Genomic DNA, 57,671 nt, shown 5'->3' on the forward strand with positions numbered 1-57,671 from the left:
GCGGTGTTTGCGTCGGCGGTGCCGCCTTATTTGTATAAGTCAGATGACAATCCGGACGGTGGGCTGGACGATGCTACGATCAGCCAGTTTTTAGACGGGGTAACCGGTGATCGTCTCGCGTTTTTAGACGGGTTTACCAAAGACTTCTTTACCGCGGGTGAGCGTAGCGATTTAGTCAGTGAGCCTAATCGCCTTTATCACCGCGATATTGCTGCCTTTGCCTCACCGCAAGCGACTTACGACTGCATCAAAGCGTTCAGCTACACCGATTTCCGCAAAGACTTGCCTAAGATAGATATTCCTACATTAGTGCTGCACGGCGATTCAGACGGCATCGTGCCATTTGAAGTAAGCGGTAAGCGGGCGCAAGAGATGCTGCCCAATGCCACGCTAGAAGTTATCAAAGGCGGGCCCCACGGCGTCAATGCTACTCATCCAGAGAAGTTTAATCAGGCGCTGATTACGTTTCTGAAGAGCTAAACAAGCGCTTTATAAGTGCCTAAATAGTCAAGATCGCCGCCTGCTGTAGGCGGCGATTATGTTTTAATGATCTTCTCAGGTTATGCAGCGGCGGCAGGCGGATTTATCGAAAATAGCGCCGGTCTTTTCTCCGCTTCCTTTTGAATATTGGTATCAAGGGGCGTGTCGTAGGTTTTGAGCAGATAGCCCAGCACCGAATAGAAACCCACCATCGCGATCAAATCGATCACGGCCTTACGGCCAATGGCTGCTGTCAGTGCTGACTCCTGCTCAGGCGCCAGCATGCGCGCGTCAAATAGCGCATCAACGGCTTGAACGATGAGGCCGTCAACGCCCTCTGGCATTCCTCGAATGGCAGTGATCCGCGCCTCGGTGAATCCAAGAGCAAGTGCTCGGCTGACGTGATGCGCCCACTCATAGGCCGCCTCCATACGCAGGCCCGCGCGTAAAATCACCACTTCGGTCAGCTCAGGTCCTAGTGCGTTTTCTTTTACCACATGTTGTCGCAGCGGTGCCCACGCCTCAAGCAGAGCCGGATGGTGCGCCATGGTGCGATAAACATTCAGTGCACCGGCAAAGCCATCGCGTTGATCGGCAATTTCGCTCGGCCAGTCAGCATCCGCAATGGGCGGGCAGGGGGATGGGTTCATGAGAGGCTCCATTCAAGTAGTGCGTTATCGCCGTTATTCTGCGATCGCGGCGTTAATAGCGTCAGCAATGCGTTCAATGATCAGATCGATATCGCTGGGCTCAATAATGTAAGGCGGCGCCAGCAAAATATGATCACCGTAAGTGCCATCAATGGTACCGCCCATTGGATAGCTGATCAGGCCCCGTGCCATGGCCTGGCGCTTGATCTTGGCATGAATCTTTTTAGTCGGATCGAAAGGTGTTTTATGCGCTCGGTTGGCGACTATTTCGATACCGCGAAACAAGCCTCTGCCGCGTATATCGCCCACGTGGGGGGAGGCCGCGAGAGCTGCTTCAAGGCCGCTCTGCAACCTCGCGCCCATGGCGTTAACGTTAGCCAGTGTCTCCGGCCGGGCAATGATCTCAACCACTTTATTGGCAGCGGCGGCCGCAACGGGGTGGCCAATGTACGTATGCCCGTGCTGAAACTGGCCTGAACCGTTGGCAAAGCTTGCGTAGATTTTCTCCGACAGCATCACTGCACCGATTGGCTGATAGCCTCCACCCAGGCCTTTGGCGATGGTGACGATATCCGGTATGACGCCGTCTTGCTCGCAGGCAAACACGGTGCCGGTTCGTCCCATACCGCACATGACTTCATCAAGAATCAGCAGGACGCCGTATTTATCGCAAATAGCGCGAACGCGCTTAAAGTAATCCGCAACCGAGCCGACCGCTCCCAGCGTTGCCCCCACCACGGGCTCGGCAACGAAGGCCATGACCTCCTCAGGGCCAAGCGCCAGAATCTTGGCTTCGAGTTCGTCTGCAAGCCTTGCGGCGTAAGCTTCCGGTGACTCATCAACGCCCTTGTCGCGATAAGCATAGCAGGGCGAGACGTGATGAGTTTCTGGCAGGATAGGCTGAAACTGTTGGCGCCGCATCGCGTTGCCGCCCGTGGCTAAAGCACCGATGGTATTGCCGTGATAGCTCTGGCGCCTGGCGATGATGTGTCGCCGCTGGGGAGCGCCAATCTCCACAAAGTATTGCCGCGCCATCTTCAAAGCGGCTTCAACGGCCTCTGAACCACCTGATACCAGGTAGACGTAATTTAGCCCCTCGGGCGCTAAATCGACGAGCTTCTCCGCAAGCGCTTCAGCAGCATCCGTGGTGAAAAAAGCCGTGTGCGCATAGCAAAGATGATCAATCTGCGATCGCATGGCTGCCAACACTTCAGGATGAGCGTGGCCGACGCTGGTGACGGCCGCGCCTCCTGAACCATCGAGATAGCGGCGCCCGCTGGTATCGGTGATGTAGACACCCTGCGCAGACGCAGCATGAGGCAGCGTTGCGCCGATGCCGCGATGAAGAATACGTGTCATAGAGTCGGTTCCTTCTTAACCTGCCCTGACCACTCGGTGGTGTGGGCTTGAGATGACAAGAAGATTGGCACAACTCTATAGATATCGGCAACATTTGAATCATTAAATTATTTTTAAAACGTTTAGATCATTGTTTTTTGAGATCAGTAACGTTTAAATCATGGGCTGTTCAGCGCCGAGGGCCCCATGGCTCAGCGGCTTGGCGAATGCTGAATCACTTACATGAGCCGATAAGAGGCAATCCGAATGGCGCAGAGCGACCCTCTGAGAGAGCAGATCATTGCCCAGTACGATGTCATGTCAGGGCAACTCCAGCAGGCCGCTCGCTACGTGCTTGAGTATCCGGACGAAGTAGCGCTGGTGTCCATGCGTGAGCTGGCGCGCCATGCGGCGGTGCAACCCGCGACGATGACACGGCTTGCAAAGTTCTTAGGCATGCAAGGGTACGATGAACTTCGGGCACATTATGCCGCGGCGCTGCGTCGGGGAAGCGACGGCTTTGCTGCCAAGGTTCGCCTGCGCGAAAGCGAAGATACCGAGCAGCCCAAAAGCGATATTGCCTCTCATATGCTGCATGGGCTGAGCGCCCAGATTGCTAGGCTCAGCGAACCTGATTCGCTGCAGCGGCTTGAAGCCGTTGCCGAGCGGCTGGGGGCGGCGAGGAAGGTATACGTGTTAGGTTTGCGCTCGTGTCATTCCGTTGCATGGCATTTCCATTACGTTATGTCACTGTTAAGCGATCGTTCGGTTCATCTAGATGGGCCGGCGGGGACCGGTGGAGACGCGCTCATTCGCGCGACGGCGGATGACGTGGTGCTCGTCGTCTCCATCAAGCCTTATGCAGCTGAGACGCTAGCGCTTGCGCAGCTGGCTAAAGACAAGGGGCTGGACATTCTTTCGATCACCGACAGCGAAGTATCGCCGCTGGTCGGAATGTCCACCCACACGATTTTTTGCGCTACGGAAAGCTACAGCTTCTTCCATACGCTCACCCCTGCCTTAGCCGTCTCCGAAGTACTGTGCACCTTATTGGCTGAGCATGACCGATCCAAATCATTAAACGCCTTGCAGCGTGCCGATGATCATTTCGCGCAGCTGAAAACGTACGCTACGGCTATCCCTCAATCCAAACCGCGTCGCCCTTAAAGGCGATTGGCCATGTGCGTAGCGTGACGCTTTCGTCCTCCAAACACTGGCCGTCTTCTAAGCGAAAATGCTGCTTGTAGATAGGTGAGGCGACAACGGCCGCACCTTTTATATCGCCGACGATACCGCGGGCGATTACATTGACCTTGGAGAAGGGGTCAAAGTGGTCGAGGGCGTAAAGCTCAGTGGCACGGCCAGGTAGCGTCGTGGAGTTTGGGTCGACCGGCAAATAGAAAATGGCGACTTGGGCAGGGCCGCTTGTGGTTTCAAGCCACGCGGCAACGCCTGAGAAGGCCACTAAATCGGCCTTGGTACACACCTTTTGCCACGTCGTAGTGTGGTTGAAGCCTGCCGTATCCATCTCGTTTTTCAATGCAGCTGCGGTCATGGGATGCCTCGTTTTATTCAGTGTCAGTGACAGTGCACAGGATCGCTTACGCCGGGCGTAGCTGGCCGCGCTCGGAGGTCATAATGATCGATGGGTCTGGGCGGTCATCATTGACGAAGCTGCGAAAGCGCTTGAGCTTTTCAGGATTGCTGATGGCCTCTGCCCATTCGCATTGATAGGTGTCTACCACCGTTTGCATCTGGCGATCCAGTTCGGCGTTGATGCCCAAGCTATCGTCCAAAATCACCTCTTTAAGATACGCCAGGCCGCCGTCGAGGTTTTCGCGCCACACGGAGGTGCGCTGTAGGCGATCAGCCGTGCGGACGTAAAACATCAAGAAGCGGTCGATAGTGCGATAGAGCTGTTCATCGTCAAGATCGGTGGCGAACAGTTCGGCATGGCGCGGGCGCATGCCGCCGTTGCCACAGACGTAGAGATTCCAGCCGTTCTCGGTGGCAATGATGCCGATATCTTTGCTCTGGGCTTCAGCGCATTCGCGGGTGCAGCCGGAAACGCCAAACTTGATCTTGTGAGGAGAGCGCAGACCTTTGTAGCGATTCTCTAACCAGATCGCCATGCCGACGCTGTCCTGCACGCCGTAGCGGCACCAGGTGCTGCCCACGCAGGATTTCACCGTGCGCAGCGATTTGCCGTAGGCGTGGCCGGTCTCAAAACCGGCTGCAATCAGCTCGCTCCAGATATCCGGCAGATCTTCCAGGCGTGCACCAAATAAATCGATTCGCTGACCGCCGGTGACTTTTGAGTAGAGGCTGTATTTTTTAGCGACTTCACCCAGCGTGATCAGTTTGTCAGGCGTGATTTCACCACCGGCCACGCGCGGCACTACCGAGTAGGTGCCGTTCTTTTGCATGTTGGCCATGAACGTATCATTGGTATCCTGCAAAGGAATATGCGCGGCATCGGTGATGGGCTCGTTAAAGCAGGAGGCCAGAATAGAACCCACGGCGGGTTTGCAAATATCGCAGCCTAAGCGGTGAGTGTCAGGATTGCCGTGCTTTTCAATTAAATCAGTGAAGGTTTTGATACCTTCGACGCGGACAATATCGTAGAGCCCTTGGCGGGTATGGGCGAAGTGTTCGCAAATCGATTTATCGACGTCGACGCCGCGTGCTTCCAGCTCATAGTCGACCACGCTTTTGAGCAGCGCAGTACAGCCACCACACCCGGTGCTGGCTTTCGTGGCGACTTTTACACCAGCAAGATCCTCCGCTCCACCGTCAATCGTGGCGCAAATATTGGCTTTGCTGACGTTATGGCAGGAGCAAATCATCGCCGTTTCCGGCAGCGAGCCAGGGCCAAGGGCAGGGGCCGCGCCGCTCTGGGGCAGAATCAATGACGCGGGCTCAGCGGGCAGTTCAATGCCGTTGGCGTAATACTGCAACAGCGTGTCGTAAACGCCGTTGTTGCCGACCAGCATAGCGCCGAGCAGCTTTTTACCGTCGCTGGAAACGACCAGCTTGCGGTATTCCTGTTTGATCGGATCCAGGTAGCGGAACATTCGAGCGCCGGGGTTTTGATTGCCGTGGGCATCCCCAATTGAACCGACATCCACGCCCAGCAGTTTGAGCTTGGTGCTCATGTCGGCGCCAGCAAAGCGCGTGCTGCCGTCCATCAGCGTCGAAAACGCGGCTTTGGCCATTTGATAGCCGGGCGCGACAAGGCCGAAAATACTTTGATTCCATAGCGCCACCTCGCCAACCGCGAGAATGGCCGGGTCGCTGGTGAGGCACTGATTATCCACAACGATACCGCCGCGTTCGCCAATCTCCAGGCCGCAGTCTCGCGCGAGCTGATCGCGAGGCCGAATGCCGGCTGAAAAGACAATCAGGTCGGTTTCAAGAATTTTATCGTCTTGGAAAACCATGCGGTGGCGGCTTGCTTCGCCATCCTCAATGCGCTGCGTCGCGCGCTCGGTGAGCACCTGCACGCCGAGCGCTTCAATTTTTTCGCGCAGCAGCTCGCCGCCTTCGTTATCCACCTGCATCGGCATTAAGCGCGGCGCAAACTCAATAACCGCAGTGTCTAGGTTCAAGCCACGCAGAGCATTGGCCGCTTCTAACCCCAGCAAGCCGCCCCCGACGACCACGCCGGTGGTGGCCGTTTCAGCGATCGCGCGAATGGCATCAAGATCGTCCAGCGTGCGATAGACCAGGCAGCCTTCGCGGTCGTTCCCCGGAATGGGTGGCACAAACGGATAGGAGCCGGTGGCCAGCACGAGACGGTCATAGGGGTAGCGGCCCTGGTCGGTAATCACTTCATGGGTTGCGCGGTCAATCTCGATCACAGCTTCACCGCTGCGCAGCTCCACGTTGCTTAGGGCATAGTAATCCGCTTCACAAAGCGCCAGAGCGTCTGCATCGCGGCCGCTAAAGTACTCAGAAAGATGCACTCGGTCATAGGCGCGGTGGCGTTCTTCGCCAAACACGGTGACCTGATAGCGTTCCAGTGCGCCGTTGTCGACTAGCTGCTCGACCAGGTGATGGCCGACCATACCGTTACCAATAATAATAAGCTGCTGGGTAGACGTTGTTTGAATAGACCCGTTTTTAGTAGACATGACTAAGCCGCCTCCGGCGTTGGGTGAGATGAGTTTGCGTAAGAGACAGACGAATTTTCCGACGCCGCGCTAAGCAGCACTTCAGCATCTGCAGCGCCAAACAGCAGCGCCTGGCGGCAGTCATTTAGATTGCAGCCTGCGAGTGCTTGCTCGAAGTACCAAGGGCCCAGCGCGGTATCGCCGTAAAGCACCGCGCCTTCAATCTTCCCGTTGCGTAGCAGCACCCGGCGATAGTCGCCGCGTTCGATGTCGCGGTAGCTCAGCACGTCATGCTCAGCGGTGGCCTGGGTGGGGCCAAAGGCATAAAGCGTAATGCCGCTGATTTTGAGTTTGGTTGTGCTAGGGGCATCCTTGTATCCAGGCGTCGCGGTGTCGCATAGCGTCGCCGCGAGCACGTCTACCTGCCGCCATATTGGCTCCACCAAGCCGTAAGTTGCGCCATTAAACTGGCAGCACTCGCCCAGCGCTGAAATAGCCGGATCACTGGTCGTGAGATATTCATCGACTAAAACGGCATGCTCTGTTGCCAGGCCAGCGTGATGCCCCAACGCTGCATTGGGCGTAATGCCGGCAGCGATAATCACGCTGGCAGCGTCCAGCGTGCGGCCATCTGCAAGATGCACGCTGGCGACCTGGCCCTGGGCGTCGCCCTCTAGCCTTACTAGCTGGGCGCCGGTAACGATATTCAAACCGCGTTGAGTCAGGGTGTTTTGCAGCAGATGCGAGGCGGTCGTATCCAGCTGCCGGTTCATTAGCCGCTCGCTGCGTTGGAGCACGCTAACGTGCATATTATTGCCGCGTTTACGCAGCCCTTCGGCGGCTTCTAACCCCAGCAGGCCGCCTCCGATAACCACGCTGTTACCTCCGCGGAGGGCAATGGCCTCAAGCGCAGCGGCATCCTGTAAGTCGCGAAAGCCATGCACTCCGCCAAGCTCAATGCCTGGAATGTCGGGCATTGCTGGGCGTGAGCCGGTGGCTAGTACCACGTGATCGTAATTGAGCGTGCGGCCGCTATCGGTGGTGAGCGTTTGATGAACGCGATCAAGCGTGTCGACTTTTTCGCCAAGGATTAGCGTGACGCCTTGATCTGCGTACCACGCGGCGTCGCGCAGCGTCAGTGCATCGGGCTGCATCTCACCCGCAAGCAGCGGTGAGAGCAGAATACGGTTATACGCAGGGGTAGGCTCTGCACCGATGACCGTGATGCGCTGTGGGCGAGTAGGCTTTTTCACCAACGCCTCAACCAAACGATGACTCGCCATGCCGTTGCCAATAATCACCAGATGACGAATCGATGAGCACTGGGATGTGGTTTCCATGGGCGGCTCCTCTGTGTCGTTGCGGCTGCTTGAGCATCAAGCAAAAAAAACGCCCCCGTTACACCTTCTTTTCAGAAGAGGTAGCAGGGGCGTCGTTGCCCGATAGCGTTTTTTTTAAATCTAAGCTTTAGACCAAAGCTTTAGAACTAAGCTTTAAACGCACGGCAACCGCCATTGGCTGCCCGTTAATTTAAAAATCTTGATATGTCTTGATATGTCTTGATGTGTAATAAGCAATTATCTAGCCAACTTTTTTTAAATTTTGTTTTTTATAGTTATGTCAGTTGCTTAGAAGGATTTTATCGATAACTAAGTTAGCTGCTCGAACGTAGGCCTGCACGTCAATGGTGCGTTAAGTGTTTGTCATGCACTCCCTGGCATCATTTAAAGTGCTCTGGGCGGATATAAAACGCTCAGCTACGAATTTTTTTATTTTCAAGATTCTGTTTTTAAAGGCTTAATTTAATAAATAGCGATGGGCGGACTGTCTTTTGCAGTTATCTAATCAATAAGTTAGACAATAAGTGAGTTAACAAGCAGCAAGCGCATTGATAGGCGATGGCAGCGAACAAGTCCAAAGCCGTTAGAAAAATAAGTAGCCGTTAACAATGTGCCACTGTCAGGAAACATGCAGTTGTTAGTGAATTAGTCGACACCGCTGAAGGTGCGCTGTGGCAACGACGTCCAGCCCTCTTCTCCCAATGCGTTTATACAGCGCATTAGAGAAAAGGACTGGGCGTTTTTTTATGCGTGGCGTTAATGAGCAACCCGAGGAGTAGCTATGACTCAGGCTAAAACGACATGCCCCTATTGCGGCGTCGGCTGCGGCGTAACGGCAACCGTGAAAGCGGGTACGCTGTGTGCTGTCGAAGGCGATCTTGAGCACCCGGCCAACTACGGGCGGCTGTGTGTCAAAGGGTCGGCGCTGCATGAAACGCTGGGTCACCAGGGGCGCTTAACGCATCCCCGAGTCGATGGTGTGGACGTTACCTGGAACGTCGCGCTGAGTACCGTCGCGCAGCGCCTGAAATCGCTGCGCTCAGCGCATGGCAATCACTGCGTGGCAGCGTATCTTTCCGGGCAGCTTTTAACCGAAGATTACTATGTGGCTAACAAGCTATTTAAAGGCTTTTTAGGCACTCCACATTTAGATACCAACTCGCGCCTTTGCATGGCGTCAGCGGTAGCCGGTTACAAGCGCGCCTTCGGTGCGGATGCGGTTCCCTGTAACTACGAGGATTTGGAAGAGGCCGAGCTAGTCGTGCTGGTGGGGTCCAACCTTGCCTGGAATCACCCGGTGCTTTACCAGCGCATTAAAGTCGCTAAAGAGCGCAACCCGCTGATGCGCCTGGTGGTGATTGATCCGCGGGTGACCGACAGCTGTGAAATCGCCGATCTCTATCTAGGTATTAAACCGGGTAGCGATGCGTATTTGTTTAACGGCTTGCTGGCGTGGATGGAGCAGCATCGCAGGCTCGATACTGTTTACATTGAGCGCCACACCGAGGGCTTTGACGATGCCTTGGCGGCTGCCCAGCAGTCCGCAGGGTCGGTGGCTGATCTCGCGGCCGCCTGCGATGTTGACCCCGAGCGGCTGGAAACCTTCTTTTACTGGTTTGCCAGCCAGCTGCATGTGGTCACGCTTTATTCTCAAGGCGTCAATCAATCCTCCAGCGGCACCGATAAATGCAACGCGATTATTAACTGCCACCTAGCGGGCGGAAAAATTGGCTTGCCGGGAGCCGGGCCGTTTTCAATTACCGGCCAGCCCAATGCGATGGGCGGGCGCGAAGTCGGCGGGCTTGCCAATCAGTTAGCCGCCCACATGGATTATCACACCCCCGGTGCGATTGATCTGGTCAGCCGCTTTTGGGCAACCGAAAACCTTGCGCCGACGTTATCCGAAAGCCCCGGCTATAAAGCCGTTGAGCTATTTGAGGCCATTGAGCGCGGCGAGATTAAAACGCTTTGGATCATGGCCACCAACCCTGTGGTTAGCCTGCCCGATGCGGCGCGAGTGCGCGCCGCGCTGGAAAAATGCCCGCTGGTAATCGTATCCGAGTGCGCGGCCCACACCGACCTGTTGCCCTATGCCGATATCGTGCTGCCTGCATCAGGCTGGTCGGAAAAAGATGGCACCGTGACCAACTCTGAGCGCCGTATTTCTCGCCAGCGAGGTATGTTGCCGCCCCCTGGCGAGGCGCGCCACGACTGGTGGATTATCTGCGAAGTGGCCAAACAGCTGGGGTTTGTTGAGGCGTTTAACTATGCGCATCCCTGGGAGATTTTTGACGAGCACGCACGGCTTTCAGAATTTGAAAATGGCACGGTGCCTGCCAGCCCGAAGCGGCTATTTGATATCTCGGGCCTGGTTGGGCTGGGGCGCGCAGGCTACGACGCCTTAGCGCCGATTCAATGGCCGGTCACCAAGGCCGCACCGAAGGGCACTGCTCGGCTGTTTGAAGACGGTGAGTTTGCCACTGCGAATGGTCGCGCCAAGCTGCTGGCGATTGTTCCGCAGTGGCCCGAACAGGCGCTTAGCGCCGCTTACCCGCTGCGCCTAAATACCGGTCGAATTCGCGACCAGTGGCACACCATGACGCGCACCGCTCGCGCGCCGCGCTTAATGAATCACCGCGCGGAACCGTTTATGGACGTGCACCCCGACGATGCCCACGTCGCCGGTGTTACTGATCAAGGCTTGGCAGTATTAACCGCTGCGAAGGGGGAGTTTCGTGCCCGTGTGCGGATTTCCAATGCCCAGCGGCGTGGCGAGGTGTTTGTACCCATTCATTGGACCGATTGCTTCACCCAGCAGGCTAGAAGCAGTGCGCTGATCGACAGCATTACGGACCCGTTCTCCGGTCAGCCGGAGTCCAAGCACGGTGCCGTGGCGCTTGCGCCGCTAGAGGTGAAGTGGCAGGCCACGCTGCTGATGGCGGATGCTGCTGTAGAAGCAACGCCGTGGTGCGCCAGCGCCTACTGGACACGCATTCCTATGCGCGGCTGCCAGCGCTGGCAGCTCGCCGATGTCCAGCCGATCAGCGACTGGTTAGCACAGCTTAGCGCCTGGCTGCCAGGGTCTGTGTCGGTACTCAGCCAGGATGCCGCGAGCGGGCGCCTGCGTGCGGCGGGTGTTGAAAATGACCAGCTTCGCTGGTGGCTCATGGTCGGCCTACCCAGCGAGCTTCCGGGGTTGGCGTGGCTGGAGTCCCGCTTTAACGAGGCGGCGCTGAGTGATATCCATCGGCGGCGCTTATTGGCCGGCTGTGACGACGGCGCTGCGGATACCGGCCCTGTGGTGTGCAGCTGTCATCAAGTCGGCCAAACCACTATTACTAACGCCATTCGTGCCGGCGATACCAGCATCGAAGCGCTTGGCGCCAGGCTCGCCTGCGGCACTCAGTGCGGCAGCTGTATTCCCGAATTGAAATCACTTATTGAAGAGGAGCGGCCCCATGCGCGCGCTTTACAACGCCCTGTGCAATCCCCTGCTACTGAAAGCGCATAGCGTCTTGGCGCGCCTGGTGTCTCGTGCGCCACTGACTCGTATGCCGCTGCCGCGTGCATGCTCGTCAAGCGCTGCGCACCACGCAGCGTTATCCCTGCCGCTGCACGGTGATTGCCGCGCCGGGCAGGTTTACTTAGTCGGCGCGGGTAGCGGCGATGCCGAGCTATTAACGCTCAAGGCTGCTCGGCTGCTCATGCAGGCGGATGCCGTTGTCTATGACCGCTTGGTCGGCGATGAGGTGCTAGCACTGATTCCTCGCCACACCGAGCGCTACTACGTGGGCAAGGCGCGCGGCCATCACAGCGTTGCTCAGGATGAAATCGGCGCGCTGATGGTCGCGCTTGCTCAGCAAGGAAAGTCGGTGGTGCGCCTGAAAGGCGGTGACCCGGCGGTGTTTGGGCGTATGGGTGAAGAGCTGGATGCGCTGGCAGGCGCCCAGGTGCCTGCCACTATTGTGCCGGGAATTACCGCCGCCTCAGCCGCGGCTGCCTGCATGGGGATTCCGCTGACCGATCGCGGCCATGCGCAGCAGCTGCGCTTTGTTACCGCCCAGCTATGCCGTGAAGAGGGCACGCCGGATTGGGCCGCACTGGCACGTAAGGATGAAACCCTGGTGTTTTATATGGGCCTCTCCAAAGTAGCCGCGATTTGCCAAGGCTTGCGCCAGGCAGGCCTGCCGGATGAGTGGCCGATCATGTTAGTGGCCAACGCCAGCCAGCCAAGCCAGCAGTCGCTTGTGGGCAGCTTAGCCAGCATGCCAGACATGCTGGCGGCGAATCCTCTACCGTCACCGTGCCTGATTGTGGTGGGTAGCGTGGTACAGCGGGTTGCCACCTCGCCGGCTGGAAAGTCTCTCGACGTCTGTGCTGCATCGCTTCTCTGACCCTTAAACCCACTGCCAAGGAAACGCCTCTATGTCGTATTTATTACCCGCTGAATTTGCCAGCAAGATGGTTGATGCCGGCGAAGCCAAGCTGCATATGTCCAACCGCGATGCGCTGATTCGTGCCTTTATGGCGGGTGCCATATTAGCTATTGCCGCTGTATTCGCGGTAACGGTGGGGGTGCAAACCGGCTATCCGATATTGGGCGCCATCCTGTTTCCCGTGGGGTTTGCGATTATTTATCTGATGGGGTTTGATTTGCTGACCGGGGTGTTTGTATTAACGCCGTTGGCCTGGCTGGATAAGCGGCCTGGCGTCACGATCAATCGCATCGTTAAACATTGGGGCGTTGTGTTTACCGGCAACTTTGCCGGCGCGTTAACGGTGGCGCTGTTAATGTCGATTGTCTTTACCTACGGTTTTACCACCGCACCTAGTGAAGTGGGCCGGGTCATTGGTGAAGTAGGGGAAGGGCGCACGCTCGGTTATAAAGAGTATGGCGCTGGCGGTATGTTGACGATTTTTATCCGCGGCATATTGTGCAACTGGATGGTCTCGCTTGGGGTGGTAGGGGCGATGATTTCGACCACGGTCAGCGGCAAGGTTATCGCTATGTGGATGCCGGTTATGCTGTTCTTCGCCATGGGATTCGAGCACTCGGTGGTGAACATGTTCCTATTCCCCTCGGGCCTGATGTTGGGCGGCAATTTTTCGATTATGGATTATCTGATCTGGAACGAAATCCCCGTAGTGCTGGGTAATTTAATCGGTGGTTTAGCGCTAACCGGCTTGACGCTCTACACCACACACGTGCGCACCGCGCCGCAAAAAGTCCTTTGAGCAAGCTCTTAGAATAAGCCCTTTGAGCTAATCGTTAGCGGCTTAGGAACAGTTCGTTACTGATCTAAGCCTTCGCCTTGGCGAGGGCTTTTTTAGGGGAAGCCTAATGGCAGCGCTGACCATTTCGCTCGGCCAGCATTCGGATAAAGGACGTAAGCCGAGCAATCAGGATTTTTATGGCGCCTATTTGCCCAGCGAACCTCAGCGCTCAGTCAAAGGTATTACGATAGCGTTGGCGGATGGCATTAGCAGCAGTGACGTAAGCCGTGAAGCAAGCGAGGCGGCGGTGGGCGGCTTTTTGGCCGATTACTACGCCACCCCGGCCACCTGGGCCGTGAAAACCTCCGCACAGCGGGTATTGCAGGCCACCAATGCGTGGCTTTACGCCCAAACCAGGCAAAGTCAGTTCCGCTACAACTTAGATCGCGGCTATGTGTGCACGCTGAGTGCGATGGTGATTAAGTCCACCACCGCGCACCTCTTTCACGTTGGCGATAGCCGTATTTATCAGCTTTCGGGTAGTACGCTGGAGCCGCTGACCGAGGATCATCGCGTATGGGCATCTCAGGGCGTCAGTCATTTAAGCCGGGCGATGGGCGCTAGTCAGCATCTGGAGCTGGACTATCGCAGCGTATCTCTCAGCGAGGGCGATGTATTTATACTCGCCACCGACGGGGCGTATGAGTGGCTGACGAGCACCGAAATGGTGGCGCTGATTCAAGCGCATGATGATCTAAACGCGGCGGCTAAAGCGCTAGTGGCGGCGGCTATAGAACATGGCAGCGACGATAATCTAACCGTTCAGATTGTGCGCATTGAAACGCTGCCTGAACATCGCGCCAACGAGCTTTACGCGGCGCTGAGTGGGCTACCTCAACCGCCCGAGCTGCGTGCGGGCAGCGTGCTGGATGGTTATCGTATTGTGCGGCAGCTGCATGCCAGTAGCCGCAGCCATGTGTATCTGGCACAAGACACTGAAAGTGGCGACAGCGTCGCGCTGAAAACGCTTTCGACCGAGTTAAGCCAAGACCCGGTGAGCATTGAACGGTTTGTGCGTGAAGAGTGGATTGCGCGACGTATTAATAATGCACACGTGCTCAAAGCCCCCGCCCAAGAGCGTTCTCGCCATTATCTATATACCGTGCTGAGCTATATCGAAGGACAAACCCTGACCCAGTGGATGCGCGATCATCCCCACGCCGAACTCGCTCGCGTGCGCCCTATTGTTGAGCAAATTGCCAAAGGGCTACGCGCGTTCCATCGGCTCGAAATGCTGCATCAGGACGTGCGCCCCGACAACATCATGATCGATAGCCATGGCACGGTGACGCTGATCGATTTTGGCGCTGCTAAGGTGGCGGGTATCGACGAAGCGCAGGGCCAGATCAGCAATGACATTTTAGGCACCGCTCAATACACCGCACCGGAGTATTTTCTGGGAGAAGGGGGCTCGCCCCGGTCAGACCAATACTCGCTCGCGGTTATTACCTATCAGCTGTTAACCGGCACGCTGCCGTACGGCACTGAGGTGGCTAAAACGCGTACCCGGGCGGGGCAGCATAAGCTTGCTTATCAATCGGCGCTGAGTGAAAACCGCGAGCTGCCTGCCTGGGTGGACGAAGTGCTCAAAAAAGCGCTACATCCTAGCCCGCACCATCGCTACCCGGCGCTTTCAGAATTTATCTTCGAGCTGCGCTCGCCTAGTGCTGAGTTACTGAAGCGCGCACAGCTACCGCTGCTAGAGCGCGACCCGGTACTTTTCTGGAAAGGCGTAGCGCTGGCGCTGGCGATCACCGTTATCACGCTGCTGGCGCGTTAATAGGTACTTTGTATCAGCGGGCGTCGTCAAAGCGGTCGACCTGGCGCAGGGTTGGGAAAATCTTCATCCAGGCGCCAACGACCGCCAGTGTGCCTATGCCGCCAATGATGGCTGCCGGAACGGCGCCAAACCATGCCGCCATACTGCCAGCGCGAAACTCACCCAGCTCATTGCTGGAACCAATAAACAGCATATTGACCGCGTTAACACGCCCGCGCATTTCATCGGGCGTCGCGAGCTGAATCAGCGTGGTGCGCACATACACGCTAATCATATCGGCAGCGCCGGCCACGAGCATAGCCACCATCGACAGCCAGAAAAACGTCGAGAAAGCGAACACCAAATTGGCAATGCCGAAAACAGTGACCGCCACAAACATCACCAGCCCAGCGCGGCGCCTAATGCCGCGTATGCCTAAGTAAAGCCCCATGAGCAGTGCGCCGACAGCAATCGCGCTACGCAGCGCGCCTAATCCTTCGGGCCCCACGTGCAACACCTCTTGTGCATAGATAGGCAGCAGCGCCACCACTCCGCCTAGCAGCACGGCAAACAGATCCAGCGAAATCGCCCCTAAAATAATCGGCTGATAGCGTATGTAGCGAATGCCCGCCGTAAAACGCTTGATGGCGGTACTTTCCAACGTTTTAGCCGCTTCAACGTAGCGAATGGGCACCGGCAGCAGTAGCAAGAGTGCGCCGATAAAGCATCCTAAGCAGACGCTATAGGCCAAGCTGCCACCGCCAAGCCCATACAGAATGCCGCCTAATAGCGGGCCAAGAATGACCGCTACTTTCATGATAGAGCTGTTTAACGCAATCGCAGAGGCAAGCTGCGCGCGGGGGACGATATTGGGCAACAGGCTTTGTAAGGCTGGGCCGGTAAAGGCGCGCGCGGCACCGAACAATGCCAATACCGCGTAAAAGCCGCTGACGCTCTGACTTCCATTTAGCGAAAGCGTCAGCAGCAGCGCGCTGCACAGCCCCTGAACGACCCAGCTCAGTTGCAAGATACGCTTGCGCGAAAAACGGTCGACAAAATCGCCGGCCGGCAGTAGCAATAGCACCATGGGGAGAAACTGAGCCAGGCCCACATAGGCCAGGGCCATCGGGTCTCGGGTGATGTCATACACCTGCCAGGCCACCACAATGGCCTGAATCTGCATGGCAAAGACCGCCGCTAATCGCGATAGCAAAAAGCTTAGAAAGCCGGACTGGCGATGAAGCGGTACTAAAGGCTCCGAAGAGCTGGGCAGTGACTGGGTAGCAGAGGTCATGGCGTCATCATGGTAGGCGAAGATTTAGGTGCATGGGTTGAAGTATGCCATTGGCTGCCCAATATTAATTAACACGCTATCAATAGAAAAGGATGTTAATGATGCAAAATGTAATTCCTAATCCCGGTTTCGGTACCTTTCGCCTGGAAGGCGATACGCTCAAGCAGAGTATCCACGCAGCGCTTGAGGCCGGGTATCGGCATATTGACACGGCGCAGTTTTATGGCAATGAAGCGGAAGTTGGCGAGGCTATTCATTCCAGTGACGTGCACCGCAGCGATATTTTTCTCACCACCAAGGTGTGGTTTGACAACCTGGAGCCCGCAAGACTGAAGGCCAGCGTAGACGAAAGTCTCCAAAAACTGGACACAGGGTACGTTGACCTTCTGTTAATTCACTGGCCATCACCAGGTGGTGAAGTGCCTATGGCCGATTATTTGACGGCCGTGAAGGAAGTCAAAGCGGGGGGTAAAGCGCGCCATATCGGTATTTCTAACTTTACCTGCAATCAGGTCGACGAGGCGGTTAGTATCCTGGGTAAAGATGAAATTCTGACCAATCAGATCGAGGTTCACCCCTTCCTGCAGAACCGTAAGCTAGCTGAGCACTGCCAGCACCTGGGTATTCAAGTGACGGCATTTATGCCGCTGGCGGTAGGTAAAGTCATGGACGATCCGATCCTCAAGAAAATTGCCGAAGCGCATAAAGTCACCCCGGCACAAGTTGCTTTAGCCTGGGTCAATCAGCGCGATATGATTACGATTCCTTCTTCTACTAAGGCACGCAATATTCAAAGCAACATTGCCGCCTTTGATTTAGTGCTAAGCGACAGTGACATGGACGATATTGCCATGTTGGATCGCCAGGAGCGTATTGCAAATCCTGACTTTGCCCCTGCCTGGGATGAGTAAGCAGGCGTTGGAACACTAAACGATAGCCGATGTCAGAGTCGATGCCTGCCTTGAGCAGGCATCTTTTAACGTAAGGATAAAACGATGAAAAAGCGCAAGATCCAAGACAACGCATTAAAAGCGCAGCTGCGAACGCCCATGTTTAAAATGCAGCAGCAAGCCCCGAAAAAAGGCAAAGGAAGCTACTCGCGTAAAGATAACAAGGGTATGAGAGGGTATCGCCAAGCCGCGTGAGCGAAGTGTTTACGTTCAGCGTTTTGGCAATACCTTCTCTGACATCTCCAAAAGCTATTCATGCATCTTCAGATCTCACCCCATCGGCAGTCTGGCGCCTTTTGCTAAGCCGCATATTGAAGTGCTGCCACCGTGATCTCTTTAGCGATAGCCCGCAGCCTGTAGCTGAAACAGCATTGCGTAGCGACCCTGTGCTTTTAGTAGCTCTTCATGAGTGCCGCGCTCAATAATATGGCCTTGATCGATAACCAAAATGAGATCAGCGCTGCGCACGGTTGAGAAGCGGTGGGAGATCAGGATCGTCATTTTCTGCTGACTATGCTCGCGAAAGCGGGCGAATATATCGGCCTCAGCGGCGGCGTCCATGGCTGCCGTGGGCTCGTCTAGCACTAAAATGTCGGCGTTTTGGCGCATGTAAGCACGTGATAACGCAATTTTTTGCCACTGCCCGCCAGAGAGCTCCTGACCGTTCTTAAACCACCGGCCAAGCTGGGTGTGGTAGCCGCTGGCCATGCGGCCAATAAAGTCATCGGCCATGCCATGACGCGCGGCCTGTTGCCAGCGCTGTTCGTTGTCAAAGGCGCGAGTATCGCCGACGCCAAGATTTTCACCCACCCTGAGCTGATAGCGTACGAAGTCCTGAAAAATGACGCCGGTACGCTCACGTAGCGCCTGGGTACTCCACTGCTGCAGGTCGCTACCATCGAGCAGAATACGCCCTTGCGTGGGGCGATAAAGCCGTGTTAACAGCTTAATAAGCGTGGTTTTACCCGACCCGTTTTCACCCACTAAGGCTAAACTTTGGCCAGGGGCAAGATGCAATGAGATATCGTGTAAAACATCGGCGCCGCCAGGGTAAGAGAAACTGACTTGTTCAAAGCGCAGGCCATCTCCGGGGGCAACACCCTGGGTTAGCGTGCCGTTTTCGGGCTCAACCGGCTGCTCCAAATATTCATAAAGATTGGAGAGGTAGAGATTGTCTTCGTACATGCCGCTGATGGCGGTGAGGCTAGCAGAGAGGGCTGTTTGCCCCTGTTTGAAGACCATTAAATACATAGTCATTTGGCCCAGCGTCAGCGCGCCGATAATTGTTTCAATCACTACCCAGCCGTAGGCAAGGTAAAACGTTAGGGTGCCCAGCAGGCCTAACAAAAATCCCCAGCTTTCCCGGCGTAGGGTTAAACGGCGATCTTCGGCGAATAGCTGGGTGAAAATAGCGCGATAGCGTTTGAGAAATAGTCCTTCAAGGCCAAATAATTTGACCTCTTTAATGCTGTCTTCCCGGGTAAGCAGCGTCTCTAAATAAATCTGCATGCGGGTTTGTGGCGAACGCCAGCGAAACAGTCGAAAAGCATCGCCCGAAAACTTAGCTTCCGAGATAAACACCGGCAGGGCGCCCACCACTAAAATCAGCAGCGCCCAGGGAGAAAACTGCACTAACAGGACACTGAAGCTACCTAGCGAGATTGCATTTTGCAGCAGTCCAAAGGTTTTGTTGACCAGCGCTAGGGGGCGCGTAGACGCCTCACGCCGCGCACGCGTCAGCTGGTCGTATAGCTCGGAGTCTTCAAACTGGCTGAGTGACAGCGTGCCCGCTTTTTCCAGAATCATGACGTTCACTTTTTGGCCCAGCATGGCACGCAGCAGTGACTGCTGAGCCGAAAGGCCGCGCTGGGCCAACGCGATTAACCCAATGATGAGCGCCTCTACCCCCACTAGCTTGAGGACCGGCGCAATGGACGCCAGCAGGTTGGGGTTTGACGCTGCCTGATGGGCATCCATGGCACTGACGACACCATCAACAATCAATTGGCCAACCCATGCCGCCACGGCAGGCAGTACGCCCGCGACCAGCGTGCATAGCGCTAACCCCAGCATCATCCAGCGAGAGGTTTGCCACACCAGGCCAAGCGCGCGACGGCTATAGCGAAAGACGCCCAAAAAGCCGCTGAGCGGTGAAGGGGCCGCGGCAGAAGAGGGCGTAGATGAAGAAGATGAAGGCTGACGTGGTGAAGGCATAGCTGAAGAGGCAAAACACTGAGTAAAAAAAAGTAGTGCCATGATGCGGGGGTTAGGCATGGATAGCTAGTTCAACCGCCGGTTGCCTGAAACGACAACGCGGCGGAGAGCATGTGAGCAGGGGAAGGCGGCCTACCAGGGTAATACGGCCCCATCGGTGCGCGGCTCGGTGCCTCCTTGCAGTACACCGGTTTCAGGATTGCGCAAAATGATTTGACCACGGCCAAAGCTAATTGAATCGGCTACTTTAACGATGTCGTGGCCACGACGGGCCAGCGCCAACGCTAAGTGGTTGGGGAAATCAGCCTCAACTTCGATGGTTTTGCCTTTGGTCCATTTCCAGCGCGGCATATCGAGCGCTGCCTGGGGATTGAGCTGATCCTCGAGCATGGCCGTCACTACCTGTACATGTCCCTGCGGCTGCATATAACCGCCCATCACGCCAAAGGGGCCAACGGCTTGATTATCTTTGGTGATAAAGCCCGGGATGATGGTGTGATAGGTGCGTTTGCCGGGCGCTAAGGCATTTGGGTGCTGCGGATCAAGTGAGAACGACCAGCCACGGTTCTGGAGGCTAATGCCGGTGCCTGGCACGACTATTCCAGAGCCAAAGCCTTCGAAATTGCTTTGAATGAAAGACACCATATTGCCTTCATCGTCCGCCGTTGCCAGGTAGACGGTGCCACCCTTTATTGGGTTGCCATGGACAGGATCAATCGCGTTTTTGCCAATAAGATCAGCACGCTGCGAAAGATAGTCACTCGATAGCATTTGCTCAACGCTTGGTTTCATCGCCGAGCGTTCAGTGATGTAGTTCAAGCCATCCACATAACCAAGCTTGGTTGCTTCGATACGACGGTGAAGAATTTCTACCTGATCCGCGGGTTCGTTGCCTAATGACTCAAGTATGCCTAATGCTTCAAGAACAATTAGCCCGCTGCCATTGGGGGGGATCTCCCAAATATCGTGGCCGCGATATCGAACGCTTATAGGTTTGACCCACTCTGGTTTGAATGCTTGTAAATCCTCTTTACGCAGGAAGCCCCCGTGCTGGCGTGAGAAAGCGTCAATTTCATCCGCCAAGCTCCCCTGATAAAACGCATTGCCATTGCTAGTGGCAATTTCACGCAGCGTCTTGGCCATGTCTGGAGAACGCCAAATATCACCGGCCTTTGGCGCATGCCCGTTGGGGGTGAAATGCGCAAACCAGGGTGAAAATTCTTCTGTTCCGTACTGACCATAGCGCTTTTCAGCTTTTTCCCAGAGCTGGCTAATCAAAGGTGATACGGCGAAGCCTTGCTCCGCTAACTCTATTGCTGGAGCAAGCAGCTGTTCGAAAGGTAGTTTGCCGAAGCGCTCTGATAGTGCTGCCCAGGCGCCAGGAGCACCAGGCACTGTAACCGGGACTAATCCATGGGCAGGCATTTCATCGTGGCCCAGTGCCTTGACAGCGTCGCATGAAATACTTTTGGGAGCCGGGCCGCTAGCGTTTAGCCCGTGTAGCTCACCCTTTACCCATACTAAAGCGAACGCATCACTACCGATGCCGTTAGACGTTGGCTCTACTACGGTTAAGGCTGCTGCCGTCGCAATCGCTGCATCAATGGCATTGCCGCCGTTGCGTAGAATGTCGATGCCTACCTGTGCGGCAAGAGACTGAGATGTCGCAACCATGCCACGCTTGCCGAAAGTAACCATACGGCGTGAGGCAGAAGGATAATGGTGTGGATTAGTGTGCATTAGTCTTCCTAGTTAGATGTGGCATCTAGACGCTGAGCCATTAGACGACGCTGCTTTACATAGCTATAAATACTGTAAACCACGGATACAACCGCCAGGGTGAGCAGTAGCGCGGATATGGGGCGTGTAAAGAATAGCGTCCAGTCAGTGCTGGTTTGAAATGCTCGTCTTAAGTTAGTTTCTGCAATAGGGCCTAATACAACGCCCAGAACGAGGGGAGCAAGAGGATAATCCAGTTTCTTAAGGATATAACCTACTGCGCCAATGCCAGCCAGTAAATAAAGATCAGATAAGCGGTTGTTGAGAGTGTAAGTACCAATCGCACAGCAAGTGAGTACTACCGGCACTATGATGTACTTGGGAACATTCAATAAGCGTAAAAAAACGCGCATCAAAATAATACCAATCAACAGCATAAATACAGATGCTATCGCCATGGCAATAAACATACTGTAAACCAAATCAGGATGATCAAGAATTAAGCGTGGGCCAATGCTGATGCCATGTACCATGATCGCGGCCATCAACACGGCATCAGCGGGTGACCCTGGAATACCTAACGCAATCAGCGGTATAAGGCTGCCGCCTACCGTAGAAGAGTTGCCTGATTCAGAGGCAACCACGCCTTGAGGCTCCCCCTTACCGAACGTTTCAGGATGTTTAGACGCACGCTTCGCTTGATCATAAGCCAGTAGGTTTGAAATTGAGCTGCCCGCACCGGGAACTGCGCCAATAAACACGCCGAGTAAAGACGAGCGAATGACATTAGCAGGCTTTAAGAGGATATCTTTTACTGTCTGCCAGAGATGAGGCCGCATATCGCCGCTAATTAATGAGCCTGATGAGTGTTGGCCGCTGCTTTTTGTCGGCTCTAATTCCGACAATAGCTGGCTCATCGCATACATGCCTATTAAAACAACGAGGAAGGGTATACCCGCCGTTAGAATCTCAAAACCAAACGTAAACCGCTCGCGGCCCATTAATGGATCGGGTCCGATAGTTGCAATGGCAATGCCGATAAGACCTGCAATTAGTCCTCTAATGAGAGAATCTCCCACTAGGCTAGCAATAACGGTCAACGCAAAGATAATAAGCGCGAAGTATTCCCACGGGCCTAGCTTGACGGCCAGAAGAGCCAGCGGAGGCGCCGCGACGATCAGCACTGCAATGGAAATGATTGAGCCTACGAAGGAGGCGAACAACCCCAAAGACAATGCTTTCCCAGGATTGCCTTGTCTGGCCATAGGAAAGGCATCAAACGTTGTTGCCACTGATGAAGGCGTTCCCGGAATACCCAAGAGAGCAGCGCTAAATAACCCCCCACTCAAACCACCTACGTAAACAGAGAGCATGATCGATATGCCCTGCATGGGGGGCATGGCGAACGTGAGTGGCAGCGTGAGGACAATGGCCATTGTGATTGTGAAACCAGGAATTGCAGCGGCAACAATACCTGCAAACGTCGCTACTGCCATTAGCAATAGCGTATAGGGTTCTGTTACGCCCCCCAACGCTATGAGAAAAGCATCAGTCATGAATCACCTTACCATTGGGCGCGGGGAAGATAGATATTGAAGACCTCGGAAAATAAATAGTAAGGCCCAGCAGAGAAAAGAGCGGCAACAAAAATAGCAATTAATAACGTAATAGGCTTTTTAGGTGCCAAGTAAAGTTGAGCGATAGTTAGGTATATAAACGTACTAACAATAAATCCAGCGATAGGCATAAATGCCATATAAATAATAAATAATGCCAAGTTGATGATGACTGCCTTTAAGGCAACCAATCTTTTCCAGGCAATATTAAGCGATGTGCGAGGGAAGCCCTGTTTAGATATTTCAACAACGGCGGCTACTCCACATAACAAGGCAACGCCAAAAAAAATGATTTGTGGAAAGGTACCTGCACTCATGGGCTCCCAACGAGAGGCCGGCAATGAGCCGGCCTTGAAGGCCATAAATACAGCGCCAAGGGCGATAATGAAATAAGACAGCACCTGCAAAGCAGGTATTAACGCTGTCTCTGAATTTCTGCGCTCCATGAAGGCCTCCTAAAACGCAATGTTAAATTAGTTAAGAAGGTGTGCGTTATTTTCAATGAATTCGTCGTTGCGCTCTAAATAAGCGGTGTAATCTTCTCGATTCATATAGCGCACAGTGCCGCCAACGTTTTCAATGTCGGTTTTAAAGCCTTCACTATTAGCAACATTTTCAAGCGCGCTTTCTAACGTAACAATCACTTCTTCAGGCGTGTCTTTGGGCACAACTATTCCACGCGTGACCAAAAACTCAAGGTCATGGCCCAGCTCTTTCAGCGTGGGCGTATCGGGCAGCTCCGCAATGCGCTCGGAGGTAGCTGCCGCTAATACATTCAAATCACCATTCTCAACGAAGGCGCGTGCTGAAAAGTAATCTTCGATCGCCACAGTGATGTGCCCGCCCGCAAGTGCACGGAGCCTTTCCCCTGTTCCTTCATAGCCTACATAGCCAAACTGGGTGCCGGTGGATTCTTCAAATTGCACGGCCCATAAATGTGGAATACCACCCAGCGTAACGCCCATGCGGTACTCGCCCGGGCTGGCGGTAACATCTTCAAGCATATCGTCGAGTGTTTCCCATCCAGTGTCTGCATTTACCACGATGACGGAGTTATCACTCGTCATCATTGAAACGATGTCGAAATCATCCCAGTTGAGATCAGTCACGCCTGAATAATGCGCGATGAGTAAGCCTTCATGTATTTGGGAAATAGTATATCCATCGTTATTGCGGCGTGAGGCTTCACGTAAACCAACAGTGCCGCTTGCGCCAGGCATATTAATAACGGGTACTGCTTGATCTAACTCTTCTTCAAGATGTTTGCTAACTATCCGCATTAGCAAGTCACTGCCTCCACCTGGCCCCCAGGGCACTATAAACTCAACGGGCTTTTCAGGGTAAGGATCAGCCGCGTTAGCAAATGCTGGAATCGAGAATGCAGCCGCTAAAACGGAAGTAGTGAATAGCGATTTAAATGTCATGGGTTATCCCTTTAATTATGATTAAATTTTGTGAGTTGTGGCGTTAGCGTCGACTGGCTTTTTTTGTAAAAAGGAGGTTATCCTTTACGGAATAATAAGCGCCCCGTAAATCAAGGCGCCCATGACCACAAAGGCTGGATGCGTTTTAAAGCGAATCAGGGCAATGGCGGCAACGATGCCGATAATCAGTGTGTGAATGACGCCGCTGGTGTTAATGCCTTCAAGCAGAAAACCCAAGGTCAACCATGCCATCATCATGGCGATGACCGGGCGAACCCATTGGCTCATACGCTTAACGCGCGGAGATTCGCGGTGCCGATAAAGCAGCCCCAGTGCGCCTAGCATTAATAGCAGAGAAGGGATCGCTGTAGCGGCGACGGCTATGAAGGCGCCGCCCACGCCAGCGACTTCATAGCCAACGTAGCCCGCCATTTTGGTCGCGATAGGGCTGGGTAAAGCATTGCCCAAGGCAAGCGTTTCAGCAAAGGTTTGAGACGTCATCCAACCGTAGCGGCCGACGACCTCCGCTTCAATTAACGGAATAATCGCCGGGCCGCCGCCGTAGCCGATAATGTTGGGAATAAAAAAGGCTAAGAAGAGATCCCAATAAATCACGTGGTCTCCTCCGTTTGTTTATCGCCCGAAGGTTTAGTACTCGAGGGGCGCAGTAGGGCGGCCAGCAAGATAGCGCCAATGACCAAGCCAGGATGAATGCCAAGCCAGTAGATGAGCCCTGCAGAAATAATTACCATGGCAATGCTGACTAACCAGCCAAGTGAAGCCTTGGATTTATCAAAAAAGTCCCAGGTGAGCTGTGCCATCATTACCATTACCACCGGAACTACGGCTTGGCCCATGCCGTGAATCCAAGCGACATCGCGATATCGACTAAAAATGCCTAACATGACTATCATTGCCACTATCATAGGAACAATGACCGCAATCACCGAGGCAATGCAGCCAATTGTACCGCCTACTCGGTAGCCAATGTAGCCGGGCATTTTGGTGGCAATGGGGCCTGGCAAGGTATTGCCGATCGCTAATACGTCGGCGAATTCTTTATCGGTGAGCCATTGGTAACGGGTGACAACCTCGGCACGTACAAGCGGTATCATGGAAGGGCCGCCGCCAAAGCCGAAGATGCCAACACGGAAAAATGCCCAAAACAGCTGCCAGGAGACGGATTGCACTTTCATGCTCCGTGTCTTCATGGGCAGTAGCCCTGCAGGGCTAATAATGAGATGGAAAGCATGCCAAACCTTATTTATCGTTTGTAGGTTAAAAAATCGATTATTTTGGATAAAATAGACTATAGGTAGTGCTCGCTGTGGCGTCAATACTGAAGCGAAGAATGATCACGAGCGCGAAATAATAAAGGACAGCATTATGAACGATTCTTTACCTAATTCAGCTGCAACAGCAGGTCCCGCCGTTACAGCATCAAGCCGCGCATTTGATCAATTGCGTAAAGACTTAGTGCGGGGGCGCTTTGTTGCGGGTGAAAAGCTTGGCATTAATGCGCTCAAAGAGCGCTATCAAGTAGGTTTAAGTCCGCTGCGAGAAGCGCTCAATAAGTTAGCGGCCTATGGCCTATTGATACAGGAAAATCAGCGTGGTTTTCGGGTTCCAAAGCTATCGCGCGAGGAGCTGGATGATATTGTCCAGATGCGTCTAGAAATGGAAGGCATGGCGCTGGAGCGGGCAATCAGCCACGGCGATTCACTTTGGGAGGCCGATTTGCTGGCCGCTGCACATCGCTTGAAACGCGCAGATATCAGTTTGGATAAAGGTGAGCCTTGGGAGCACCTGCATACTCAATTTCATCGCACGCTGGTGGCACCCTGTGGTTCCGTTTGGCTATTGCGCTTTATTGAGCAGTTGCACGACCAGTTTGACCGCTATCGGCGCTTGGGGCCAAAAATGCCGACGATTCGTCAAGAGCTTGACGAGCAGCATCACCAGCTCGTCGAATTAGCGCTACAGCGCGATGTCAGGGCAGCGCGTGAACTCATGAACGACCATATTCATAAATCCTATGATGTCGCCTTAAAGCGCTATCAAGAGCACGCTTGATAGGGCTACGTAGTGACAGCTAACGGCAACTGATAAACTGCCGCGATCTGTCTATCGGTCATTGCTGGGCTAATGCTAAAGAGGGTGCTATGCACGCGGATAATCAAATAGTGGCGCAAACGCTAAGCTGGGTGCGCACCTTCATTGTGGCGCAGGATATTTGCCCTTTTGCGCAGCGGGAGCTAGAGCGTGAATCCATTCGCGTCGAAGTCGTCCGCTCCAAGAAAATGGAGGTGGCGCTTGAAGAGCTGATGGTTGAAGTGCAGTGGTTGGATGAGCATCCTGACACTGAAACGACGCTGCTGGTATTTCCAACGTTGTTTAAAAGCTTTGAGCATTACCTGGACTTTGTTGAGTTGGCTGAGCATATTTTGGTCGATCAGGGTTATGAAGGAATCTATCAGCTTGCGACCTTTCATCCTGACTACTGCTTTGATGGCGCCGAGCCTGAGGATGCCTCTAATTATACCAACCGCTCCCCCTACGCGATGGTCCACCTATTGCGTGAAGAAAGCGTCGAAAAGGCGATTGAGTTTTACGGCGATACCGATGCTATCCCCGAGCGCAATATTGCTAAATTGACGGCTATGGGTAGCGATGCCGCTGAGCAGCAGCTGCAGCGCTGCTTTGGAGTGGATGCTTAAGGAGTGTGAATCACCAGCTGATGCTTGCCATGGTTTTTGGCCGTGTAGAGCGCGGTATCAGCAAGTTTCATCACTGTGTTTATGTGGTGGCCGTGCTGAGGCCACCAAGCTGCGCCTAAGCTGCAGCCAACGGTGGCCTGCTCGTCTTCAGGTAATAAAATCGGTTCGGCAATAGCGCTTAATAAGCGCTTACTTACCTCATGGGTGAGCATTTCCAGATTCTCAGGCTTCGTTTTAAGCACCATGACAAACTCATCGCCGCCCAAACGTGCCACGACATCACCACTGCGCAGTACGTTCTTCAGCCGCTGTGTGATCTCAATCAGCAGTAAATCGCCGGCATGATGGCCCAGCTCGTCATTGACCTGCTTGAAGCCATCTAGGTCGATGAAGATAACCGCCATACTTTGCCGGTTTCTTTCAGCTTCGGGAATGGCTAGCTGCAGATACTGATTGAGGAACGCGCGGTTAGGCAGGCCGGTGAGCGGGTCGGTATTCGCTAAATCTTCCAGACGGTTGATGGTGGAGTGCTGATCCAATAGGCGGTCGACCATATTACGCATCGACGTCGATAGGCGTTTAAGCTCTGGAGAGCCGCTTTCAAGCGGGATGGTGTCGCCATTCTCGCCCTCTTTTATACGATCAGCAGCCCTTGCTAAGCGGGTAAGGGGAGCAACCATGCGTGATGCAATGATCCAACCAATCAACGCGAATGCCAGGGCCAGAAATATGCCTGTGCCTATAATGGCCGCTTGAAGCTGTTTAACTGGAGCAAAGGCAGCAGCAATGGGTTGGCGGCTAATGGCTACCCAACCTAGACCTGGGAAGTCTTCAAAGCCGCTGCTGCGTGTATAGCCTGTCACAAACCGCTCACCGCTGGGCCATGTTTCAATTGCCCACTGAGGCGTTGGGTTGTCGCGACTGGGTAAATGTTTCAGCGTACTGAGTGGCTGGCCAATCATCTCCGCTGGCCCTAGTAGCACGGTGTTATCAGCCGACAGCAGCAGCATTTCAGTGTCTTGCTGGTGTGCAGACGGTGATAGCATTGAGTTTTCAACGTACCGGGCCCACTCCCAGCTTAAATGCACGGCAAGCACACCGCGAAACTCGCCGTTTTGATCGATCACCGGTGTGGCGATATCCACAAACTTAAGGGCTTCGCCGCTCGGATTAGGCAGTAGTTTAGCCAGCAGCAGTGCCTCATGCACATCCCCCACCCAAAGCGCCTGCTGGCCCTCGATGAAAACGGGGCGTGCCGCGATAGATTCTCCTTCTAGAATGCCATCCGTTGCGACCTGGACGATGCCTTCTTGATTGGTAAAGCCAATCCAGGAAACGACATTATGATTGCTCTGTAATAGCTCTAGCTGCTCGCGCAGCACGCTCAAATCATTGTCATTAGTGAGGGCCTGAATCCCTAGCAGTAGCTTTACCTCTTTAATGCGCGCATCCATGCTGCGGTCAAGCTTGTCTACCGTTTGATAGGCGGCTTCTGACGACGCGTAGCCAATGTTTGATTCCAACTGGTGGGCAGTTTCCCGAGCGGCCACCCAGCCAAGCAGCAGTGTGGTCGCGAAGATGAGGGCGGCAATCAGAGCAATAAAACGTGAGCGCAGTGAGAAGCGTGAGATAAAAGCCGGTTTAAACATTCTGAAATGCTTTCCCGTGAAAAGTGCAAGGTTCAGGTAGTCGATGCAATCAATCGATGATTAACAGCTAAGTGACTTAACTTATGTTATGAACTGAACCTTACCGGAAAATCGCTTAATTTGCGCGGCCTTTGCTTAGATCTCATCATTCCTTTTGACTAGGGAGGCAATCGCCAGCAAGAGGCGAGCATTAGTCGCCTGGTAGGGCTTTATACATCACGTGGGTATCGACAAAACCCAGCTGTGCATGGCGAAAGGCGTTGGGCACCGTGCCGACAATGCGAAATCCGAGTTTTTGCCACAACGCGACGGCAATCTCATTGGTAGCCACCACCGCGTTGTATTGCATCGCTAGAAAGCCTAGCTGCTGTGCCTGGTGCTGGGAATGCTCGCACATGGCGCGTGCAACGCCTTTGCCGCGCGCGGCGGGGGCCACCATGTAACCACAGTTGCAGATGTGATCGCCGGGGCCTGCCGCATTGGCTTTTAGGTAGTACGCCCCCAGCAGTTGGCCGCGGGTATCCTTGGCGACCACGCTGGCTTTAGGTGCTTTAAGCCATAGCTGGCGCGACGCCTCGATACTGATGTTAGGCTCAATCGCATAGGTTTCTTGTGCCGCGACAATCGCTTGAAACGTTGGCCAAAAATCGGCGAAATCGTCTTCCGTCATCGGCGTGAAAGTGAGTGTTGTCATAAGCTTTCTAGCGGCACCTTCTGGTTTGAGCCTACTGGTTATTGAATGCCTAGTGAGGACTTAAACATTGGCTAAGCGATTAGCGAGCGACCTCGGCGACAATTTCATAGCTGCGCAAGCGGTCTGAGTGATTGTAAAAGTCACTATTAATCATTAGCTCATCAGCGCCGGTGCGCGCTTGAAACTCTTCCAGCTCGGCTTTCACTGTTTCAGGCCCGCCAATAATCGCTGCGCCTAAAAACTGACTGACCTGAGCCTGCTCAGCCGGTGACCAGTCTAGTTGCTCAACCGGCGGCTGCGACTGAGTAGGCCTGCCTCGTATGAGGTTAAGAAACTTCTGCTGTGCGGTGGTGGCTAGGTAGTGGGCCATGGCATCACTTTCAGCCGCCATCACAGGTAGGCCAACCATTGCATGGGGTTTGGCAAGGTGTTCGGAAGGGCGGAAGTTGTCGCGATACAGCCGCAAAGCCTCAAATAAATAGCCCGGTGCAAACTGGGCGGCAAACGCAAAAGGTAGGCCTAGCTTCGCTGCTAGCTGTGCACTGTAGCCGCTAGACCCCAGCAGCCATATCGGCACATGGGTTCCCTGGCCGGGAACGGCTTTGACGCGCTGATGAGGGTCGGCGTCAGCTAAGTAGCTGCTTAACTCATTGAGTAGCTGGGGAAAATCATCGACGCCGGCATGGGCATGGCGGCGCATGGCCTGCATGGTGGCGCCATCAGAGCCAGGGGCACGCCCTAAACCCAGGTCGATACGGTCAGGATACAGCGTTTCCAGCGTGCCAAACTGCTCGGCAATGACCAGCGGCGGGTGATTCGGCAGCATGATGCCGCCGCTGCCCACGCGGATGGTCGAGGTTTGCCCAGCGACGTGGCCGATAAGTACCGCTGTGGCGGCGCTGGCGATGCCGGCAATGTTGTGATGCTCGGCTAGCCAATAACGGGTATAGCCCAGCCGTTCGGTTAGTTGCGCAAGCGAAACGCTGTCGCGAAAAGTCTCAGCGGCGCTACCGCCTTGGCGTATCGGGGCTAAGTCCAGCACGGAGAGGGCGGTGTTGGCGAGTTGGCTCATGGTTCACCTGCATATAACGTCGTGGGCGCGTGGAGTGAAAAATTACTTAGCGCGCTTGGTAATATCACGTTATGCGGTCAGTGCAGGCTAATTGCAAGGGATGGCCCAGTGCTGAGCCCCGATAAGCACGCTATTGGCAACGTTGCTCGACAAATAACGTTTACTCAACGGGTGGCGTCGGCCGAATGAGTATTTCATTAACGTCCACATGAGCCGGCTGTGATAGTGCATAAATGACGGCATTGGCGACATCGCGATCTTCTAGAGCATACTCCGGCGGCTCGTCAAAAAATGGCGTGTCGACCATTCCAGGCTCAATGAGCGTGACGCGCATGCCGGTGCCACGAAGTTCTTCACGCAGATTGTAGCCAATGCCTGTTATCGCCCATTTGGTCGCACTGTACATCGAACCGGGAATAGTGGTGCGGCCGGCTGCGGAGCCTGTTAACACTACCTGCCCTTTACTACGTTTTAGGGCTGGTAAGCAGGCCTGAATGGTGAGGCCCGCGCCATAGACATTGGTCAGTATCATTTCTCGCCAAGCGGTGTGGTCAGCGTCACTAAAGCCACCAGGCGAGCCGCCGCGGCCAGCGTTGACAAAAACGGCATCTAATCGGCCGAAGGTTTCAATAGCCTGTTCGACCATCGCCTGTTGCTGCTCCATGTTGGTCACATCAAGCGTATAGGGCAGCACATTTTCTGGACCTAGCTCTTGAGCGAGCGCGTTGAGCTTGTCACTAGAGCGAGCCGCTAATACCAGTTTGTAACCTTCCCTGGCGGCAGCACGAGCAGTCGCTGCGCCGATACCGCTTGATGCGCCGGTAATCAATAGCACGCCGTTATGCATAGGGTTGCACTCCTTGCTGTATTAAACAGGTACGCCTTTATCATGGCCAAGGAGAGGGCATCCTGCAAATATAAGCTTATTCCACGTGGTGCGATGTTAGCTTATATCTGCTTAACGGGGGCGATGCTCTTCTTTGCGTTTGAGCATGGCTGAGAGATCCAAAATGGCTTGGGCCATGTCCGCCATGCTTTTGCTTTGATCCATCGAGGTTTTACGTAAAAACCGATAGGCCTCTTCTTCGCTCATATCTTGATGCGCCATGATCAGGCCTTTAGCGCGCTCAATCAGCTTACGCTCACGCAGGGCTTTACGGGTATTTTCCAGCTCGTCGCTAAGCCCTTGCAGGCGGCTAGCTTGGGCTTGGGTCAGTTCAATCAGCGAGCGCCCTAGCGGTGACGTTAATGCATCGGCCGTTAAGTGACCGAGCGGCTGGGCGTCATTTAGCGCAAGCAGCTGTTCGCAGGGGGCGGGCGTGTAGCGAAAGGGCATGACGTTAGCCTTCGCTAACGCATCTTTTGCCTGAGCGATTTTGCGATGACAAAGGGTGCTTAGCTGGGTAATAAGCGCTTCTTCGACCGTTTTCATTGAATCAATACGCAGTGTCGTAAGCTCGTACCAGGTTTCACTCAGCGTGTTAGCGGTGTCGCTAGGCGATTGCTGCTCGGTGGAAGAATGCAGGCAAGCGATATCGCGTAGATGGCAGATACCCGCTAGCGTGCGTGGCGAGCATTCGGTATGCCACGCCTGCTGGGCTTCAGGCGTGGCAAATTCCACAAAGGTCTCAAAACAGCGCTGTTGATCAGTCACTAGCTGATTTAATAAACCACGGTGCGCGTCATCGAAGTGGCCATGGGTAAAGCCAAAGGCACCGCAGGCGCGCTCTTGTCCTGCCAGCTCTTTGCCTTGCATCAAGTGGAAAATGGCCACCAGGCTGCGGGTAATGTCGGGATCGATGGAGGTGTCCGCAGCTTCAAAAACAATCGCTAGTAGCCCACTGGTCAACTGGTTAAACGCTTGGGTCGCGGCATCGGGAGAAATCGAAAACGTATCAATGGATTGGCGCAGCGCGCCAAGTTCATCAAGGGCATGCCAAACGGCGGCGATACGTCGCAATAAGCGAGCAGCGGCCTGTGGGCGAGCCTCTTGACTAAGTGCTTCCAGCCGCTGGCGCATCAGCGTTTCTGCCTGCTCGCTGTGCTGGCGGTAGCTGTCGCGGCGTGTTTTGAAGCGCTGGCCTTGAGAGGCAAGGTAGACCGTGGAGGCGCCACGCTCACGCTGCAGCATATGAATAAAGCGGCTGATGTCGCCGACAATGTCAGCGGTAATGGCAAGGTGGGAGAGGCTGTCGATATCGCAACGGATGGCGGTTAGTAGCAGCTGCTGCGCTGAAGACATAGAGTTTTTCCTGGTCGCTTACCGCTTAAAGTCATCACTCCCTTACCGCTATTAAGCGTTGGGGGAGTGTATTCAAAAGAGCTTAACGCAATGATAGAGCGCCTGCGCCTACTTCATCGCCTGCCGCATCACGGTAAGCTTTAGCCTCTTCGGCTTCTGTTGCGTCGCTAAAGCGTACCAGCAATACGCAGGATGCCAGTGCCAGCACCGTAAGCCCCAAATAGAACAGGCCCTGCTGATAGCTCAAACTTTCGCTGCGAAAGAGAAAAGCCGCACCGACCGCGCCGACGTTACCCCCCGCGCCGACAATGCCCGCTACCGCACCCAGCGCTTTTTTATTGATAAAGGGTACCACGCCGTAGGTGGCACCTTCTGCCATCTGCACAAACAGGCTAAACACCAACATGATGCCAATGGCGAGGCTCAATACATGCATCTGTGAGAACGCCACCAGCGCAATGCCTTCGCAGATGAGGGCAATAAACAGCCAGCGCACGCGTCCTTTTAAGCCGTTTTGCTTGGCGAAAAGATCCGAGAAGATACCGCCTAGCGTACGGGCAAAAATATTCATCAGTCCGAATAAGCCAGCAATCAGGCCCGCGGTGGCTAAAGTGAGATCAAATTTATCGAAGAAGTAGATCGCCGCAATATTGTTAATCGTTAGTTCTACGCCGAAGCAGAGACCATAGACAACGAATAGCGCCCATACGCGTATGTCCTTAGCTGCGGCTAGGAAGCTTTGCTTGGCGCCATTCTCACCGGTGGCTTCAGGTAGCTCGCCCCGTGCGCGCAGCTCGCTGAAGTTGCCGTTGGGAGCATCCTGAGTGAAAAACCAGTAACCGATGCCGGTAAACAGCATGACCACGCCGGGCACCATCATCGCTAAGCGCCAGCCGAAGGCTTCGTTAACACCTAGCATTAGCATGCCTGAGAAGATCAGCGGCATAAGAATTTGCGTTGTGCCACCCCCTAAATTGCCCCAGCCCGCGCTGGTGGCATTGGCGGTTCCCACTACGTTAGGCGCGAACATCATCGTGGTGTGGTATTGCGTGATCACAAACGAAGCGCCGATGGCACCAATGGCTAAACGGGCCAGCAGAAATGTCTCAAAGCTATTGGCGAGGCCAATGCCCATCACCGGAATGGCGCCTAAGAGCAGTAGGCCGGTATAGGTTTTACGTGGACCGATTCGATCGCAAAGGACGCCAATCGCTAGCCGAACAATCACCGTAATAGCGACCGAGGCAATAATCGTATTACCAATTTGTGTTTGGGTGAGTGAAAGGTCTTCACGCACAATCGCCATTAAGGGGGCGATACCAAACCAGCCGAAAAAGCAGATATGAAACGCGAACCATGAGAAGTGGAAGGCGCGCATTTGCGGCGTGGAAAAATTAAACAGTCGAATGCGGTTGGCTTTATTGCGGATGTCCATGATGGCCTCACAGGGCATAAAACGAGTTTTCTGTTACGCGACACCACCAAAACAGCGTCGCGCAAACAGTTGACGAGAACATGCCTTCATCATTGAAGGTCAGTTTCGACGCACTCGTACCCAGTCGGGCCTGGTCCACGCCTACCACCACTGGTAGGAGTTATGCAGGTAGTTTGCCAGTTGCCTATTTATTTTTAAAAATCATAATCTTATTTTTTTAAGAGATTGCTCAGAGCGGGTCTTGCCTATCCGCGTGCTGCATGATTGGGCATGCGATGTCCGCTCTGCGGCATCTTGGTGCTTCGCAGGAGGGTAACGCTGCAGGGAGGAGGGCGAGCCTATGCGCGACGCTACTTATTCATGCAGATAAACCGCATCTATATCCAGCGTGGAGTGGTCGCCAATAGCGTCGAAATTTTCGCTCAGCCAGCGTTCGGCGGCGGCCTGGCCGTGTTCAAAGAGGTGGCATAAAAAAGCCCACTCAGAATTGGATTTACTTGAAACAGAGAGCTCCTCAAGCGCTTGCTCACCGCTGATGCGATGAAACAGTGCCTGCTGATAACAGTTTGTAATGCCTTGCTCTTCAAGGGCATGCTTAAGCAGCGCTATCATTCTGATCTCTTTTATCAGCGCTGAGTTAAACGTAATTTCATTAAGGCGATTCATAATCGCCGACGCTGAGGTGGGTATCTCGTTGCGGCTAATGGGATTTATTTGTATGAGAAGTATGTCCCGTGCGCCGCACTCTTCCATTAATGGAAATAGGGCGGGGTTGCCCATATAGCCGCCGTCCCAGTAGGCCTCACCATCGATTTCTACGGCTTGAAACATAAAGGGCAGGCAGGCGGATGCCATTACCGCATCAACGCTCATTTCTTCGCGGCGAAACACGCGCTGTTTTCCCGTGCGCACGTTAGTCGCCGTGATAAACAGCTTAAGCTGCTGGCATTGTCGAACCCGCTCAAAATCAATATGGCTGGCCACAATATCGCGCAGCGGATTAATGTTAAGCGGGTTAAGCTGGTAGGGCGAGACTACGCGACTTAATAGATCCATGGCGACAAAGCCGGGCGATTGGTCAAGGCTCCAGTTGCCGGTCAGCATATCCATGGGGGAGCGCCGAATGGGGCTGGCCATGCCTGCACGGCTGACCGCTTGCCAGAAGTCGTGCAGGGCTTGCCTGGCAGTTTGTTTATCACCTCGAGTCAGCGCATCGGCCATTACCACGCCGTTCATTGCCCCGGCGCTGGTGCCGCTGATGCCCTCTATTTCAATGCGGTCATCTGCCAGCAGGCGATCAATCACTCCCCAGGTATAAGCGCCGTGGGCGCCACCACCTTGTAAGGCGAGGTCTAGCTTTTTGACGTTGGCCATATGCTTTTTCCCATTGCGACGGATGAAGAAAGGCGTTGCTGTGGATGCAGCATGGCATAGGCCGCTCGTGAAAACGAAATGCTATTGATCCGCACGTGCCGCGGTCTTAGTGGAGAGCAATCTGCTCGGCCCCCGCTGCGCAGCCTAGAAAGGCTGAGTTGGCAAGCCACTCGGCGTCAGGATAATAGGCGAAAACATACTGATCTTCTTTAAGGCTGTCGATGAGCGGATAGGTCACGTCTTCACGAACGGCCGGGCAGCCATGGCTGCGGCCTAGCCGCCCCGTTTGCGTAATAAACGCATCGCTCACGTAGTCCGCGCCGTGAATGACAATGGCGCGCTCATACGCTAGATCATTGACGTTGGGCTCAAGGCCTTCTAAGCGCAGCGAATAGCCGTTGCTGCCGTAGTAGCTGTTCATCGTACGAAATAGCCCCAGGCTCGACTGGTGGCTGTCAGGCGTATTGGAGAACGTTTCCGCCTGCATATCGCCGGAGCCTTGGCCGTGTGAAACCAGCTCTTCAAAGAGCAGTTGATGTTGGCGCAAATCAAACACCCACAGGCGTGGCTCGGTAGAAGGCAGCGAGTAGTCGATCACCGCTAGGCGCTCGGCATTCGGTGCCGCGCAGTTAAGTGCCTGAGCCGCCAAGCGCAGCGCCTGGTGCGTTGCCTGAGGAGCCAGCTGCAGCAGCTGGTGCTGCAACGGCGGCACGCCGGGAGGCGGCGTTGAGGCAACCTGAGCAAAGAAGCCGGCGGCGTATAGCGGTAATGTAAATAATGCTAAAAAAGGAGAACAGAGCAGCGTGACAAGCTTTAAACGAAGCGCCATATAAATCGATCCTGCAAACAATATCGGTCATGATGACCACAGCCGACTAAGATAAAAAGACGGGGCGGCTAGTGTGGACAGCAATAGTAACGCAAGGAGAGAGCGATGAACGAGATGCAGCCACTAAAACGATGGGCGCTGGGAACCGCCCTGTGCCTAACGCTTACCCACAGTGCTTTAGGTATCAACAGTGCATATGCAGACTCTGCGCCATTGCAGCAAGCGTTAGCGCAGCAATTAATCACTGCTGACGTGCAGCATCTACCCATTGCCGAGTTTTATCAACTGCATGACGGTCAGCCGATTTGGCAGGCCGTCTTAACGGTTGAGTCGTTGGTGGCTGCGTTGAATAGCTTGGAAAGTGACGGCTTGGCGCCAGTGGACTATCACGCAGGCACATTGCTCAATGAGTTTCATCGTAGCCAGACATCAGGAGTGTCGGCGCAGGCGGCATTTGATATCAAGGCAACCCAGTCGCTGCTGCTGGCGCTGGATCATGTGGAGCGTGGCAAGGTCGATCCGCGGGATGTTGAGCCCCATTGGGACGCGCCGCGCCCTGAGCGTGGGTACTCACTTCTGCGCGTTGTGCATGCCATTGAGGATAACAAGCTGGAAGACGCTATCGCGCTGGCCCGCCCCTCATCGGCGGAATATCAGCAGTTGCGCGATGCCTTAAAACAGCATTACCAGCTGGCTAATCTGAGCAGCACGCCTTACTTAGCCGCGCGGGAGGAATCGCTTCGCCCAGGCGATGAAACAGCTGATGTGGTGGTGCTGCGTCAGCGCTTAGCACTCTGGGGCGATACCGATTTATTGGCAGCCGACAGCAGCGCTTATCCACTGATCGGAGTGCAGGGCACGGCAACCAATCGGCGTATCTTTGATGCCTCGTTAGAAACGGCCGTGAGACGCTTTCAGCGGCGTCATTTATTGCAAGCTGACGGGGTGGTCGGTGAGCAAACGCGTTTGGCGTTAAATACATCGGTTGCCACGCGTATTGACCAGCTGCGCGTCAACTTAGAGCGCGCGCGCTGGATACGTCCGATGCAGTTTGCCGAGCCGCGCGTCTGGGTCGACATTGCGGGCTATAAAATGCACTACGTGCGTCCTAACGGTCAGCAGTGGGATGCGCGCGTAGTGGTCGGGTCATCGCGCCGTGAAACGCCCATCATCCATTCGGCGATCAGTCATTTAACGATTAACCCTTCCTGGACAATACCGCCAACCATTATGCGTGAGGACGTATTGCCTCGCGTGCGGGCGGATGTCGATTATTTGGCGCGTCAAAATATTCAGGTAATTAGCCCTGCGGGCGTGCCGCTGATCGCTGAAGAGATTGACTGGCAGCGCCCTGGCGGCGTTATGCTGCGCCAGGTGGCCGGGGCGGGTAATCCGCTAGGGCGCGTGGTAGTGCGCTTTCCTAATAACGACATGATTTATTTACACGATACGCCTGCCCGCGGCCTGTTTCAGCGCGATCAGCGAGCGCTAAGCTCCGGCTGCATTCGCGTCGAGGGAGTGGCTGAGCTTGCGCAGATGCTGCTGCAGGATACCGGCAGCCGTTATCAAATGAGCAGCTTGCTAAGCGGGGGAAGTGATCGCAACGTCAATCTGGCGCAGCGGATACCCGTGGCGCTGCATTATTTGACCGCCTGGCCGAATGAGCAGGGAGAGGTAGAGTTCAGGCCTGATATCTATCGCCGCGATGCGACGCTGCTGGCGGCGTTACAGCGCGCGTTACCTTCAAGTTGAGCTAAAGAATATCGGCAATAAATGGGTAACAAGCACAATGCAAAACACCGCCTCAGTGGGCGGTGTTTTGCATTGTAGCGTTAGTAAGTTAGTGGCTAGCAGGGCCTTCGCTGTTCATCTAGGCCTTGCTAATCAATATAAACATTAGTCATCGCTTTGCTGATAGTTCGCCACGCTAACCGGGCCGGTTTCGCCACTTTCTAACGTGGCCAGCATTGGCTCTGCCTGACTCTGGAAGGCGACCAGCGTTTCGCCACTTAGGCTACTGTTCTCAGGAAGACTAACCGTCATGGCGTTTACCGGGGCATTATTAACGATGACTTCATAATGCAGGTGCGGGCCGGTGCTGCGGCCGGTATTACCGGAAAGCGCGATGCGCTCGCCCATAGTCACGCGATCGCCCTGGTTAACCAGCTGGCGAGAAAGGTGCAGGTAGCGAGTGCGGTATCCGTTGTCGTGTCGAACTACAATGTAGCGCCCGGCGGCAGGATGGTTGCTAACGCGCTCAACCCGACCGTTGGCAGGCGCGAGAACCGGCGTGCCAATGGGCATAGCAAAATCGGTGCCGTTATGAGGGCTGACGCGGCCTGTGATGGGGTGCTTTCTGTTGGGGTTGAAGTTGGAGCTTAAGCGGTAGCTGCCATCAAAGGGATAGCGTGCGAACGCAGGGTCCAGGCTTCCGCCTTCAGGCGTATAGAAATTGTTGTCGGTCAGATTGCGTACCACGGTCAAATCCATGCGTTCGCCGTCATACTTAACGGCTAGTACGCGGGACTCAAGGGTTTCGCCATCAATCATGTCTGACTCGACCAGTACCTGGAAACGGTCACCGCGACGGCTGTCACGCCGAAAATCGAGCTTTTTCTCAAGTATCTTTGTCAATTCAGTTACGGAGCCGCTATTTAAACCGGTGGCTTGGGCTGAGCGTGCGAAGCTACCGCTGACGCTACCCGCGTAAAGGCGTTGGACCGGTTCGCCCTGACGTTCAATGGCGGTAACCGCGTACTGGTCAGCATCACGCTCTAACATGACACCTTCGCGGGTGTTTTTCATCATGCGCAGCGACAGTAAGCGGCCGTCTTCATCTAACTGGTAATCAAAGCTATGCCCGGCACGCCAGTTGGTTAACAAGCGCTGATCGGGTAAGTCTTCAAGCAAGGCAAGCACTTCGCTATAGCCAAGGCCCAGCTGATTTTGCGCTAGCACGGCAAAGGTTTCGCCGGATTCAACAATGTGCGTTTTCCATACGGGCACAAACGGCTCTTCTGCCGCGAGCTCTAGATCCAGAAACGAGACGTCATCGAATAGCTCAATGCCATAGTCTTCATAGGAAGTGGCATCGGCAATTTCGATTGAGGACGCGCTGTCTACGTCCAGCATGCCGCTCGTTAACGTGCCAACGACCACCGCCATGTGCAGGGCGCCGCTATCAAGCGAAGATACGCCCAGCGATGCTGTGTTGGGGGTGATGGTGCTAACGGCTGCCAGATTACTTACCAGCGTAGGCTGGCTAGCCATATCAGCTTCGGCTTTAGAGATAACGTCAAGATCGACGATCTCCGTCACCGCTAGTTCGCTGAGAGGAATGTTTCCGCGGGTGGCGTCGAGGGCACGCGAGGCACGATCGATCGCTTCAGCCACCGGCGTACGTTCTTGACGTAGTGAAGGAACGCCCGGGGTTGAATCGCTAGGAAGCGGTACTAGTACGCTTTCTAGCGGTGTATATGACTGGTTTAAATCATGATAAGTCGTGACTAACTTCTGTGTGCCCAGCACTGTGACCATAGTGGCCACGGGTAACAGTAATAATTTGTGCGCGCGAGGCAGCGAATGGAGGATTCGCAACATGGGTAAATGGACCGCCGAGTTCGTGATTAAAAAGATGACAAAAAAGTATATATACCCGGAACCATACCCCATGCGAAGAGGGGTGCATAGACTGTATGCCTATACATAAAACGTACTTAAATATAAAAATGCAAACAATGCGTAAGATAAAGCTATTAATGAACGCTGTTTGCAAATGAATGTAACTGATAAAAGCTAACTAAATAGCGTCATTCGATCATATACGAAAACAGCTTTTTTAAAAGCATTAATACAACAAATGTATAGTATTCATCCTTTAGTCTAGTGCCGTTAAATGAGTGAAAGAGTGACAGCGATGGGGCTGGTGAGCGTCACTAGAGCGGGTCGATGCAAAAAAGTATGGGTGCTTGAAAGCGAGTAGGGCACCAATGAGTGGTCATGATCAGCAGGCCTTTTATATAGGTTGCAGAACTGCAGGGCGTTTCCTGGCATGCTGGCAATATTTTTTCGAATATTAAGCGCAGTATTTCGCTATTTTGCGTCGAGGAAATCGAAATGTCCCGGGTTACGCTTTCACAATGGCAAATGTTGGCAGCCGTGGTTGATCATGGTGGGTTCGCGCGTGCGGCAGAAGCCGTGCACAAAAGCCCTTCCACGCTGAATCATGCCGTCCATAAGTTAGAAGAGCAGTTAGGGGTTCAGGTGCTAGAACCCATTGGCCGCCAGGTACGCTTAACCGAAGCCGGTGAGCTGCTCCTTCGGCGCGCCCGTCAACTGATTGAAAGCGCGGCCTCGCTTGAGGATGTTGCCATTCGGCTTGCCGCTGGTTTAGAGGCGGAGGTCGTCGTCGCTATCGATCAGGTGTTTCCCGCCGATGCCCAAGCCAAAGCGCTAGAGCGCTTTTCTGAAACGTACCCTCAAGTGCGCGTTCAGTTGCACGAAAGCGTGCTCAATGGTGGCGTAGAAATGCTCTACGATGGCCGGGCTGATCTGGTGGTCTCGGGCATTGAGGCTCAAGGGTTTTTGGGTGAGCCGCTGGTCACCGTACGTTTTATCGCAGTGGCACATCCTCAACATGCGCTTCATCAGTTAGGCCGCTTGCTGGACTTGCGCGATCTGGCTCAGTATCGCCAACTGGTGGTGCGCGACTCGGCGCTGCGCCAATCGACAAACGCTGGCTGGTTAAAAGCAGAGCAGCGCTGGACGGTCACTCACCTAAATACGTCGCTGGATATGCTCCGGCGTGGCTTGGGTTTTGCGTGGATGCCTGAAACGCGTATCGCTGACGAGTTGCGAAGCGGTCAGTTGAAGCCGCTGCCGCTTCCCGCAGGCGGAGTTCGCGAGGTGCCGGTTCAGCTTATTTTTCGTGACCGTGATCGTGCCGGGCCTGCTGCTCATGCGATGGCCTCTGCGTTAAAGCAAGCAGTGATAAGCGAGTGCGCCGTGCAGGATTCGACTCAGTCGAATGAAAAGCCCTAAAACATCCGCTTGAGCATCCCAGGTACAGGGGTAAGCTGAATAGCGGCAAGGTAATGTGTCCATTACCTGAAGACACTTTCAGAAGGCGCCCCCATGGGACTATTAATAAATGGCGAGTGGCACGACCAGTGGTACGACACCAAAAAGAATAGTGGTGAATTCGTGCGTGAATCAGCCAAGCTGCGCGACTGGGTGGGCGACCAGCCGGAAACAGACGGTCGCTGCTACCCAGCCGCCAACGATCGCTATCATTTATATGTGTCCCTTGCGTGTCCTTGGGCGCACCGCACTTTAATTATGCGTGCGCTAAAAGGGTTGAAGCCGCTTATTGGCACGTCGCATGTTAGCCCGCTGATGCTGGGGGATGGTTGGACCTATCGCCAGGATGAGGGCGCCAGCGGCGATCCAATCAATGGCATCGACTTTCATCACCAGCTCTACACGATGACCGACCCGCACTACACTGGCCGAGTCACCGTTCCCTTGCTGTGGGATAAGCAGCGTAACGCTATCATCAATAATGAGTCTGCGGATTTGCTGCGCATGTTTAATCATGCCTTTGATGAGCTTACTGGCAACGATTTAGATTTTTATCCCTTGGATCTGCGTAGCGTAATAGATGAAGTCAACGCCGATGTGTATGACCACATCAATAACGGCGTTTATAAGTCAGGCTTTGCCACCGAGCAGGACGTTTATGAAAAGCATGTGAAAGCGCTATTTGAAGCGCTGGAGCGCATGGAGGTGCGCCTAAGCACTCAGCGTTATTTGGCAGGGGAGTGGTTAACTGAGGCTGATATTCGTCTCTTCACCACCCTGGTGCGTTTCGATGCGGTTTATTACGGCCACTTCAAATGCAATTTTAAGCGTATTGAAGATTATCCCAACCTGGCCAATTATGTGCGCGAAATCTATCAATGGCCGGGCGTGGCCGAGACGGTCAATATGGATCATATCAAGCGCCACTACTATTACAGCCACGATACGATTAATCCGACACGCATTGTTCCCGCCGGCCCGCTGCTCGATTTTCAGCGACCTCATGATCGGGAGCGTTTGCCAGGGCAGGGTGTCAGGCGTAAATAGCTGGATAATGTAATGGCGGCGCAGTAATAAAAAAGGGCCGCCCAGTGAAATGGGCGGCCCTTTTAACGTGCTGCTGTTAACGAGTTGCTGTTACTAGCGGCTCTCACTGGAGACTCAATAGCTTATATAGCTTGCTTAAATCCAATGAGAAGCCGCGTTAGCCTAATTACTCGTTAGGATTAACGGCTTCACGCGTACTTTGCCAAGCGCTTTGTGCGCCTTCCTGGGTAGTTTGCCAAGCATCGCGGGCGCTAGCTTTAGTCTGCTCCCACCAGTCACGATTGTAGGCAGGAAATGCTTCTACTTCTTCCTGGCTAGCGCTGACCAGAATGCGGTGTTCCGTATCACCATCGTTTTGCATATCGGTTTCGAGGGTGAAGTAGTCGGTGCCGACTACGATTTCACGGCCACCTAATCCGAGCACTGAACCGCTTTCAATGACCAGAGCGGTGATACGCATTTCCTCGTCAAACAGAATATCTTCAACTTCACCGATTTCTTCACCGGAACCGCCGGCAAAATAAACCTCTGCGTCAAGAATGTTGTCGGCAGAATACATGCCCTGCGGCTCGCTTGACGCGTGGGCGCTCATGGCAACGCTTCCTAATAGGGCGGTACCGATAACGGTTGTCAGGATAGTTTTACGCATAGCATCTCTCCATGTGGCTACGATAAGGAATAGGCTGCTTAACCTATTAATATTCTGAATGATGTTACAAAAAATTGACCATTTTAAAACTCAGTACTTCTAATCAGTCAGCTACTGCTTCTCAGCCCACTCATCGGCTTTACGTTCTGCATCTTCTCGCGCAAGGCCATATTTTTGCTGAAGCTTGCCAACCAGCTGGTCTTTCTTGCCACCGATTTGATCCAGCTCATCGTCAGTAAGGTCGCCCCAGCTTGAACGAGCCTTGCCCTTCATTTCTGTCCATTTACCTTCAATCTGATCCCAGTTCATCGCCTCACTCCTTGATAGTCTTGAACTTGACTGAACACTTAATATATTAGACGAAATGTACACAAGTGCAAATGGTTGATTCAATGTGGTGCAAGTTAAAAGTGCTGGTCAGGAGTAAAATGCGGTGTTAGGATGCGCGCTCCTCGCATGTGTTGACCCCTCCATCACGACGATAAGCGTTTACTTGCTTAGGTACTAGTTAGCAGTTAGGTACTATTAGCAGTATCGCTTGCGGGAACATCTAGCCAATTGCTTTATGTTCATTGCTGTGTAGATGGCGCGCCTCCAGTATTTCACCACACGGGTGAAATCGGCGCAGAAGGTCGCCACAACGGTTGGCCCGCAAACGCGGTGTTTGCTAACCGGATGCTAGGTGCGACCGGCGTCTCCGACTCCATTGATGGCTACGACCGCTACGGCGGTGCCTGTTTTCGACAACGACCATTTTGTTAATGTCGTTGCGCGATGACAGAGTCAGGGACGCTTATGATGTTTTTTGCCGGTACTTGCCGGCCTACCAAGGTGTGATTAATGACCTCGACTTCTGTCGCCTCGCCGAGCTTCGGTGATCTGGCTCTATTGCCTGCCGTTCTATCTGCTGTTGAATCACAGGGCTATTTAGTACCCTCACCGATTCAAGCACAAACCATTCCTGCGCTGCTTGAAGGCCGCGATATGCTGGGCCAAGCTCAGACAGGTACCGGTAAAACGGCTGCGTTTGCTTTACCCCTATTATCGCGCCTGGAACTCCAGCGTCGCGAGCCACAGGTGCTGGTCATGGCACCGACCCGCGAGCTGGCTCAGCAGGTAGCTGCCTCGTTTAGTAAGTATGGCCAAAATCTGAAAGGCCTCGAAGTGGCTACCCTGTGTGGCGGTCAAGAGTATCGTGAGCAGCTAGGCGCTCTTAAGCGTGGCGCACAGGTCGTTGTGGGTACGCCGGGTCGTATTATCGATCACCTGGACCGCGGTAGCCTGAAGCTGGATGGCCTGTCCGCACTAGTGCTGGACGAAGCCGACGAAATGCTGCGCATGGGCTTTATCGACGACGTAAAACGCGTGGTTGCCGATACCCCTAAAGATGCACAGCGCGTGTTCTTCTCGGCGACGCTGCCGGCAGAAATCGAGCGCATTGTTAACCGCTACCTGGTTAATCCGGTAAAAGTAGCGATTGAATCTGGCACCACGACTGGCGAAAACATCGAGCAGCGCATTGTGCGCGTCGATGGCGGCGCTAAGTTAGAAGCTCTGTCACGTATTCTTGAAGTCGAGCCGGTCGATGGGGCCATCGTCTTTGTGCGTACTCGTGCGGCCTGTACTACCCTGGTTGAGCAGCTGACTGCGCGTGGCGTTAACGCTGCTGGTCTGTCGGGCGACCTTGATCAAAGCCTGCGTGAGCGTACTATTACACGCTTGAAGCGTGGCAAGGTTGATGTGTTAATTGCTACCGACGTTGCGGCTCGTGGCCTAGACGTATCGCGTATCACTCACGTCATCAACTACGATCTGCCGCAAGATGCAGAAGCCTATACGCACCGTATCGGCCGTACCGGTCGTGCGGGTCGTAGCGGTATCGCCATTACCTTTGCTGGCTTCCGTGAAGGCCGCAAAGTAGGCTGGATGGAGCAGGCAACCGGGCAGAAAATGGCTGAAATGCCGCTACCTGATGAGTCGGCTATTCGTGCTCATCGCGATGATGTCTTCCATCACCGCGTTCTTGCCTCCTTAACCAAAGGTGCCGAAGAACAGCGTGCTTTGATTGAGCGCCTTATTGAAGAAGGCCATGATCCGATTGAGCTGACCTGTGCGTTTGCCGCTATGGCGCGTGCTGATGAAGCGCCGATTGGTCGTCTTCAGGCTCCGCGTAAAGAGCGCCCGACGCGTGATGGCGCACCTGCCGGTAAGCCGGGTGCTCGCCGTGAGCGTACTAGCAACAGCGCCCCGACCGAAGGCATGACGCGCTACCGCGTCTCTGTTGGTCACAAAGATGGCGTTAAACCGGGCCAGCTAGTCGGCGCTTTGGCTAACGAAGGTGGCATTGAAGGCGCGCGTATCGGTCGTATTGATATTCGCAACGCTTTCTCTGTGGTTGAGCTGCCAAGCGGCCTGCCTTCAACGATTCTTGCTAAGATGGCACGTGCTCGTGTAGCCGGCCGTCCGCTAGAAATCAGCGAAGACAGCGCACCGGCTGAGCGCGCACCGCGCCGTCGCCGTGACGAAGGCGATGCGCCGATTCGTCGTCGCGAACGCGCTTAAGCCTTCATCAACGTAAGGCTTAATCAACGGCTGCTAAGCGGCAATTGAGACGCTCAAAACGCCCCCGCACCTTCCTTGGTGCGGGGGCGTTTTTTTGTTGCTTTGGCTATCTCTCATCACGCTATTCTTTGCCATATCAGGAAGACGCCATGCCCGCACCGCTACATGATTGGAACCTTGCGCCAAGAGAGGCGAGGGCGCTGCAGTCACGGCTGGCTAAGCGGCTAGAAATGTCGGATCGGCTAGCGCCGGTTTCGCATATCGCCGGCGTCGACATCGGCTTTGAAGAGGGCGGCGAAACGACGCGCGCCGCGGTGGTTGTGCTGAAGTGGGATCTGGCCACTGCGCCAGATTTACGCGTGGTTGAGCAGGTGGTTTATCGTGAGCCCACGCGCATGCCGTATATTCCCGGCCTGCTGTCGTTTCGTGAAGTTCCTGCGGCGCTGGGAGCTTTTGCAATGCTCAGCGTGCAACCTGAGTTAGTGATGGTGGATGGCCAGGGAATTGCTCATCCGCGCCGTTTAGGCGTGGCGGCGCATTTAGGGCTGTGGCTTGATTTACCCACGATGGGTATTGCCAAGTCACGTCTGTGTGGAAAGCATGCCGAGGTGGGCGAGCAGCGCGGCGACTGGGTGCCGCTTTATGCGGGAGCCGAGACGATCGGTGCCGTCGTGCGCTCCCGCGCTAAGGTCAAACCCGTCTATGTGTCGCCAGGGCACCGGATGTCGCTGGAAACCTCGCTCGCCTGGATGATGCGCTGCTTAGGCCGCACTAAGCTGCCTGAACCAACGCGCCTGGCAGATCGATTAGCCTCCCGGCGCGATGAGCGTAAATCGTAAGTCTGCGCAAGCAAGGCTATACGAAGGTTAAAAACCGCTTGAGAAGGCTTGAAGCTGCCTGACAGTCAACAACGCTTGCCAGTAGCGCTTCGGGCTCTTCGCCCTGGTCACGCAGCGACGCGCGCTGGCGTTCAAGATAGGCGCGCATCACGGGCGCGGTGAATTCAGGATGAAATTGCACGCTCCACTGGCGCGGTCCGTAGCGCAGCGCCTGATGAGCATCGTGGCTGTTATGGGCGAGTACTGTAGACTCAAGCGGCGCCTGTATGACGGACTGCGCGTGCGTAAGGTGCGCGGCAAAGCTTTCCGGTAGCTGGCGAAACAAGGGGTCGAGTTGACCTGCCTGGGTGAGCCGCACGGTGCGCGTGCCGGACTCCCGGCCAGCCGGATGATAGTCACTCACGCCGCCAAACGCGGCAGCCATTAGCTGATGGCCATAGCAAACGCCGAGCATGGGCGTATCCTTGGCGAGCGCCTCTTCAAGCCACGGCTTGAGCGCTTCGCTCCAGGGCTCGGCGTCACTCACCATGCTGTGCGAGCCGGTGATCACGATGGCGGCCAGCGTATCCAGTGAGGGCGCGGGCGCATTTGTCCGAGCATCCCAGACCCGCAGCGTCAAATGCTCTGGCAGGGCGGTGCTGAGCTGCTTTTCAAACAGCGTTTCAAAGTCACCATGTTGGTCGACCACTTCTGGAAAAGCGTCGCCAGTTTTAACAATTAGTACACAGGCCATGCCAAAACCTCAGTAAGATAAACCGGCAGCGTTGAACAAATACGCTAACGGCAAGTCTGCAAAGGCGTGACGATAACGCTTATCATGAATGCTTTCTAGTGGACTTGTCGGTGAGGCCTCAGAGATTCTCACCCTATTTAGCTGAATAACCAAGGAGTAAGCAATGCAACAGATTACCCGCGCAGGCGAACCTGTGGATGTCGCTGGCACGCTGCCCGCTGAAGGCCAAACGGCGCCTGTGATGACGCTTACCAATACGAATCTGCAGGATGTCACGCTCGAGACTTACGCAGGCAAGCGTAAAGTGCTCAATATTATTCCCAGCGTCGATACCCCCACCTGCGCAATGTCCACACGTCGCTTTAATGAGCTGGCATCTAATCTTGCTGACACCGTGGTATTGGTGGTTTCTGCCGACTTACCTTTTGCGGCTAAGCGCTTTTGCGGTGCTGAGGGGTTAGATAACGTCGAAACGCTGTCTACTTTCCGTCACGCCGAGTTTCTTGAGGCCTGGGGCGTTGCGCTGCGCAATAGTTCGATGGAAGGGCTTTGCGCCCGAGCGGTCGTCGTGCTGGATGCCGATAACCGCGTGCTGCACAGCGAGCTGGTGAGCGAGTTGAAAAACGAGCCTGACTACAGCGCTGCGCTGGCGGTTCTCAAGTAGTTAAGCTACTCATACTGCTTGCCGCACCGTTTAGAATGGCGCTTTGATGCCGTCACCAGTGCGCGAATTAAGCGCTGCTGGGGGCGGTTAAAAATCAGCCATTCGGGGTGCCACTGCACGCCAATCAAAAAATCGTGCTCACGAGACTCGATGCCTTGCACTAGGCCATCACGGTCGCGAGCCACAATGTCGATGCCGCTACCGGCTTGATAAACGGCCTGGTGATGCAGGCTGTTGACGCGGCACCAGGTGACGCCCAATAAGCGGTGTAATTGGCTAGCCCCGACAATGTCGACGGTTTTGCGGGGTAGCACGGTACGGCGTCGCTTTAAGCCTTCATGGGTGGTGTAGATATCAGGGTCAAGCGTGCCGCCAAGATGCACGTTGATTAATTGCGCCCCACGGCAGATGCCTAGTACCGGCGTTTGTAACGGAATAAAACGTTCCAGCAACATAAGCTCTAGCTCATCGCGTGCGGGGTCAAGCCGCACATTCAGCTGTACCTCTGCGCCGTAAAGGTGGGCCTGTATGTCGTCACCGCCGCCAATGATCAAGCCATCCAGGCTATCGGGTAGAGCGCGCTCGGGCGACAGACGCAGCGGCTGGCCGCCATGGCGCCAAACGGCAAACCAATCAAACCACCAGGCTAACTGGCTTTTTTGATCAGAGGTTGTGATTCCGATAAGCGGTCGAGACATGCCGATAGTTACTCGCTATTTTGAAAGTGAAGAAGGTAGCGCTCTAACGCTTACGGCGAAGCCAGTGGCCCAGTTTCTCTTTTACACGCGTTAGCAGCGGCCGGTTTTGAGCAGCGATATATTCGGCGCAACGTGCCAGCAGCGCTTCAGGGTTGGCGGCGAGTTTTTCTACCTCGACCCAGCGGTTCCATTCGACTACCGAGCCCCAGCCAGGCTGTGAAAGCTGCGCATTAGGCAACCGGTAGTGAAAGGTAGGGCGCGACTTGGTGAGCTTGGCATGCAGCAATGCATGTGGGTGCTCAGGACGTAAATAGGCGAAGAGTGGCAACATGTCCAGCTCGCGATTACGCGTAGGGTTGTCGCGCAGGTAGTCATCGATCAGCGTGTCAAGATCGGGGGAATAATGGCTATCGAGTACTTTCAGCACGTATTCTTTAGGGAAGGGGTTGGCGTGAGGCAGTATTTCCCGGGTAATGTCGATTTTGATGTCGTCGCGCAGCCAGCTGGCAAGTAGCATATAGGCCCGCAGCATGGCGAGCAGATAGCCGACGTCAAAGTGCGCTACTTCCGGATTAAGATGCAGCCCGAACCCATACATTAGGCTTGCATCGGTGCCTTTCGCACCATGTTCACGCAGAGCTTCAAATAGCGTGTCTAGCGCTTCGAGTTCATTCCAGGGCACGGGGGGCACCACTATTTCTGTCGGCACTAAACCAGTGACCATGTCGCCGATCAGCTCACGGGTTTTCTGGTGAAACTCAATGCGTCGTTGGTGCCGGTGGCGCGCCCATTCGTTGTCGAGAGCGCTAGGATCTTCAAACAAGGATTGGTCAGGATGCGCGTACTGAGTATCTAGCTCGATACCAAACGTCCCCCAGCGAGTAGCTTCTACTAGTAGCCGGTGAGGGCTTACCACGTTAAGCTCCCCGCCAAATAGATCGCGTACGATCAGCGCTGTGTCGCTGGGTGGTAGGCCAGCAAATTCAATTTCGACGCCAACATGCCGGTTTTTTCCATGGCTGTTTAAGCGGTTGGGCGGAGCTTGTAGCGTCATCTCGGCATCCTTGAGGTGAACGTTTAGGTGCTCAGCCTATCATAGACACGCGTTGAGGCTGAGCGTACTCAATGCAGGTGAAGAAAATCAGCAGGACGCTATTCAGACCAATTTTCAGGAGTAAAGCGTGCGACAGCACCGGTTAATCCACACGATAATAAGCATCGTCTTCTTTGTGCTGATCAGCGTGACTGCAACGCAGGCCCAGGCGCAGATGGTATCCCTGCCAAGTTTGGGCGGCGGCGCTGATGAGGAGAAATCCGACGTCAGCAGCAGCGAGTTTCAGAGCTCGTTAAACGATGTTATCGGCATGCTCGAGAACGAAGAGCAGCGGACTCAGCTGCTGTCGTCGCTGCGCGAGCTGCAGGTCACTGCGGATGCTGCTAACGAGGAAGACAGTATCGTGCGGCAAGGCCTGCTTGGCGCGCTGGCGGATACGCTAAGCGACCTTGGTGATCAGGCTCAAGCCGGTAACTCTCCCCTTGATGAGTGGTCGCGCCAATTGGCGCAGGGCGCTGACGATTTACGCGCGCTGACTGATGATGCAGACCAAGGTGAAATCATTCGAGCCGTTGCTGAAGGCGCGGTGCTGGCGCTCATCTGGACCGGACTACTGGTGGTGATGATTGCGTTAGGGCGCATGCTGGCAACCCGTCGCCACTGGCCGTTGGATCTACCTCGTGACCCCAAAGGCAGGCTACTCGCGATACATTTTTTCCGACGCATGCTGCCCTGGACGCTGGCCTTTGCCATAACGCTAGGGGTTGGCCAGGTGCTGCCTGATAGCCCCGGCCGTACGATGGTATTAGTAATGGCGTATATTTGCCTGTGCGGTCGAGCATTGTCGGTGGTGTTTGAAACGGTGGTGGCATTTTTCAGCCGCGGTCATCGTTTTACCGCGGTTCAGCTTCTCCAACAGCAGGCACTGCGCGGTCTGTTTGTGATTGGGGCAGTGATTGCCCTCGGCGACGCGGTTAACTCCACGCGCCTGGTTGAGCTACTCGGAAGTGAGCTGTCGAGCCTAGTGTCAGTGCTTGCCAATATGCTGGCAGCGCTGCTATCCGTGCGGTTTATCCTCAAATTTAAACGTCCCGTGCGCCATCTGATTTGCAATCGCCCGTTTAAACAGCGCCGCGATGCCAGTACGGCCGTTGAAATGATTCGCTCGCTGGGCGGCCTATGGCATATTCCCGCGTTGCTGCTGGTGAGTGGCTCTCTGATGGCCATTTTTATTACCGCTGGCGACGTTGGTACTGCGCTGGCACGCTCGATCATTTCAGCCAGCCTGCTGGTGCTCACGCTAGTCATTACGGGGCTGCTACGACGCCAGTCGGAGCGGATGGGGAAGCGTCGCCATCGTCATCGCTACAGCCAGTACCGTAAGCGCCTAGAGCGGTTTGGTTTTGTGTTGGCGTATATTTGCTCGTGGATGGTGTTTGCCGAGCTTTCCATGCAGGTGTGGGGCGGGTCACTGTTTGGGCTCGGCCAGCAAGCAGTGGCCAGCGCGCGCATTGGTCAAGCGCTGGTCAGCCTGGGCGCCACCCTGTTGCTGGCGTGGCTGGTATGGATTCTGGCCGACACGGCAATTCAGCGCGCGCTTACCTCCTCTGCGCGTTCGCGCGGGCGGCGCGTTAATCAGGCGCGGGCGCAAACCATTACGCCGATGATTCGCAACGTCATTTTTGTCATCATTTTGATTATTGCGGTGATTTCCGGGTTGGCCAACTTAGGCGTCAACGTGACACCGCTACTGGCCGGTGCGGGTGTGATCGGTTTGGCCATTGGTTTCGGTGCCCAAACCCTCGTTCAGGATTTGATTACCGGTATTTTTATCTTGATCGAAGATTCGCTGGCGGTAGATGACTTCGTCAAGATCAACAGCCATATGGGAACGGTCGAAGGGTTAACGCTTCGCACCGTGCGGTTACGCGATCTAGACGGCGTGGTGCATATCATCACCTTTAGCCGTATCGAATCGATTCACAACATGTCGCGTCAGTTCGGCATCGCGTTAATGCGTATCCGAATTCCCTACGATATGAAGATCGACGATGCGATTACGCTGATGCAAGAGACCGCGCAGGAGCTGCGTAAAGACCCGATGATGCGCCATTACATCTGGTCACCGCTTGAGATGCAGGGCGTTCAGGGCTTCGAAGACGGCTGTCCTATTCTGCGCATGCGTTTTCGTACCGCGCCAGAAATGCAGTGGGATGTTTCCCGTGCATTTAACCTGCTGCTTAAACAGCGCATGGAATCTCAGGCCATTGATCTGGGCATCCCGCGTCTTAGCGTCAGTATGGAAGCGCGCTCTGAAGACCGCCGCCAGGATGAAACCGGTACTGACTTTGCCATCGAAGCTAGCGGCGAAGAGGACACCGATAGCTCGCGTAAAAAACCCGCGCCGCCCCAGCCCGCGCCACTGCCTACGAAGGCAGAAACGCAAAGAGATGAGTATGAACGGGCAAATGATAAGACGGCTGAGCGAGCGGCGTCACATCGCCACAAGCCCCAGGCTCAAGGCGAGCCCCAGAGCAATACCTATGCCAGCGCCAGTGGCGAACACGGCGATGAGTAGCCACGGCAATAGCGGGCCTGGTATACAAATATGCAGTGGCGCCTGCTCACTAAATGTAGAAGGTCCTTGAGATGTGGCTTTAACTTCTCAATATTATCGTAGTGAGCATGGACGTCGGGAGTGAGCGTAGGTGATCAACGTTGAGCGTAAAAATAGCTTTCAGCTGCGTCTTACTCGGCGGCTTAAGGAAGAGACATCGCATAATCTTGATGTTTACCTTTTCATACCTGGCGAGCTTGGATTAAGCACCCAGTTAATCTCCGAGGAAGCGTTTTACCACTCGGCGATTAACGTGTCGCGCACCTACTACAGTGACGAATATCTTCTGCCGCTGGTGCATAGCCGTCTTGCCAGCCGAAACCGGTTGGGTAGTGACTCTTACCGGCTGAGTTTGAGTTTATATGCTTATCAATACGTAGTGGCGATGGAGCGCACCACTCAGATGATGTTAGCCAGTGCTAATAAGCTGCGTCACGCCCGCCAAGAGGAGCGAGAAGAGAACAGTGAGGTGCACGAAAGCGCTAACGCTTTACGCGACCAACTAAATGAAATGATCGATTTAAGCGATGGCATACTTAAGCGGCTGCGGCGCAATCAGCCCAGCGATGAAAGCTTATATAAGTACTTTGCTAATATTGATAATTATCTCTCTTGGTTCACTGAGCAGCAGCTGTTGGCGTTGATCGCACACATGCCTCGCGGCGGTGAGTTTACCGAAAGCCGTCGGCGCTTTATTAGCGTCTGCCATCGTGAGGACGAGTATCGTCGCGAGCAGGAGTATAACGCTGAACGGGTGATGGCTGATCCCACCCGAATGTCGAATAAAATGCGCCTGCTGCGCCGCCTAATCGAGCATCCCATCACGCTTAAACAGCAGGCGTTAGAGCTGGGTGGCGGTGAGCAAAAGGCGGTTAAGGCGCTGGCGACGGCGGTGGTGATGGCGTGCGTAACGCTAGGTGTATTGCGCGTACGTGAGGTGGTGGGCGATATTACGGCGCTGTTTGTGCTGGCCATGGCGCTGCTTTACGCCATGCGTGAAGTGTTCAAAGACGATTTGCGCAACACCCTCTGGCGGCTGCTGCGCAAAGGGCGGCCTAAGTGGCGCCGTCAGTATCTCGACCCTACTCGTAATGCCCTGGTAGGCCGCCAGCTAGAGTGGTTTGATTACAAACGCTTCGCCTCGTTAAGCGATGACATTCAGCAGATGCGTCGCCGCACGGTCGCTCAGCGTGAAGAAATGGTGTTGCACTATCGTTCAAGCTCGCGTATGTCGCCCACTCGTTTTTTAAGCGGCTACGAGCATACCCGTGAAACGCTGAATCTCGATATATCGATGCTTACGCGATTAATGAATAAGGGCAAGCACCATATATACCGCTTGAAAGATGGCCAGGCGGTGCGTGAAAGTGTTGAACGACGCCATTTATTTAACCTCGTTATCCGAGAAACAGGCAGCGAAGACTCGCCCTACCTTGCACGCTGGAAGGTTGTGGTCAGCCGTTCAGGCATTGTTGATATTGAAAAAGTCGAAGAGAATACTGTCATGAAAAACAGTGTCATGAAAAACAATACTATGAAGGACAATGCCATGAAGGAAAATGTTATGAAGGACAACAGCGAGCAGCGTTAACAGCCGCGACTGTATGGCTAAATAGCGAGGAGCGAACTAGTCTCAAAAGACGGGCAGGTTAACCTGCGTTTGCGGCGCAGTCTTTAAGGTTCATCTTAAAGCTGTCGCAAGGAGAAAAGCCATGCAAGCTATCGATATTATGACGCCAAAAGTGATCAGTGTGGGCCCCGATGCCGAGGTGCGTGACATTGCCCAGCTACTGATCAATAACCGCATTAGCGCCGTTCCTGTTATTGACGCCGAGCAACGGGTGATCGGAATTGTCAGCGAAGGCGATTTGATGCGCCAACTGAAAAATGACGATGACGGTCCTCAATCCTGGTGGTTATCGCTGGTCAGCGGGGGCAAAGATCCCGGCGACTACGTTAAGCAGCATGGCCGTAAAGCGCATGAGGTGATGACCCCGAATCCGCTCACGGTGGAAGAGAACACACCCCTTCACGATATTGCTCGATTGCTAGAAAAAAATCACATTAAACGCGTGCCCGTTGTGCGCGGCGATAAGCTGATAGGCATTGTCAGTCGTGCCAACTTGCTACAAGGGATTGCTAATGCGGCAGTGGCACCGACCCAATCACCGACCGATGATCGACACATTCGAGAGGCTATTTTAAAAGAAGTTGAGCATAACACCGGTGTGCAGACGGGAAACATTAGCGTGATCGTCAACGGCGGTGCGGTGGAGCTTTGGGGGCTAGTTGAGTCGCTAGAGCAGAAGCAAGCAGCAGCCGTTGCGGCAGAAAACGTTGCCGGGGTGACTCGGGTCGACAATCACCTAGGCATGATGCCGCGCGGCTTCGGTTATTCGTAGTACATTTTGCCAAGATATCACTGGTCGTAGAACATGCCCGTCGTCCTTAACGGCGGGCATTGTTGTGTTAGACCACTGATTTAATCGCTTGCTCTAAGCTATCGACGCTACGCTGGGTGTGATGAAGTTTATCAAGCCCAAACAGGCCAATACGGAAGGTCTGGAAATTATCGCCTTCATCGCACATCAGCGGCACGCCGCCGGCTACTTGAATGCCCGCCTGGGCCAGTTTGCCCACTAAGCCGCTATCGTTGTTATAACAAACCACGACGCCCGGTGCCTCAAAGCCTTCAGCGGCAACGCTAACAAAGCCGTGGCGTTTCAGCATGGCGCGGACGTCATGCCCAATCGCTTGCTGCTCCTCTTTTACCTTGGCAAAGCCATAATCGCGGGTCTCCTGCATGATGCCACGCAGCTGTCGCAAGGCATCGGTCGGCATGGTGGCGTGATAAGCGTGGCCGCCGTTTTCATAGGCCTGCATGATGCTGTGCCACTTCGCTAAGTCGCAGGCAAAGCTGTTGCTCTGCGTCTCACTTAATCGCTGTGTGGCGCGCTCTGAGAGCATCACCATCGCGCAGCAGGGTGAGCCGCTCCAGCCTTTCTGCGGGGCGCTTACCACCACGTCAATGCCGAGCGTCTGCATATTTACCCATAGCGTGCCAGCGGCGATGGCGTCTAACACAAACAAACCGCCCACTTCGTGAGTGGCCTCTGCAAGCGCCTGGATATAGTCGTCCGGCAGCAACAAGCCAGCCGAGGTTTCCACCTGCGGGGCGAATACGACAGCAGGTTTTTCACTAAGAATCTGCGCTACGGCTTCATCAATGGGCACCGGCTGAAAAGGCGCAGTCGCATCATCTGCATTAAGTCGCCGCGCTTTAAGCACCGTGTGCTGATCGGTTAAGCGACCCATCTCAATAATTTGCGTCCAGCGATAGCTAAACCAGCCGTTGCGGATGACCAGGGTTTTCTGATCAAGCGCAAACTGACGCGCTACCGCTTCCATGCCAAAGGTCCCGCTACCGGGCACAATGGCCACCGAGTGAGCGCTGTAGACTTCTTTCAGCGTGGCAGAAATATCGCGCATCACGCCTTGAAACCGCTGCGACATATGATTTAGCGAGCGGTCTGTGTAGACCACTGAGTACTCAAGCAAGCCGTCGGGATCGACGTTGGGCAGTAAACCAGCCATGGCGTTCTCCAAGGGGAATGTGCTCTAAGCGGCACACTTCATCATCGATAAGTCATCATCACTAAGAGTACGAGCAATAAACGCACAAAACCAGCCCGCGAAGGGGCTGGTTCTTAATGCCGTGCAGGTGGAATTAACGCGGTGGCAACTGCTCGGGGCCGAAGGCGTCGGGCAGCAGGGTTTCCATGGTGTAGGTTTTCATCAGCTCGCCGCGAGCGGAAAGTACCTTGATTTGCGTTGCTGGCGTCGCGAACTCGCGAATACGCTGTCGGCAGTCCCCGCAAGGCGTGCACAGATGATCGCCTGGCCCCATCACGTACACGGTCGCGAGATGGCGCTGCCCTGCGGTGACCATCGCTGAAATAGCCGATGCTTCGGCACATAGGCCTTTGTAGTGCGCTACTTCCACGTTGCTGCCAGCAAACTGCTGGCCATCCGGCGTCACCATCACCGACGCTACCGGGTGGTTCGAGTAGGGTGCATAGGCATTGGCTTGCGCACTTAGCAGCTGTTGAACGATTTCTTCTGAAACGATCTCTGCTGTAATTAACTCATCAGAACGTTGACTCATGAGCACTTTCTCCTAAGCGCGCGCTGCGTCGTCGCGCAACACGGTGTCTAGCGCAATCAGCATCATATCGTCGAAAGTGGTTTGGCGATCAGCGCTGGAGAGCGAATCGCCCTTCAAAATATGATCCGAGACGGTGCAGATCGTCATGGCGCGGGCGCCAAACTCGGCGGCCACGCCGTAGAGGCCAGCGGCTTCCATCTCAACGCCGACAATGCCGTAACGCTTCAGCATTTCGGCCATCTCAGTTTGCGGGTTGTAGAACAGGTCAGCTGAGAACATATTGCCGACTTTTACCGGCACGTTATGAGCCTTGGCGGCGGCCACCGCGTGCAGCGTCAGGTCAAAGTCCGCAATTGCGGCGAAATCGTGGTCATTAAAGCGCATGCGATTGACCTTGGAGTCGGTGCTGGCGCCCATGCCAATGACCACATCGCGCACGTTAACATCGTCGCGAACCGCGCCGCAGGAACCCACGCGAATCAGTGATTTCACGCCATAGTCGGTGATCAGTTCTTTGGCATAGATGGAGACCGACGGAATGCCCATGCCGTGGCCCATCACAGAAATTTTGCGGCCTTTATAAGTACCGGTGTAGCCAAACATGTTGCGAACATCGTTAACCTGGCGAACGTCTTCCAAATAGGTGTCGACGATGTATTTGGCGCGCAGCGGGTCGCCGGGCATTAGAACGGTGTCGGCGAAGTCACCGGGGGCGGCGTTAATGTGTGGGGTTGCCATAAAGGTCTCCTTTAAGCGGCAGTGGCGTCAGGAAGAAAGCTTTCGCCATCGGCCATGGCCGGTAGCAGGAAAAAGTCGGCCAAGGTTTGGCCAATGTCTGCAAAGGTGTCGCGCGCACCCAGCGGGCCGGGAGTGAAGCCTGGGCCATGCACCAGAACCGGAATGTATTCGCGGGTGTGCTCGGTGCCGTGCCAGCTTGGGTCGCAGCCGTGATCGGCAGTTAAAATCAGCAGGTCATCGTCACTGAGTGCCGCCAGCAGGGTGGGCAGCTTGGCATCAAAATCTTCAAGCGCCGCGGCGTAGCCGGGCACGTCGCGACGGTGGCCGTACACCGAGTCAAAATCGACAAAATTGGCCATGATCATAGCGCGCTCACCAACGTCACGCTGACTGGTACGCTTGATCTCGCTGAGCGTGGCATCCATCAGCGCATCGTGGCCGCTGGCTTTTACTTTGTGGGTAATGCCGCAGTGCGCGTAAATGTCGGCGATTTTGCCAATAGACACTACTTCGCCGCCGGCATCGGCGAGCTTTTGCAGCACCGTGGCGGCCGGCGGCTCAACGCTGTAGTCGCGGCGATTGCCGGTACGGGCAAAGGTCTTGCTGTCCTCACCCACAAACGGGCGGGCGATGACGCGGCCAAT

General features: G+C 54.6%; 50 protein-coding genes (2 of these 50 cut by a window edge). 19 read left to right on the plus strand and 31 right to left on the minus strand.

The features are described from left to right. Positions 1-480, plus strand: the 3' portion of a protein-coding gene (locus KUO20_RS03730; RefSeq protein WP_235041569.1) for an alpha/beta fold hydrolase. Its footprint begins 357 nt before the window's first position; the window shows 480 of its 837 coding nt (coding positions 358-837); the start codon falls outside the window, past its left edge; it ends in the stop codon at positions 478-480. 80 nt (positions 481-560) lie between these two features. Here the strand turns inward: KUO20_RS03730 and KUO20_RS03735 are convergent, their stop codons facing one another. Both KUO20_RS03735 and KUO20_RS03740 read right to left on the minus strand, forming a co-directional pair. Continuing rightward, positions 561-1,130: a carboxymuconolactone decarboxylase family protein gene (locus KUO20_RS03735; RefSeq protein WP_235041570.1), complete on the minus strand. Its 570-nt coding sequence runs from the start codon at positions 1,128-1,130 to the stop codon at positions 561-563. Positions 1,131-1,163: 33 nt separating this feature from the next. Further along, positions 1,164-2,489 carry an aspartate aminotransferase family protein gene (locus tag KUO20_RS03740; RefSeq protein WP_235041571.1) on the minus strand — a complete coding sequence of 442 codons (1,326 nt, stop codon included), beginning with the start codon at positions 2,487-2,489 and terminating at the stop codon, positions 1,164-1,166. Positions 2,490-2,735: 246 nt separating this feature from the next. Between KUO20_RS03740 and KUO20_RS03745 the strand changes: the two genes are divergently transcribed. Continuing rightward, positions 2,736-3,635, plus strand: coding sequence for a MurR/RpiR family transcriptional regulator (locus tag KUO20_RS03745; protein ID WP_235041572.1), 900 nt, complete (start codon positions 2,736-2,738; stop codon positions 3,633-3,635). On the opposite strand, the gene nirD is transcribed toward KUO20_RS03745, so the two are convergent. Genes nirD through KUO20_RS03760 form a run of 3 tightly spaced genes read right to left on the minus strand, consistent with a single transcriptional unit; the run spans position 3,604 to position 7,920 of the window. After that, positions 3,604-4,023 carry a nitrite reductase small subunit NirD gene (gene nirD / locus KUO20_RS03750; RefSeq protein ID WP_235041573.1) on the minus strand — a complete coding sequence of 140 codons (420 nt, stop codon included), beginning with the start codon at positions 4,021-4,023 and terminating at the stop codon, positions 3,604-3,606. The genes KUO20_RS03745 and nirD overlap by 32 nt on opposite strands. A gap of 46 nt (positions 4,024-4,069) precedes the next feature. After that, entirely contained in the window at positions 4,070-6,601 is a 2,532-nt protein-coding gene (gene nirB, locus KUO20_RS03755; protein WP_235041574.1) for a nitrite reductase large subunit NirB, read from the minus strand. A gap of 2 nt (positions 6,602-6,603) precedes the next feature. Then, the gene (locus KUO20_RS03760) at positions 6,604-7,920 is read right to left on the minus strand and encodes an NAD(P)/FAD-dependent oxidoreductase (protein ID WP_235041575.1); all 1,317 of its coding nucleotides are present in this window, start codon (positions 7,918-7,920) and stop codon (positions 6,604-6,606) included. Between the two features lie 781 nt (positions 7,921-8,701). Between KUO20_RS03760 and KUO20_RS03765 the strand changes: the two genes are divergently transcribed. From KUO20_RS03765 to KUO20_RS03780, 4 genes are all read left to right on the plus strand, one after another. Continuing rightward, a complete protein-coding gene (locus KUO20_RS03765) occupies positions 8,702-11,431 on the plus strand; it encodes a nitrate reductase (protein WP_235041576.1) in 2,730 nt (909 codons plus the stop codon). Positions 11,432-11,471: 40 nt separating this feature from the next. Next, on the plus strand, positions 11,472-12,314 hold the full coding sequence (gene cobA / locus KUO20_RS03770; RefSeq protein ID WP_235042411.1) for a uroporphyrinogen-III C-methyltransferase: 843 nt from the start codon (positions 11,472-11,474) through the stop codon (positions 12,312-12,314). Between the two features lie 31 nt (positions 12,315-12,345). After that, the gene (locus KUO20_RS03775; RefSeq protein ID WP_235041577.1) at positions 12,346-13,155 is read left to right on the plus strand and encodes a formate/nitrite transporter family protein; all 810 of its coding nucleotides are present in this window, start codon (positions 12,346-12,348) and stop codon (positions 13,153-13,155) included. A 106-nt stretch (positions 13,156-13,261) separates the two neighbouring features. Continuing rightward, complete coding sequence (locus KUO20_RS03780; RefSeq protein WP_235041578.1) at positions 13,262-14,974, plus strand: bifunctional protein-serine/threonine kinase/phosphatase; 1,713 nt, start codon at positions 13,262-13,264, stop codon at positions 14,972-14,974. A gap of 13 nt (positions 14,975-14,987) precedes the next feature. Here the strand turns inward: KUO20_RS03780 and KUO20_RS03785 are convergent, their stop codons facing one another. Then, complete coding sequence (locus KUO20_RS03785) at positions 14,988-16,247, minus strand: MFS transporter (RefSeq protein WP_235041579.1); 1,260 nt, start codon at positions 16,245-16,247, stop codon at positions 14,988-14,990. Positions 16,248-16,339: 92 nt separating this feature from the next. On the opposite strand from KUO20_RS03785, the gene dkgB reads away from it, so the two are divergent. Both dkgB and arfA read left to right on the plus strand, forming a co-directional pair. Then, a complete protein-coding gene (gene dkgB / locus KUO20_RS03790; protein WP_235041580.1) occupies positions 16,340-17,158 on the plus strand; it encodes a 2,5-didehydrogluconate reductase DkgB in 819 nt (272 codons plus the stop codon). 84 nt (positions 17,159-17,242) lie between these two features. Next, positions 17,243-17,392, plus strand: coding sequence for an alternative ribosome rescue factor ArfA (gene arfA, locus KUO20_RS03795; protein WP_235041581.1), 150 nt, complete (start codon positions 17,243-17,245; stop codon positions 17,390-17,392). Between the two features lie 141 nt (positions 17,393-17,533). On the opposite strand, the gene KUO20_RS03800 is transcribed toward arfA, so the two are convergent. The 7 genes from KUO20_RS03800 to KUO20_RS03830 form a co-directional block, all read right to left on the minus strand. Continuing rightward, positions 17,534-19,411, minus strand: coding sequence for an ABC transporter ATP-binding protein (locus tag KUO20_RS03800; RefSeq protein WP_235042412.1), 1,878 nt, complete (start codon positions 19,409-19,411; stop codon positions 17,534-17,536). Positions 19,412-19,543: 132 nt separating this feature from the next. Next, positions 19,544-21,151, minus strand: coding sequence for a gamma-glutamyltransferase family protein (locus KUO20_RS03805; RefSeq protein ID WP_235041582.1), 1,608 nt, complete (start codon positions 21,149-21,151; stop codon positions 19,544-19,546). 8 nt (positions 21,152-21,159) lie between these two features. Beyond that, positions 21,160-22,686, minus strand: coding sequence for a tripartite tricarboxylate transporter permease (locus KUO20_RS03810; protein WP_235041583.1), 1,527 nt, complete (start codon positions 22,684-22,686; stop codon positions 21,160-21,162). Positions 22,687-22,694: 8 nt separating this feature from the next. Then, on the minus strand, positions 22,695-23,192 hold the full coding sequence (locus KUO20_RS03815; protein WP_235041584.1) for a tripartite tricarboxylate transporter TctB family protein: 498 nt from the start codon (positions 23,190-23,192) through the stop codon (positions 22,695-22,697). Between the two features lie 27 nt (positions 23,193-23,219). After that, on the minus strand, positions 23,220-24,170 hold the full coding sequence (locus KUO20_RS03820) for a tripartite tricarboxylate transporter substrate binding protein (protein ID WP_235041585.1): 951 nt from the start codon (positions 24,168-24,170) through the stop codon (positions 23,220-23,222). Between the two features lie 84 nt (positions 24,171-24,254). Further along, positions 24,255-24,785 (minus strand): chromate transporter, encoded by a 531-nt coding sequence (locus KUO20_RS03825; RefSeq protein WP_235041586.1) that lies wholly within the window; start codon positions 24,783-24,785, stop codon positions 24,255-24,257. Beyond that, the gene (locus KUO20_RS03830; protein WP_235041587.1) at positions 24,782-25,366 is read right to left on the minus strand and encodes a chromate transporter; all 585 of its coding nucleotides are present in this window, start codon (positions 25,364-25,366) and stop codon (positions 24,782-24,784) included. Before KUO20_RS03830 ends, KUO20_RS03825 begins: the two co-directional genes overlap by 4 nt. A 190-nt stretch (positions 25,367-25,556) precedes the next feature. Between KUO20_RS03830 and KUO20_RS03835 the strand changes: the two genes are divergently transcribed. Continuing rightward, complete coding sequence (locus tag KUO20_RS03835; RefSeq protein WP_235041588.1) at positions 25,557-26,243, plus strand: GntR family transcriptional regulator; 687 nt, start codon at positions 25,557-25,559, stop codon at positions 26,241-26,243. 89 nt (positions 26,244-26,332) lie between these two features. Further along, positions 26,333-26,887, plus strand: a complete 555-nt coding sequence (locus tag KUO20_RS03840) for a DUF1415 domain-containing protein (RefSeq protein ID WP_235041589.1) — start codon at positions 26,333-26,335, stop codon at positions 26,885-26,887. On the opposite strand, the gene KUO20_RS03845 is transcribed toward KUO20_RS03840, so the two are convergent. The 8 genes from KUO20_RS03845 to KUO20_RS03880 form a co-directional block, all read right to left on the minus strand. Then, on the minus strand, positions 26,884-28,536 hold the full coding sequence (locus KUO20_RS03845) for a diguanylate cyclase domain-containing protein (protein WP_235041590.1): 1,653 nt from the start codon (positions 28,534-28,536) through the stop codon (positions 26,884-26,886). The genes KUO20_RS03840 and KUO20_RS03845 overlap by 4 nt on opposite strands. Positions 28,537-28,726: 190 nt before the next feature. Beyond that, the gene (locus KUO20_RS03850) at positions 28,727-29,230 is read right to left on the minus strand and encodes a GNAT family N-acetyltransferase (RefSeq protein WP_235041591.1); all 504 of its coding nucleotides are present in this window, start codon (positions 29,228-29,230) and stop codon (positions 28,727-28,729) included. Positions 29,231-29,309: 79 nt separating this feature from the next. Beyond that, on the minus strand, positions 29,310-30,302 hold the full coding sequence (locus KUO20_RS03855; RefSeq protein WP_235041592.1) for an LLM class flavin-dependent oxidoreductase: 993 nt from the start codon (positions 30,300-30,302) through the stop codon (positions 29,310-29,312). 160 nt (positions 30,303-30,462) lie between these two features. Continuing rightward, the gene (locus KUO20_RS03860; protein WP_235041593.1) at positions 30,463-31,149 is read right to left on the minus strand and encodes an SDR family oxidoreductase; all 687 of its coding nucleotides are present in this window, start codon (positions 31,147-31,149) and stop codon (positions 30,463-30,465) included. A 111-nt stretch (positions 31,150-31,260) separates the two neighbouring features. Next, complete coding sequence (locus tag KUO20_RS03865; protein WP_235041594.1) at positions 31,261-32,544, minus strand: nitrate regulatory protein; 1,284 nt, start codon at positions 32,542-32,544, stop codon at positions 31,261-31,263. 82 nt (positions 32,545-32,626) lie between these two features. After that, a complete protein-coding gene (locus KUO20_RS03870) occupies positions 32,627-33,979 on the minus strand; it encodes a NarK family nitrate/nitrite MFS transporter (RefSeq protein ID WP_235041595.1) in 1,353 nt (450 codons plus the stop codon). Positions 33,980-34,333: 354 nt separating this feature from the next. Then, positions 34,334-35,353, minus strand: a complete 1,020-nt coding sequence (locus KUO20_RS03875) for a patatin-like phospholipase family protein (RefSeq protein WP_235041596.1) — start codon at positions 35,351-35,353, stop codon at positions 34,334-34,336. Positions 35,354-35,459: 106 nt separating this feature from the next. Next, the gene (locus KUO20_RS03880; RefSeq protein ID WP_235041597.1) at positions 35,460-36,182 is read right to left on the minus strand and encodes a murein L,D-transpeptidase catalytic domain family protein; all 723 of its coding nucleotides are present in this window, start codon (positions 36,180-36,182) and stop codon (positions 35,460-35,462) included. Positions 36,183-36,287: 105 nt separating this feature from the next. Between KUO20_RS03880 and KUO20_RS03885 the strand changes: the two genes are divergently transcribed. Next, on the plus strand, positions 36,288-37,934 hold the full coding sequence (locus KUO20_RS03885) for a L,D-transpeptidase family protein (protein WP_235041598.1): 1,647 nt from the start codon (positions 36,288-36,290) through the stop codon (positions 37,932-37,934). A 144-nt stretch (positions 37,935-38,078) separates the two neighbouring features. Here KUO20_RS03885 and KUO20_RS03890 read toward each other — a convergent pair whose 3' ends face one another. Beyond that, positions 38,079-39,782, minus strand: coding sequence for a peptidoglycan DD-metalloendopeptidase family protein (locus KUO20_RS03890; protein WP_235041599.1), 1,704 nt, complete (start codon positions 39,780-39,782; stop codon positions 38,079-38,081). A gap of 516 nt (positions 39,783-40,298) precedes the next feature. On the opposite strand from KUO20_RS03890, the gene KUO20_RS03895 reads away from it, so the two are divergent. Then, entirely contained in the window at positions 40,299-41,222 is a 924-nt protein-coding gene (locus KUO20_RS03895) for a LysR family transcriptional regulator (RefSeq protein WP_235041600.1), read from the plus strand. Between the two features lie 93 nt (positions 41,223-41,315). After that, on the plus strand, positions 41,316-42,308 hold the full coding sequence (locus KUO20_RS03900) for a glutathione S-transferase family protein (RefSeq protein ID WP_235041601.1): 993 nt from the start codon (positions 41,316-41,318) through the stop codon (positions 42,306-42,308). Between the two features lie 166 nt (positions 42,309-42,474). On the opposite strand, the gene KUO20_RS03905 is transcribed toward KUO20_RS03900, so the two are convergent. Both KUO20_RS03905 and KUO20_RS03910 read right to left on the minus strand, forming a co-directional pair. Continuing rightward, positions 42,475-42,957, minus strand: a complete 483-nt coding sequence (locus tag KUO20_RS03905) for a PRC-barrel domain-containing protein (RefSeq protein ID WP_235041602.1) — start codon at positions 42,955-42,957, stop codon at positions 42,475-42,477. A gap of 111 nt (positions 42,958-43,068) precedes the next feature. Next, the gene (locus KUO20_RS03910; RefSeq protein WP_235041603.1) at positions 43,069-43,266 is read right to left on the minus strand and encodes a CsbD family protein; all 198 of its coding nucleotides are present in this window, start codon (positions 43,264-43,266) and stop codon (positions 43,069-43,071) included. A 531-nt stretch (positions 43,267-43,797) separates the two neighbouring features. On the opposite strand from KUO20_RS03910, the gene KUO20_RS03915 reads away from it, so the two are divergent. Both KUO20_RS03915 and nfi read left to right on the plus strand, forming a co-directional pair. Next, on the plus strand, positions 43,798-45,519 hold the full coding sequence (locus KUO20_RS03915; RefSeq protein WP_235041604.1) for a DEAD/DEAH box helicase: 1,722 nt from the start codon (positions 43,798-43,800) through the stop codon (positions 45,517-45,519). 149 nt (positions 45,520-45,668) lie between these two features. Next, complete coding sequence (gene nfi / locus KUO20_RS03920; protein ID WP_235041605.1) at positions 45,669-46,358, plus strand: deoxyribonuclease V; 690 nt, start codon at positions 45,669-45,671, stop codon at positions 46,356-46,358. 16 nt (positions 46,359-46,374) lie between these two features. Here the strand turns inward: nfi and KUO20_RS03925 are convergent, their stop codons facing one another. Then, positions 46,375-47,091, minus strand: a complete 717-nt coding sequence (locus KUO20_RS03925; RefSeq protein ID WP_235041606.1) for a glutamine amidotransferase — start codon at positions 47,089-47,091, stop codon at positions 46,375-46,377. 163 nt (positions 47,092-47,254) lie between these two features. Between KUO20_RS03925 and tpx the strand changes: the two genes are divergently transcribed. Continuing rightward, positions 47,255-47,755 carry a thiol peroxidase gene (gene tpx, locus KUO20_RS03930; RefSeq protein WP_235041607.1) on the plus strand — a complete coding sequence of 167 codons (501 nt, stop codon included), beginning with the start codon at positions 47,255-47,257 and terminating at the stop codon, positions 47,753-47,755. 5 nt (positions 47,756-47,760) lie between these two features. On the opposite strand, the gene KUO20_RS03935 is transcribed toward tpx, so the two are convergent. Next, positions 47,761-48,453, minus strand: coding sequence for a gamma-glutamyl-gamma-aminobutyrate hydrolase family protein (locus KUO20_RS03935; protein ID WP_235041608.1), 693 nt, complete (start codon positions 48,451-48,453; stop codon positions 47,761-47,763). A 43-nt stretch (positions 48,454-48,496) separates the two neighbouring features. After that, on the minus strand, positions 48,497-49,507 hold the full coding sequence (locus KUO20_RS03940) for an amidoligase family protein (RefSeq protein WP_235041609.1): 1,011 nt from the start codon (positions 49,505-49,507) through the stop codon (positions 48,497-48,499). 127 nt (positions 49,508-49,634) lie between these two features. Here KUO20_RS03940 and KUO20_RS03945 point away from each other — a divergent pair, with 127 nt between their 5' ends. The 3 genes from KUO20_RS03945 to KUO20_RS03955 all read left to right on the plus strand — a co-directional run bounded on the left by KUO20_RS03945 (position 49,635) and on the right by KUO20_RS03955 (position 54,526). After that, positions 49,635-52,085 (plus strand): mechanosensitive ion channel family protein, encoded by a 2,451-nt coding sequence (locus KUO20_RS03945; RefSeq protein ID WP_235041610.1) that lies wholly within the window; start codon positions 49,635-49,637, stop codon positions 52,083-52,085. 130 nt (positions 52,086-52,215) lie between these two features. Further along, positions 52,216-53,715, plus strand: a complete 1,500-nt coding sequence (locus tag KUO20_RS03950; protein WP_235041611.1) for a hypothetical protein — start codon at positions 52,216-52,218, stop codon at positions 53,713-53,715. 121 nt (positions 53,716-53,836) lie between these two features. Continuing rightward, positions 53,837-54,526 carry a CBS domain-containing protein gene (locus KUO20_RS03955; protein WP_235041612.1) on the plus strand — a complete coding sequence of 230 codons (690 nt, stop codon included), beginning with the start codon at positions 53,837-53,839 and terminating at the stop codon, positions 54,524-54,526. Between the two features lie 67 nt (positions 54,527-54,593). On the opposite strand, the gene KUO20_RS03960 is transcribed toward KUO20_RS03955, so the two are convergent. The 4 genes from KUO20_RS03960 to KUO20_RS03975 all read right to left on the minus strand — a co-directional run. Continuing rightward, a complete protein-coding gene (locus KUO20_RS03960) occupies positions 54,594-55,718 on the minus strand; it encodes an aminotransferase class V-fold PLP-dependent enzyme (protein ID WP_235041613.1) in 1,125 nt (374 codons plus the stop codon). Between the two features lie 133 nt (positions 55,719-55,851). Further along, positions 55,852-56,289: a cytidine deaminase gene (gene cdd, locus KUO20_RS03965; protein WP_235041614.1), complete on the minus strand. Its 438-nt coding sequence runs from the start codon at positions 56,287-56,289 to the stop codon at positions 55,852-55,854. A 12-nt stretch (positions 56,290-56,301) separates the two neighbouring features. After that, positions 56,302-57,027 (minus strand): purine-nucleoside phosphorylase, encoded by a 726-nt coding sequence (gene deoD, locus KUO20_RS03970; protein WP_235041615.1) that lies wholly within the window; start codon positions 57,025-57,027, stop codon positions 56,302-56,304. Positions 57,028-57,038: 11 nt separating this feature from the next. Further along, positions 57,039-57,671, minus strand: partial view of a phosphopentomutase gene (locus KUO20_RS03975; protein ID WP_235041616.1) — the 3' portion only. The gene runs 618 nt beyond the window's last position; 633 of the gene's 1,251 nt are visible here — the last part of the coding sequence; its start codon lies beyond the right edge, outside the window; the stop codon is at positions 57,039-57,041.

The organism is Vreelandella profundi (genome assembly GCF_019722725.1).
In the GTDB taxonomy this organism is placed as follows: Bacteria; Pseudomonadota; Gammaproteobacteria; order Pseudomonadales; family Halomonadaceae; genus Vreelandella; species Vreelandella profundi.

Coding starts and splice junctions, on each gene's coding strand:
- KUO20_RS03735 (WP_235041570.1), bottom strand. CDS start 1,130: ATGAACCCATCCCCCTGCCCGCCCATTGCGGATGCTGACTGGCCGAGC.
- KUO20_RS03740 (WP_235041571.1), bottom strand. CDS start 2,489: ATGACACGTATTCTTCATCGCGGCATCGGCGCAACGCTGCCTCATGCT.
- KUO20_RS03745 (WP_235041572.1), top strand. CDS start 2,736: ATGGCGCAGAGCGACCCTCTGAGAGAGCAGATCATTGCCCAGTACGAT.
- nirD (WP_235041573.1), bottom strand. CDS start 4,023: ATGACCGCAGCTGCATTGAAAAACGAGATGGATACGGCAGGCTTCAAC.
- nirB (WP_235041574.1), bottom strand. CDS start 6,601: ATGTCTACTAAAAACGGGTCTATTCAAACAACGTCTACCCAGCAGCTT.
- KUO20_RS03760 (WP_235041575.1), bottom strand. CDS start 7,920: ATGGAAACCACATCCCAGTGCTCATCGATTCGTCATCTGGTGATTATT.
- KUO20_RS03765 (WP_235041576.1), top strand. CDS start 8,702: ATGACTCAGGCTAAAACGACATGCCCCTATTGCGGCGTCGGCTGCGGC.
- cobA (WP_235042411.1), top strand. CDS start 11,472: ATGCCGCTGCCGCGTGCATGCTCGTCAAGCGCTGCGCACCACGCAGCG.
- KUO20_RS03775 (WP_235041577.1), top strand. CDS start 12,346: ATGTCGTATTTATTACCCGCTGAATTTGCCAGCAAGATGGTTGATGCC.
- KUO20_RS03780 (WP_235041578.1), top strand. CDS start 13,262: ATGGCAGCGCTGACCATTTCGCTCGGCCAGCATTCGGATAAAGGACGT.
- KUO20_RS03785 (WP_235041579.1), bottom strand. CDS start 16,247: ATGACCTCTGCTACCCAGTCACTGCCCAGCTCTTCGGAGCCTTTAGTA.
- dkgB (WP_235041580.1), top strand. CDS start 16,340: ATGTTAATGATGCAAAATGTAATTCCTAATCCCGGTTTCGGTACCTTT.
- arfA (WP_235041581.1), top strand. CDS start 17,243: ATGAAAAAGCGCAAGATCCAAGACAACGCATTAAAAGCGCAGCTGCGA.
- KUO20_RS03800 (WP_235042412.1), bottom strand. CDS start 19,411: ATGCCTTCACCACGTCAGCCTTCATCTTCTTCATCTACGCCCTCTTCT.
- KUO20_RS03805 (WP_235041582.1), bottom strand. CDS start 21,151: ATGCACACTAATCCACACCATTATCCTTCTGCCTCACGCCGTATGGTT.
- KUO20_RS03810 (WP_235041583.1), bottom strand. CDS start 22,686: ATGACTGATGCTTTTCTCATAGCGTTGGGGGGCGTAACAGAACCCTAT.
- KUO20_RS03815 (WP_235041584.1), bottom strand. CDS start 23,192: ATGGAGCGCAGAAATTCAGAGACAGCGTTAATACCTGCTTTGCAGGTG.
- KUO20_RS03820 (WP_235041585.1), bottom strand. CDS start 24,170: ATGACATTTAAATCGCTATTCACTACTTCCGTTTTAGCGGCTGCATTC.
- KUO20_RS03830 (WP_235041587.1), bottom strand. CDS start 25,366: ATGAAAGTGCAATCCGTCTCCTGGCAGCTGTTTTGGGCATTTTTCCGT.
- KUO20_RS03835 (WP_235041588.1), top strand. CDS start 25,557: ATGAACGATTCTTTACCTAATTCAGCTGCAACAGCAGGTCCCGCCGTT.
- KUO20_RS03840 (WP_235041589.1), top strand. CDS start 26,333: ATGCACGCGGATAATCAAATAGTGGCGCAAACGCTAAGCTGGGTGCGC.
- KUO20_RS03845 (WP_235041590.1), bottom strand. CDS start 28,536: ATGTTTAAACCGGCTTTTATCTCACGCTTCTCACTGCGCTCACGTTTT.
- KUO20_RS03850 (WP_235041591.1), bottom strand. CDS start 29,230: ATGACAACACTCACTTTCACGCCGATGACGGAAGACGATTTCGCCGAT.
- KUO20_RS03855 (WP_235041592.1), bottom strand. CDS start 30,302: ATGAGCCAACTCGCCAACACCGCCCTCTCCGTGCTGGACTTAGCCCCG.
- KUO20_RS03860 (WP_235041593.1), bottom strand. CDS start 31,149: ATGCATAACGGCGTGCTATTGATTACCGGCGCATCAAGCGGTATCGGC.
- KUO20_RS03865 (WP_235041594.1), bottom strand. CDS start 32,544: ATGTCTTCAGCGCAGCAGCTGCTACTAACCGCCATCCGTTGCGATATC.
- KUO20_RS03870 (WP_235041595.1), bottom strand. CDS start 33,979: ATGGACATCCGCAATAAAGCCAACCGCATTCGACTGTTTAATTTTTCC.
- KUO20_RS03875 (WP_235041596.1), bottom strand. CDS start 35,353: ATGGCCAACGTCAAAAAGCTAGACCTCGCCTTACAAGGTGGTGGCGCC.
- KUO20_RS03880 (WP_235041597.1), bottom strand. CDS start 36,182: ATGGCGCTTCGTTTAAAGCTTGTCACGCTGCTCTGTTCTCCTTTTTTA.
- KUO20_RS03885 (WP_235041598.1), top strand. CDS start 36,288: ATGAACGAGATGCAGCCACTAAAACGATGGGCGCTGGGAACCGCCCTG.
- KUO20_RS03890 (WP_235041599.1), bottom strand. CDS start 39,782: ATGTTGCGAATCCTCCATTCGCTGCCTCGCGCGCACAAATTATTACTG.
- KUO20_RS03895 (WP_235041600.1), top strand. CDS start 40,299: ATGTCCCGGGTTACGCTTTCACAATGGCAAATGTTGGCAGCCGTGGTT.
- KUO20_RS03900 (WP_235041601.1), top strand. CDS start 41,316: ATGGGACTATTAATAAATGGCGAGTGGCACGACCAGTGGTACGACACC.
- KUO20_RS03905 (WP_235041602.1), bottom strand. CDS start 42,957: ATGCGTAAAACTATCCTGACAACCGTTATCGGTACCGCCCTATTAGGA.
- KUO20_RS03910 (WP_235041603.1), bottom strand. CDS start 43,266: ATGAACTGGGATCAGATTGAAGGTAAATGGACAGAAATGAAGGGCAAG.
- KUO20_RS03915 (WP_235041604.1), top strand. CDS start 43,798: ATGACCTCGACTTCTGTCGCCTCGCCGAGCTTCGGTGATCTGGCTCTA.
- nfi (WP_235041605.1), top strand. CDS start 45,669: ATGCCCGCACCGCTACATGATTGGAACCTTGCGCCAAGAGAGGCGAGG.
- KUO20_RS03925 (WP_235041606.1), bottom strand. CDS start 47,091: ATGGCCTGTGTACTAATTGTTAAAACTGGCGACGCTTTTCCAGAAGTG.
- tpx (WP_235041607.1), top strand. CDS start 47,255: ATGCAACAGATTACCCGCGCAGGCGAACCTGTGGATGTCGCTGGCACG.
- KUO20_RS03935 (WP_235041608.1), bottom strand. CDS start 48,453: ATGTCTCGACCGCTTATCGGAATCACAACCTCTGATCAAAAAAGCCAG.
- KUO20_RS03940 (WP_235041609.1), bottom strand. CDS start 49,507: ATGACGCTACAAGCTCCGCCCAACCGCTTAAACAGCCATGGAAAAAAC.
- KUO20_RS03955 (WP_235041612.1), top strand. CDS start 53,837: ATGCAAGCTATCGATATTATGACGCCAAAAGTGATCAGTGTGGGCCCC.
- KUO20_RS03960 (WP_235041613.1), bottom strand. CDS start 55,718: ATGGCTGGTTTACTGCCCAACGTCGATCCCGACGGCTTGCTTGAGTAC.
- cdd (WP_235041614.1), bottom strand. CDS start 56,289: ATGAGTCAACGTTCTGATGAGTTAATTACAGCAGAGATCGTTTCAGAA.
- deoD (WP_235041615.1), bottom strand. CDS start 57,027: ATGGCAACCCCACACATTAACGCCGCCCCCGGTGACTTCGCCGACACC.